Below are 56,064 nucleotides of genomic sequence, written 5' to 3' on the forward strand. Positions count from 1 at the left end.
TGCGGCTCGGCGAAGAACTCGGCGATGCATTTCGCCACGATGGGCCCCACGTCGGGCACCTGCTGCAGGGCATCGACGTCGGCCGCGATCAGCGCGTCGAGCTTGCCGAAGTGGCGTGCGAGGTCGCGCGCGGTGGCCTCGCCGACGTTGCGGATGCCGAGCGCGAAGATGAAGCGCGCCAGCGTGGTGCCACGGCTCTTCTCGATCGCCATCAGCAGATTCTGCGCCGACTTCTCGCCCATGCGCTCGAGGTTGGCGAGCGCGAGCACGCCGAGGCGGTAGAGATCGACCGGCGTCTTCACGATCGCCGCGTCCACAAGCTGATCGACCAGCTTGTCGCCCAATCCTTCGATGTCCATCGCACGCCGGCCGGCGAAGTGAAGCAGCGCCTGCTTGCGCTGGGCCGGGCAGAACAACCCGCCGGTGCAGCGCGCGACCGCTTCGTCTTCGCCGCGCACCACATGCGAACCGCACACCGGACAGGTGGGGAACCGGTCGAGCAGCACGAAGCGCGGCAGTTCGCCGCCGCGGCGCTCCAGGATCGGCGCCACCACCTCGGGGATCACGTCGCCTGCACGACGCACGATCACCCAGTCGCCGATGCGCACGTCCTTGCGGTCGATCTCGTCCTGGTTGTGCAGCGTGGCGTTGGTGACCGTGACGCCGCCGACGAAGACCGGCTCGAGGCGCGCCACCGGGGTCAGCGCGCCGGTGCGGCCGACCTGCACCTCGATGTCGCGCAGCAGCGTCACCGCCTCCTGAGCAGGGTACTTGTGCGCCACCGCCCAGCGCGGCTCGCGGGTGACGAAGCCGAGCTGCTGCTGCAGCGCGAGCGCGTCGACCTTGTAGACGACGCCGTCGATGTCGAAGGGCAGCGTGTCGCGCAGTGCGCCGATGCGTGCGTGGAAGGCCGCCAGCCCCTCTGCGCCGCGCACCTGCGCGCGGTGGCCGCACACCGGCAGGCCGAAGGCGGCGAGCGCGTCCAGCACCTCGGTCTGGGTCGCGGGCAGCGTCCAACCGGCGACCTCGCCCAGCCCGTAGGCGTAGAAGGACAAGGGCCGGCGCGCGGCGATGCCGGGGTCGAGCTGGCGGATGCTGCCGGCGGCGGCGTTGCGCGGATTGACGAAGATCTTCTCGCCGGCCTCCGCCTGGCGCGCGTTGAGGCGCTCGAAGTCATCGCGGCGCAGGTAGATCTCGCCGCGCACCTCCAGCACCGGCGGCGCCTCGCCGAGCAGGCGCAGCGGGATCGCCTTCACCGTGCGCACGTTGCTCGTGACGTCCTCCCCGGTCTCGCCGTCGCCGCGGGTAGCGGCCTGCACGAGCACGCCGTCCTCGTAGCGCAGGCTGATCGCGAGGCCGTCGAACTTGAGCTCGGCGGCGTAGGCCACCGCCGCATCGTCCTCGTCGAGGCCGAGCGCGCGGCGCACGCGCGCATCGAACGCGAATGCCCCGCTCGCCTCGGTGTCGGTCTCGGTGGAGATCGACAGCATGGGCACGCGGTGGCGCACCGTGGCGAACTGCGCGAGCGCCTTGCCGCCCACCCGCTGTGTCGGCGAGTCGGCACTGCGCAGCGCCGGGTACGCCCGCTCGATGGCCTGCAGCTCGCGGAACAGGCGATCGTACTCGGCGTCGGGAATCGTCGGCGCGTCGAGCACGTAATAGGCATGGTCGTGACGCGCGATCTCGGCGCGCAGGGCCGCTGCGCGTGCGGCGGCGTCGGCCGCGGTCTCGCCGCGGCCGTCTTCGGCGAACAGGTCCATCACAAGGAGAACAGGCGCAGGGCGAGCGGGCTGCCGGCGGGGATGTCGTGGTCGGCCATGCGGCTCTGGAACTGGCCGATCTGGTTGCGGATGATCGTCGCCGCCTCGGCGCCGAAGGGCGCACGGTTGTCGTCGACCACGTCGCCACCGAGTTCGCCGGCGAGCGTGGTCGCCATCTTCATCATGCGGTCGAAGGCGGCACCGCCGTTGCTCACTCGCGGCACGTCGATCACCAGCGTCAGCCCGCGCGTCACCAGGCCCTTGAGGCTCTCGGGCGAGAAGCGACCGGACTCGAGGTTGGCCACCGTGAACACGCTGTGCTCGCCATCGACCATGTGGTAAGCGCCGTCGGCCCCGAGGCGCAGGCCGTGCTTCTCGGCCACGGCGTGGATCGCGCGGCCTTCGAACTGGCCTTCGCGGGAGACGACGTTGATGCCGATCTGCACGTCGACATCGGCGCAGAAGCGGTCGAGCTCTGTGGCGTTGCGCAGGGTCTCGCCGCGCGGCGGCAGCGCCGGGGGCAGGCTCATCAGCGCATCGGCCACGCGTTGCACGCCGCCCGAGAAGCGCATGAAGTCGGTCTCGCCGATCGAGCCCTGGCGGTTGACCAGCTGCAGCGCGGCGCAGAACCAGTGGCAGGCGCCGCTGCTGTCGGGACCGAGCGGCTGCCAGACGTTCTCCGCATCGTTGAAGCCGAACCAGTACACCGGCTTGCCCAGCCCGGCGAGTTGCTCGGCCTGGATCGCCCACACACGGCCGACCTCGAGCGCCTCGATGGTCTCGAGGCGGATCACGCAGTCGGCGCGCGCATCGAGCAGGCGTGGCAACTCGGGCGTGCTGCGCTTCATCGGCGCCTCGCTGAAGCGGCGCGGCTCGTCTTCGGCGGCACCGATGCCGGGTTCGCGACGCTCGCCCTCGGCGGGCTCCTCGCGCGGTTCGAGCAGCACGTCACGGTGCTCGGACTTGAAGGCCCGCTCGGCCTCGCGTCGGTGGCGGCGCTCCTGCCATTTGTTGTAGCCCACCACCAGCACCACCGCGGCGATGCCGGCGCCGATCAGCGCGATCTGAAGTTCGCTGTCCATTTGGATCCCAGAATTGCTCCGTGTAGCTTGTCCTGCGTCACGCTGCGGCCGGGTCGGCCAGGCGCAGCGCCTCTTCGATATCGACTTCCACCACCCGCGAGACGCCCTGCTCCTGCATCGTCACCCCCACCAGCTGCTGCGCGAATTCCATCGTGATCTTGCTGTGGCTGATGAAGATGAACTGCGTCTGTGCGGACATGCGCTTGACCATGTTCGCATAGCGCTCGGTGTTCGTGTCGTCCAGCGGCGCATCCACCTCGTCGAGCATGCAGAATGGGGCCGGATTGAGCTGGAACATCGAGAACACCAGCGCGATCGCGGTGAGTGCCTTTTCCCCGCCCGAGAGCAGATGGATCGACGCGTTTTTCTTGCCCGGCGGCTGGGCGACGATCTGGATGCCGGCGTCGAGGATCTCCTCGCCGGTCAGCACCAGTTCCGCCCGTCCGCCGCCGAACAACTGCGGGAACAGGGCGCCGAACTGCCGATTGACCGTATTGTAAGTGTCCTGAAGCTGCTCGCGCGTCTCGCGATCGATGCGCCGGATGGCATCTTCCAGGGTGTCGATGGCCTGCAGCAGGTCCTCGGTCTGCGCGTCGAGGTAGCCCTTGCGCTCGGAGGCGGTCGTGAGCTCGTCGAGCGCGGCCATGTTGACCGCGCCAAGCTCGGCGATTTCGCGCGCCAGGCGGGCGACTTCGCGCTGCAGGGTGGATTCCTTGGGCTCGGCGGCGAGCAGCGGCGCGAGCGCCGCCTCGTCGGCGCGGGCCTCGACGAGGCGCTCCTCGAACTGGGCAACCGCGAGTTCGGCGGCCTGCAGCGCGAGGCGCAGCTCGGCCACGCGGGCGCGGACCGGCGCGGCCTCGTGCTCGGTGCGCAGGCGCAGCTCCTCGACCTGCTTGAGCGCCGCAGCGGCCTCGGCGAGCGCATCGCGGCGGGCGGCGAGCGCGGCCTCGCGGCGCCCCCGCAGCGCGAGCGCCTCTTGCAGTGCTTCGGCGCTGCGGTGGTCGTCGGTGGCGTCGAGCTCGGCGGCACGCGCGGCGAGCTCGGCGACGACGCGTTCGAGCTGCTCGCCGGCGAGCTGCTGGTTGCGTGCGATGTCCTCGAGCTTGCCCGCGCACTCGCGCTCGGAAAACCTCGCTTCCTGCAACTCGCGCGCGGCCGATTGTTCGAGCGCGCGGGCCTCCCGCACGGCGTGTTCGCGCTCGCGCAGCACCTCGGTGGCGGCGTCGAGGCGTTCGCGCTGCAACTCCGCGAGCTCGGCCGCGCGCGCCTGTTCGAGCTCGGCGCGGGTGAGGTGCTCGCGCTCTGCGCTCTCGAGATGGACGATATCTTCGAGGTCGCGGGCGAGCTGCTCGCGACGCTCCTGCGCGCGGGCGCGTGCCTGCGCGAGCTTGAGCACCTCGACCTGCTCGGCATGCACCTGTGCCTGGATGGTCTGCAACTCGCGGCGCAGGCCGTTGATGCGTTCCTGCAGCGCGCTCGCAGCCGACTCGGCAACGACGAGCGCGTCATGCGCGAGGTGGGCCTCGTCCTCGTGCGCCTGCAATTCGGCGGAGAGCCCCTCGATCTCGCGCTGGCGCTCGATCACGCCGTGGGTGCGTGCGTCGGGGGCGTGGTGCACCAGCGCGTCGCGGGTCAGCACCTGGCCGCGCGGGCCGACCAGGCAGGTGCTCGGCCCCAGCTGCGCGCGCAGTGGCAGCCAGTCCTCCAGCCGCTCCACCGCCCACGCCCCGGAAAGAAAGTCGTCCACCAGCGCGCGCAAGGCCGGATCCCGCACCTCCACCAGCCCCGCCAGCGCCGACACCGCAGGAGCGACATCCGTCGCGATTGCCGTCGACGATTCCGTCGCCGTCGTGGCGACGGTCACGCGGCCCTGCGGCGAACGCGGTCCTTGTGCAGAATTCGCGCGCTCGGCGGGTGCGCCGGACCTTGCCGGAAGCGCGATGGCGAGCGATTCGGGGGGCGTCTCGTCGAGCACGGTGCGTGCGGCCGCGAGCGCGAGCGCGGGATCGGGCGAGGTGAGCGCGGCGAGGCGCTCGCGCAGCACGGCCTGCACCGCCTCGTCCCAGCCCGCCGCCACCTGCAGCTGCTTCCACAGCGGCGGCAGCTGGTCGAGGCCGTGGCGCTCGAGCCAGTCGCCGAGCTTGCCCTGCGACTGCACGCGCGCCTGCAGCTGCATCAGGGCGTCGCGACGCGCGCGCAGCTCGGTGAGCCGGCGCTGCACCGCACGCTCGTGCTCCAGCGCCGCCTTCAGCGCGGCCTGCGCGTCGGGCAGGCGCGGCTGCGCCGCGGCGAGTTCCTGCTGGTGCCCCTCCAGCTCGTCCTGCAGCGCTTCGAGCCGCGCCTCGCGCTCGGCGAGCACACGCTCGTCCGGGCCGACGATCCCGCCGCGCTCGCCCTCCAGGCGGCCGCGACGCTGTTGAAGGGCTTCGAGCGCACGCAAGGCACTCGCGCGCTTGGTTTCCTCGACGCGCAATTGCTGCTCGGTCTGGGCGAGCTCGCGGCGCGCCGCCGCCATGGTCGCGTCGGCGCCCTGGCGCGAAGAGTCCAGCTCAGGCAGGCGGTCGGCGATCTCCAGGTGGCGGGCCTCGGCGTGCTCGGCGCGCAGCGCTGCGTTCTCGGCGAGTTCCTGCCAGCGCGCGCGGTCGGCGGCGAGCGTCTCGCGGCGCGAGGACCAGTGCCCGCGGTCGAGTTCGAGCTGCGCCAGGCGCGCCTCCAGCCGCCTGCGCGCCTCGCCGAGATGCTGCAGCTCGGTCTCCAGGCGTGCGACCTCGGCGCTCGCCGCGAACAGGTCGTTCTGCGCCACGTGCACCGCTTCGGAGGCCTCGAAGTGCGCGTCGCGCCGCGACTCCACGCTGGTCTCGAGCTCCTGCAGGCGGGCGCTGTCGGCCTCGATGCGGCTGCTCGCCTCGTTCAGGGAGGCCGCCACGCGCGCCTGCTCGGCGCGCGCCTCGTTGCGCTTGACCAGCCACAAGAGCTGCTGCTTCTCGACGTGCGCCGCGTCGAGCTCGCGGTAGCGCGCCGCCACCGCGGCCTGCGCCTCGAGGTGCACGATGCGCTCGCCGAGCTCCATGCGGATGTCGTCGAGGCGGGCGAGGTTGTCGCGCGCGTCGCGCAGCCGACCCTCGGTCTCCTTGCGCCGCTCGCGGTACTTGGTGACGCCCGCGGCCTCCTCCAGGAAGCCACGGATCTCTTCCGGACGCGCCTCGATGATGCGCGAGATCATGCCCTGCTCGATGATCGCGTAAGCGCGCGGACCCAGACCGGTGCCCAGGAAGAGGTCGATCACGTCCTTGCGGCGGACATGGACGTTGTTGATGTAATAGGTCGACTCGCCCGAGCGGTCGAGCACACGCTTCACCGAGATCTCGGCATAGCGCGACCACTGCCCGGCGGCCCTGCCCTCGGCGTTGTCGAAGACCAGCTCGACACTCGCGCGCGACACCGGCTTGCGCGTGGTCGAGCCGTTGAAGATCACGTCCTGCATCGACTCCCCGCGCAACGCGGACGCGCGCGTCTCGCCCAGCACCCAGCGCACGGCGTCGATGATGTTCGACTTGCCGCAGCCATTGGGCCCGACCACTCCGACGAGGTTGCCGGGGGTGAGCACCGTGGTGGGATCGACGAAGGTCTTGAAACCGGCGAGTTTGAGCTTGGAGAGACGCACAGCGGGCAGTGGGAAGACAGCGGGACGTGCAGGCCGGCGATCCACCCCGCCGCACTCCGCTTTTGCGGCCGGCATCATACCACCCTGCCGAAGTCATCCCGTGCATCAGCCTCGCATCGAAACGTTACGCAGCGGATTCAGGCATCGTCGCCGCGCAGCGCGGTCCTGCGCCCGGATTCGCGCCGTCGCCTTCCGACGGGCGCCGCCGCCATACGCAGGTATACTCGGCGCCCGCGTCCATTGCCGGCCAAGGAGCCCGCGTACCCGTGAATCCTAACCTCGCCCGCCTGCAGAGCTATCCCTTCGAAAAGCTGCGCGCCCTCTTCGCCGGTGTCGAGCCGCCTGCGCACCTCAAGCCGATCCGGCTGTCGATCGGCGAGCCGCAGCACCCCACCCCCGGTTTCATCCGCCAGACCCTGGCCGACAACCTCGGCGGCCTGTCGAGCTATCCCGCCACGCTCGGCAGCGACGCGCTGCGCGGCGCGATCGCGCACTGGCTCGAGCGCCGCTACGGGCTGCCGAAGATCGACCCGGCCAGCCAGGTGATCCCGGTCGCGGGCACGCGCGAGGCGCTCTTCGCCTTCGCGCAGTGCGTGGTCGACGGAACGAAGCCGGGCGCCAAGGTGCTGTGCCCGAACCCCTTCTACCAGATCTACGAGGGCGCGGCCCTGCTCGCCAACGCCGAGCCGATCTTCATCAACAACCTGCCCGAGAGCGACTTCGGCTCGGACTTCGGCAGCATCGACGAGGCCACCTGGCGCGACATCCAACTCGTCTACGTGTGCTCGCCTGGCAATCCCACCGGCCGGCTGTTGACGTTAGACGAGTGGAAGACGCTGTTCGAGCTCTCGGACCGCTACGGCTTCGTCATCGCCGCCGACGAGTGCTATTCGGAGATCTATTTCGACGACGCCGACAAGCCGATCGGGGGCCTGGAGGCGGCCTGGCGCCTCGGGCGCACCGACTTCCGCAACGTGGTGATGTTCTCCAGCCTGTCCAAGCGCTCGAACGTGCCCGGCATGCGCTCGGGCTTCGTCGCGGGCGACGCGAAGATCCTCGGGGATTTCCTGCTCTATCGCACCTACCACGGCTGCGCCCTCAACCCCGCGGTGCAGGCGGCCTCGGTGGTGGCCTGGAACGACGAAGAGCACGTCGAGGAAAACCGCCGCCTCTACCGCGACAAGTTCGCCCGCATCACGCCCATGCTGCAGCCCTGGCTGCCAGTGCGCCTGCCCGATGCCGGCTTCTACTACTGGGTGCGTACGCCGCTGCCCGACACCGAGTTCGCCCGCCGTCTGCAGGCTGAATATAATGTGACGGTCCTGCCGGGCAGCTACCTGGCCCGCGAATCCAATGGCGTCAACCCGGGCGCCGGCTTCGTGCGCATCGCGCTGGTGGCCGACACCCACGAATGTGTCGAGGCCGCCGGGCGCATCATCGATTTCTGCAAAACCCTCTGAGAGAGAACCCCCCAATGCACGCTCTGCAATCGATCATCGACACCGCCTTCGAGAACCGCGCCAGCCTGTCGCCCACTTCCGCCCCGGCAGAGATCCGCAACGCGGTCGAAGAGGTCATCGCCGGCCTGGATGCCGGCACGCTGCGCGTGGCCGAGAAGAAGGACGGTCAGTGGGTGGTCAACCAGTGGATCAAGAAGGCCGTGCTGATCTCCTTCCGCCTGCGCGACAACGAGCTGGTGCAGGCCGGCGGCCTCAACTTCTTCGACAAGGTGGCGACCAAGTTCGGCGACTACACTCCCGAGCAGTTCCGCGAGGGTGGCTTCCGCGTGGTGCCGCCGGCGGTCGCCCGCAAAGGCAGCTTCATCGGCCGGAACGTCGTGCTGATGCCGTCCTACGTGAACATCGGCGCCTTTGTGGACGAAGGCACGATGGTCGACACCTGGGCCACCGTCGGTTCGTGCGCGCAGATCGGCAAGAACGTGCACCTGTCGGGCGGCGTGGGCATCGGCGGCGTGCTCGAGCCGGTGCAGGCCGGACCGGTGATCATCGAGGACAACGTCTTCGTAGGCGCGCGCTCCGAGGTCGTGGAGGGCGTGATCATCGAGGAGAACGCGGTGCTGTCGATGGGCGTGTACATCGGCATGAGCACCAAGATCTACGACCGCGAGACCGGCGAGATCACCTACGGCCGCGTGCCGGCGGGCGCCGTCGTGGTGCCCGGCAGCCTGCCTTCGGCCTGCGGCAAGTACAGCCTGTACTGCGCGGTGATCGTCAAGAAGGTGGACGCGCAGACCCGCGCCAAGACCGGCATCAACGAGCTGCTGCGCGGCGCCTGAGCGGCGCACTCCGGGGACCGGCCTGCGCGCGGTTCCCGGGCAAATCCTTGGGTGACGACAGGAGTCCGAAGGCGTGATCTTCGACAATCTCTTCCAGTTGATGGCCGAAAAAAAAGCTTCGGACATCTTCATCACCGCCGGCACCCCGATCCACATCAAGATCCAGGGCCACACCATGCCGATCAACCAGCAGGTCATGGACCCGCTGATGATCCAGCGCATGCTGCATGAGGCGATCACCCCGGCCCAGCAGGCGGTGCTCGAACGCGAGCGCGAGCTCAACCTGTCCTTCGGTCGGCGCGATCTCGGCAACTTCCGCGTCAACGTGTTCTGGCAGCGCAACTCGATGGCCGTGGTGGTGCGCTACATCCAGAGCGACATTCCGAGCATCGGCGCGCTCGGCCTGCCGCCGGTGCTGGACGACATCGTGCTGGAGAAGCGCGGCCTGGTGCTCGTGGTGGGCGCGACCGGCTCGGGCAAGTCCACCACGCTCGCGGCCATGATCGACCACCGCAACCGCAACCGCAGCGGCCATATCCTCACCATCGAGGATCCGATCGAATACCTCTTCAAGCACCGCAAATCGGTGGTCAACCAGCGCGAGGTGGGCATCGACACCCTGAGCTGGGGTGAGGCGCTGCGCAACGCGATGCGCCAGGCGCCCGACTGCATCCTGATCGGCGAGATCCGCGACCGCGAGACCATGCAAGCCGCCATCTCGTACTCGCAGACCGGCCACCTCTGCCTGGCGACGTTGCATGCCAACAACGCTTATCACGCGCTCAATCGCATCGTCAACTTCTTCCCGCTGGAGAACCGCCAGCTGCTCTACCTCGACCTCGCGGTGGCGCTGCGCTGCGTGATCTCCCAGCGCCTGGTGCGCAAGCCCGACGGCAAGCGCATCCCGGCCGTCGAGATCCTCATGAACACGCGGCACATCGCCGAGCTGGTCGAGCGCGGCGAGCTCAATGCGATCAAGGAGGCCATGGAGCAATCGCTCGCCCAGGGCTCGCAGACCTTCGAGCAGGCGCTCTACCGTCTCCACCACGACAACATCATCACCCTCGAGGAGGCGCTCGCCAATGCCGACTCGCCGAGCAACCTGCACTGGCTGATCAACAACGCGCAGATGCAGAGCGATCCGATGCTGACCGTCAACGGCAACAGTGCCATCTCCGGCTTCGAGGCGACCAACACGGAAGGTGCCTCCTTCCAGGAGTTCACCCTGGACCTCAACAACAACTAGGCGCCCGCGCGGCCGCCCTCCCCCATGCAGACCAGCCCCTCCAGCTCCTCCACCCTCGCGCTCGCCTGCGAGCTCATCGCCCGCCCCTCCGTCACGCCGGAGGACGCCGGCTGCCTCGAACTCGTCGCCTCCCGCCTTGCCCCGCTCGGCTTCCGCCTCGAACGCATCGACAGCGGCGGCGTCTGCAACCTGTGGGCGCGGCGCGGCATTGCGGCGCCCGTGCTGTGCTTCGCCGGCCACACCGACGTCGTGCCGCCCGGGCCGGACAGCGCGTGGTCCTCGCCGCCCTTCGCACCTACGATCCGCGACGGCGTGCTGTACGGTCGCGGTGCGGCCGACATGAAGTCCTCGCTTGCCGCCTTCGTCACCGCCATCGAACGCTTCGTCGCCGCCCATCCCGACCACGCTGGCAGCATCGCGCTGCTGCTGACGTCGGACGAGGAAGGCATCGCCACCCATGGCACGGTCAAGGTGGTCGAGGCCTTGGCCGCGCGCGGCGAGCGCCTCGACTACTGCGTGGTGGGCGAGCCGACCTCGGTGCAGACGCTCGGCGACATGATCAAGAACGGCCGCCGCGGCTCGCTGTCGGGTACGCTGCGGGTCAAGGGCCAGCAGGGCCACGTCGCCTACCCGCAGCTCGCCCGCAACCCGATCCACCTTTTCGCGCCGGCGCTCGCCGAGCTCGCGGCGAGCGACTGGGACCAGGGCAACGAGTTCTTCCCGCCCACGACCTGGCAGGTGTCGAACATCCACGCCGGCACCGGCGCCAACAACGTGATCCCCGGTGTGTGCGAGGTGATGTTCAATTTCCGCTTCGGCTCGGTGTCGAGCGCGGACGAGCTGAAAAGCCGCACTTGCGAGGTGCTCGACCGCCACGGGCTGGACTACGAGATCGACTGGCACCTGTCCGGCAAGCCCTTCATCACCGGGCGCGGCAGGCTGGTCGGCGCGCTGTCGGCCGCGATCCGGGAGACGCTGGGAGTCGAGACAGAACTGTCGACGACCGGCGGCACCTCCGACGGCCGCTTCATCGCCGAGATCTGCGCCGAGGTAGTCGAGTTCGGCCCGGTCAATGCTTCGATCCACAAGATCGACGAGCACATCGCAGCCGATGCGATCGAACCCTTGTCCGTGGTTTATGAGCGCACCTTGACCGCCCTGCTCGTCCCCGGCCGCCTGTAGGAGCGACGCAAGTCGCGATGACGGCCCCCTCCGCCCCCAATCTACCGAACAGACTTGCCATGGCCAACCAACAACACGCCGACGACGACAACCTCGCCCTTGAACAGCACGACGACCACGAGCATGAACACGGCCCGCTCGCCGAGCTCGTGACCGTGCGCGACTGGCTACGCTACGCCGTCACCCGCTTCAATCGCGCCGGCGTCTTCTGCGGCCATGGCGTGCAGGACAGCTTCGACGAGGCGGTGTGGCTGATCCTCGGCAGCCTCGCCCTGCCGCTCGACCGCCTGGAGCCGTTCATGGACGCCTGCATCCCGTCCGAGGAGCGCATCGGCCTGCTCGAAGCCATCGAGCAGCGCGTCGACGAGCGCGTCCCCACCGCCTACATCCTCGGCGAGGCCTGGCTGGGCGACTTCCGCTTCACCGTCGATCCGCGCGTGATCGTGCCGCGCTCCTTCTTCGCCGAGTTGCTCGAGGACGGCTTCGCGCCCTGGGTGGAGGATCCGGAGGCGGTAGGCAGCGTGCTCGACATGTGCACCGGTTCGGGCTGCCTGGCGATCCTGATGGCGCACGCTTTCCCGAACGCGCACGTGAGCGCGGTCGACCTGTCGGAGGACGCGCTCGATGTGGCGCGCATCAACGTTGCCGACTACGGCCTGGAGGATCGCATCGAGCTGGTGCACGGCGATGTCTTCGAGGGGCTGGAAGGCCGCCGCTTCGACCTCATCCTGAGCAACCCGCCCTACGTGACCGCAGAGGCCATGGAAGCCCTGCCGCCGGAGTACCTGCACGAGCCGCAGATGGCGCTCGCCTCGGGTGAGGACGGGCTGGACGTGGTGCGCCGCCTGCTCGCCGAGGCTGCCGAACACCTCAATCCCGAAGGCATCCTGGCGGTCGAGGTCGGGCATAATCGCGCCATCGTCGAAGCCGCCTTCCCCGACCTGCCCTTCGAGTGGCTGCCTACCCGCGGCGGCGACGACATGGTGTTCGTCCTGCGGCGCAAGGACCTGTAATCCCGCCGCCTCGGCGGCCTCGGCCGCCCCTACCCCCCTCACCTCATTCAGGAACATGGCAAGCGAAAGACCGATCCTGCTGGTCGAGGACAATCCGGACGACGAGGCGCTGACGCTCCACGCCCTGTCGCGCAACCGCATCACCAGCCCGGTGGTGGTGGCGCACGACGGCGTGGAGGCGGTGGAGTACCTGTTCTCGACCGGGAGTCGCGCGGGACAGCCGCTGCCGCCGCTGCCGGCGGTCGTGCTGCTCGACCTCAAGCTGCCGCGCATCGACGGCCTGGAGGTCCTGCGCCGCATCCGCGCCGACCAGCGCACGGCGCTGCTGCCGGTGGTGGTGCTGACCACCTCGCGGGAGCCGCTCGATCTCGCCCAGGCCTACCGCCTCGGAGCGAACAGCTACATCCGCAAGCCGGTGGATTTCGACCGCTTCGAGCGCGCGATCGGACTGATCGGGCACTATTGGCTGGAACTCAACGAGTCCACCGAAACGGTCGCGCGCGGGGCGTATTGAGCGACGCGGGAGTCCCCCGTAGGCGCGACGCCAGTCGCGATTCCAGCCGAACCGCGTCGACGACGACGCATGCCGCGTCCGGCGCTCGCGCACCGGACGCGCGCACCTTCAGGCGACCTCGTCGATCCAGGCCTGCTGGATGCCTTCGAGGATGCGTTCGCCGCAGCGCTTGGGATCGTCGTCGAAATCGGGCAGCGCCATCGTCCAGTTCATCAGGTCGACGAAATTCACCCGGGTCGGGTCGACGTCGGGGTGGGCGTCGGCGAGCTGGATGGCGATCTCCTGAACCTCGGTCCACTTCATGTCAGTGCTTTCCTTCGCGAGCCATGTTGATGGTGTAGCGCGGAATCTCGACCACCAGCGGGGTCGCGGCGACCACCGCCTGGCAGGACAGGCGCGACTGCGGTTCCAGGCCCCAGGCCTTGTCGAGCAGGTCTTCCTCCTCGTCCTCGGCGGCGTTCAGCGAGGAGAACCCCTCACGCACGATGACGTGGCAGGTGGTGCAGGCACAGGACTTCTCGCAGGCGTGTTCGATGTCGATGCCGTGTTCGAGCAGCGCGTCGCAGAGGGTGGTGCCGGGGGCGGCCTCGAGGACGCTGCCGTCCGGGCAGAGTTCGACGTGGGGCAGGACGATGATCTGGGTCATGGGCGAAGTATCAGATGGGGAGTTCGTCGACCTTGTGGCCGGCCAGCGCGCTGCGAATGCTGTTGTCCATGCGGCGCGCGGCGAAGGTGTCGGTGGCGCGCGCGAGCGCGTCGATGCCGGCCTTGATGGCACGGTTGTCGGTGCCGGCGCGCAGCTCGCGCAGGCGCGCGATCACGCTGCGGATTTCGGCGGACTCGACGGCGGAGAGCAGGTGGCCGTCGTGGCCGAGCGCCTGCTCGGTGGCTTCGACGACACGGTCGGCCTCGACCTGCTGCTCGCGCAGCGCGCGCGCGGCCATGTCGTCGCCGGCGTGATCCACGCCCGAGCGCAACATCTCGGCGATCTCGTCGTCCGACAAGCCGTACGAGGGCTTGACCAGCACGCTGGCCTCGACGCCCGAGGACATCTCGCGCGCCGACACCGCCAGCAGGCCGTCGGCATCGACCTGGAAGGTCACGCGGATGCGCGCCGCGCCCGCCACCATGGGGGGAATGCCGCGCAGCTCGAAGCGCGCGAGCGAGCGGCAGTCGGAGACGAGCTCGCGCTCGCCCTGCACGACATGGAAGGCCATCGCGGTCTGGCCGTCCTTGAAGGTGGTGAATTCCTGCGCGCGCGCGATCGGCAGCGTGGCGTTGCGCGGCACGACCTTCTCGACCAGGCCGCCCATGGTCTCGAGGCCGAGCGAGAGCGGGATGACGTCGAGCAGCAGCCAGTCGTCCTGGTCGGCGCGGTTGCCTGCGAGCACGTTTGCCTGCATCGCCGCGCCCAGTGCGACGACCTTGTCGGGGTCGAGGTTGGTCAGGGGCTCCTGGCCGAAGTAGTTCGCGACCGCGCGCTGGACGTGGGGCATGCGGGTCGCGCCCCCCACCATCACCACACCCTTGATCTCGTCGGGCGCGAGGCCGGCGTCGCGCAAGGCCTTGCGCACCGGGGCCAGGGTCTTCTGGACCAGATGCGTGGTCATCTCGGCAAACTCCTCGCGGGTCACCACGAGGTCGACCTCTTCGCCCGAGGCCAGGCGCACATGCACCGGGGCCTCGTCACAGCTCGTCAACAGCTCCTTGGCCTCGCGCGCCTTCATCTGCAGGCGGCGCGCGTCTTCCAGCGAGGGCGGCGAGATCTTGGCGCGGTCGAGGATCCAGCAGAACAGGCGATGATCGAAGTCGTCGCCGCCGAGCGCGGCGTCGCCGTTGGTCGACAGCACCTCGAACACGCCGCGCGAGAGCTTGAGGATGGAGAGGTCGAAGGTGCCCCCGCCCAGGTCGTACACCGCGTAGACGCCCTCGGCCGCGTTGTCGAGGCCGTAGGCCACCGCGGCGGCGGTCGGTTCGTTGAGCAGGCGCAGCACGTCGAGCCCGGCCAGGCGCGCCGCGTCCTTGGTGGCCTGGCGCTGGGCGTCGTCGAAGTAGGCCGGCACGGTGATCACCGCGCCGACCAGCGCGCCGCCGAGGCTGGCCTCGGCGCGTTCGCGCAGGCGGCGCAGGATCTCGGCGGAGACCTCCACCGGGCTCTTGACGCCCTGCACCGTGCGCAGCCGCACCATCCCGGGGCTGTCCTCGAAGTCGTAGGGCATCGCCTCGATGTGGGTGACGTCCTTGAGGCCGCGGCCCATGAAGCGCTTGACCGAGACGATGGTGTTGCGCGGATCGACCGCCTGCGCCTTGAGCGCACCCAGACCGACCTCGATGCCGCCATCGGCGTGATAGCGCACGGCCGAGGGCAGCATGGTGCGGCCGGCCTCGTCGGGCAGGCAGATCGCGATGCCGTTGCGCACGGTGGCGACGAGCGAATTGGTGGTCCCGAGGTCGATGCCGACGGCGAGCCGGTGCTGGTGCGGCTCGGTGGACATGCCGGGTTCGGTGATTTGCAACAGAGCCATCGGTGCTGTTCCGTGCCTTTTCGAGTTCTAGTTTTCGAGCGCGAGCAGCGCTTCGTCGATTTCCTGCTGGAGCTTCTCGATGAACATCAGCCGACGCACGGTGTCGGCCGCGGCCTCGTAGTCCTGGTGCTCGTCGAGCTGCGCGGCGAGATGCCCGCGCACCTCGCGCGCATGCCCGAGCAGGCGCCTGTGCAGATCTTCGAGCTCGGAGACCTCGGCCGCCTCGCGCGCCTCCTCCACCGCCTCGCGCCACTCCATCTGCTCCATCAGGAACTCGGGGGACATCGCGGTGTTGGTCTCGAGCGCGGCGTCGACGCCGGCGAGCTCGAGCAGGTACTGGGCGCGCGCGAGCGGCTTGCGCAGCACGCGAAAGCCTTCATTGACCCGCGTCGCCCACTGCATCGAGCGCCGCTTCTCGAAGTCGGACAGGTGCGCGTGGCGGTCGGGATGCACGCGCCCCTGCAGCTCGTGCCAGGCGGCTTCGAGCGCGCCTTCGTCGAGGGCATAGCGGCGCGGGAGGCCGAAGAGGGCGAAGTAGTCCTGCGTCAGGTCGATGCTCATCGGGTCCGGCTCAGACGTTGAAGCTCTCGCCGCACCCGCACTGGTCCTTGACGTTCGGGTTGTTGAACTTGAAGCCCTCGTTGAGGCCCTCCTTGACGAAGTCGAGCTCGGTGCCGTCGAGATAGGCCAGGCTCTTGGGGTCGATGACGACCTTGACGCCGTGGCTCTCGAAGACCTCGTCCTCGTCTTCCGTCTGGTCGACGAACTCGAGCTTGTAGGCCATGCCCGAACAGCCCGAGGTCTTCACGCCCAGACGGATGCCGAAGCCCTTGCCGCGCTTGGCGATGAAGTTCGAGACGTGGCGCGCAGCCGATTCAGATAGCGTGACAGCCATGTTTCCTCCTCTTCGACGAAGGCCGCTCAGGCCTCATGCTTCTTTTTATAGTCCGCCACGGCGGCCTTGATCGCATCTTCGGCGAGGATCGAGCAGTGGATCTTGACCGGCGGCAGCGCAAGCTCTTCGGCGATCTGGGTGTTCTTGATGTCGAGCGCCTGGTCGAGGGTCTTGCCCTTGACCCACTCGGTGACCAGAGAGCTCGAGGCGATCGCCGAGCCGCAGCCGTAGGTCTTGAACTTCGCGTCTTCGATCACGCCGTCCTTGCCGACCTTGATCTGCAGCTTCATGACGTCGCCACAGGCGGGCGCGCCGACCATGCCGGTGGCCACGCCTTCTTCTTCCTTGCCGAAGGAGCCGACGTTGCGGGGGTTTTCGTAGTGGTCGAGGACCTTTTCGCTGTATGCCATGTTTTTTCTCCTGCTGGGGCGGTGAATCGCTTCACCTGCAATTTACATCATCTTCTGCACTAAAGTTCAGTGGGCTGCCCACTGCACCGCGTCGAGGTCGACGCCGTCCTTGTACATCTCCCACAGCGGCGAGAGCTCGCGCAGCTTGCCGATCTTGTCGTGCAGGAGCTTGATCGTGTAGTCGATCTCTTCCTCGGTGGTGAAGCGGCCGATGGTGAAGCGGATCGAGCTGTGCGCGAGCTCGTCGTTGCGGCCGAGCGCGCGCAGCACGTAGGATGGTTCCAGGCTGGCCGAGGTACAGGCCGAGCCGGAGGACACCGCAATGTCCTTGACCGCCATGATCAGCGACTCGCCTTCGACGTAGGCGAAGGAAATGTTGAGGTTGTGCGGCACGCGCTGCGCGAGATCGCCGTTCACGAAGGTGGCCTCGAGGTCGGTGAGGCCGGCGAGCAGGCGGTCGCGCAGCTTGCCGACGCGGGCGTTCTCCTCGGCCATCTCCTCGCGCGCGATGCGGAAGGACTCGCCCATGCCGACGATCTGGTGGGTGGCGAGCGTGCCCGAGCGCAGGCCGCGCTCGTGGCCGCCGCCGTGCATCTGCGCTTCCAGGCGGACGCGCGGCTTGCGGCGCACGTACAGTGCGCCGATGCCCTTCGGGCCGTAGGTCTTGTGCGCACAGAAGCTCATCAGGTCGACCTTGAGCCTGTCGAGGTCGATATCGACCTTGCCGGTGGCCTGCGCCGCATCTACGTGGAACACGATGCCCTTCTCACGGCAGATCTCGCCGATTTCGGCGATCGGCTGCACCACGCCGACTTCGTTGTTCACGAACATCACCGAGACCACGATGGTGTCGGGACGGATCGCCGCCTTCAACACCTCGAGGTCGATCAGCCCGTTCTCCTGCACGTCGAGATAGGTGGCCTCGAAACCCTCGCGCTCGAGCTCGCGCACGGTGTCGAGCACCGCCTTGTGCTCGGTCTTCACGGTGATCAGGTGCTTGCCCTTGCCCTGGTAGAAGTGCGCCGCCCCCTTGATGGCGAGGTTGTTCGATTCGGTCGCGCCCGAGGTCCAGATGATCTCCTTGGCGTCGGCATTGACCAGTGCGGCGACCTGTTCGCGCGCATCCTCGACCGCCTTCTCGGCCTCCCAGCCGTAGGCGTGCGAGCGGCTCGCCGGGTTGCCGAAATGCTCGGTCAGCCAGGGGATCATCTTTGCCGCCACGCGCGGATCGACCGGAGTCGTCGCCGAGTAGTCGAGGTAGATGGGGAACTTCAGCATTGTGTCTCTCCGCACTTTCTTCGTTAGCGAGTTCGGTGAATGGCCAGCGTGGCCGGTTCAGGCCCCGATCGAGGCCAGGTTCTTGAGTTCGTCCGTCACCCGGACGAAGGTTTCGATGAAGCTGCGCACGTCGTCCGCGCGCGTGTCGCGACCGAGGCTCACACGCACCGCGGCGCGCGCCAGCCCGCGCTCCACGCCCATCGCCAGCAGGGTGCGGGACGGTTCGGGGTTCGCGCTCGAGCACGCCGAGCCGCTCGCGCACGCGAAGCCTGCACGGTCGAGGCGGCCGACCAGGGTCTCGCCGTCGATGTCCTCGACCGCGAAGAATACGGTATTCGGCAGGCGCGGGGCAGCCGCCGAGAAGATCCGCGCGCCGCGCCCGGCGAGCGCGGCACAGAGTTCGTCGCGCAGGGCGGCCAGGCGCACGCCCTCGCCTTCGCGCCGCGCGACCGCGCGCTCGCAAGCCACGCCGAAGCCGACGATCGCGGCCACGTTCTCGGTCCCCGAGCGCAACCCGCGCTCCTGGCCGCCGCCGGCGATCAGCGGCGCGAGCTCGACGCGCTTGTCCAGCACCAGCGCACCCGCGCCGAGCGGACCGCCGATCTTGTGCGCGGACAGCGTCATCGCATGCACGCCGAGCGCGCGGAAATCCACCGCCACCTTGCCCAGCGCCTGCACCGCGTCGGTGTGGAACCAGGCGCCGGCGGCGCGCGCCGCGCGCGCCAGTGCGGCGACGTCCTGCAGCACGCCGGTCTCGTTGTTGGCCAGCATCACCGACACCAGGCCCGGGCGGGCTTCCAGCACCGCGCTCCAGTCGGCGGGGTCGATCACGCCCTGCGCATCGACCGCGATCTCGCGCAGCGTCCAGCCCGCGCGCCGCAGCTGGCGGGCCGGCTCGCGCACGCAGGGGTGCTCGATCGCACTCACCGCCACCACGCCCGGCTCGCGGTTGGGCGCGGCGCCCTTGAGGAAGAGATTGTTGGCTTCCGAGCCGCCGCTGGTGAAGATCACCTCGGTCGCGTGCGCGCCGACCGCCGCGGCCACCCGCGCGCGCGCCTCGTCCACCGCGGCACGCGCCTGGCGGCCGTATTCGTGGCGGCTGGAGGCGTTGCCGAAGCGCGCCGGCTCGGCGGCGCCGAGCCAGGGCAGCATGGCCTCGCGCACCGCCGGATCGAGCGGCGTGGTCGCGTTCCAGTCGAGGTAGATGGGAGCGAAGTTCATGCGCGACCTCAGACCGCGGCGATCTCGTGCACCGGCATGCGGCTGCGCCGCCGCACGCTCTTGAGCACCGTCATGTCGGCGTCGGGCCGTACCTGGTGCTTGACCAGCGCCTCCAGGCTCACCGAGTCGAGGTAGGCGTAGATGCGCTGGTTGAGGTTGGACCACAGGTGGTGGGTCATGCACACGTGATCGTCGTGGCAGTTTTCCTTGCCGCCGCACTGGGTGGCGTCCATCGGCTCGTCGACCGCGATGATGATGTCGGCCACGGTGATCTCGTCCATCGCCCGCGCCAGTCGGTAGCCGCCGCCGGGACCGCGCACGCTGTTGACCAGCTTGTGCCTGCGCAGCTTGCCGAAGAGCTGCTCGAGGTAGGACAGCGAGATGCTCTGGCGCTCGGCGATGCCCGCCAGCGTGACGGGCCCGTCCCCCTGGCGGGCAGCCAGGTCGATCATCGCGGTCACCGCAAACCGTCCCTTGGTCGTAAGTCGCATGAGGCTCTCCTCGAAGGCTGTCCGGGCTCGCGCGTGCCGGGGGCCGCCGAATATCCCATCATTTTTGTCGAGTATATGGATCCCGACAAAAACGGTCAACTAATCGGGAGACGAGTCTTGCGCTGCAAGGCGCGAGGGGCGCCGTTGCAGCCGCGGCGCCAGCCGCGAACACGGCGCTCGATCGTCCGGCACCGCAGGCGTGCGAATCAATCCACCATCCGCGACAGCCGGCCCGGGTCGAAATGGTCGCTCGGGGCGACCGTGTCGTCGAGCTTGATCCCCGCGGCCTCGAGACGGGCCAGGATGGCCTGCAGGCGGCGGTCGGTCTCAACGGAATGGTCGAGCAGGCCGTGCAGCGCCTTGGCGACCGGGTCGTCCATGTCGCGGGTCACGCCGTAGGCGCTGAAGCCGAACTGCTCGGCCTTCTGCTCGCGCGCGGCGTCGCGCTCGCTATCCTTGTCCGAGTCGAGAATGCGAGCCGGATTGCCGACGGCGGTCGCGCCGGCGGGCACGGGCTTCACCACCACCGCGTTGGAGCCGACCTTGGCGCCGTCACCTACCGTGAAGCCGCCGAGCACCTTGGCGCCCGCCCCCACCACCACGCCACGCCCCAGGGTGGGATGGCGCTTGGTGCCGCGGTAGAGGGAGGTCCCGCCGAGGGTGACGCCCTGGTAGATCGTGCAGTCGTCGCCGATCTCCGCGGTTTCGCCGATCACGACGCCCATGCCGTGGTCGATGAACACGCGGCGGCCGATCTTCGCTCCCGGGTGGATCTCGATCCCGGTGAGCAGCCGGCCGACGTGACTCGCGAAGCGCCCCGCCCAGAACCAGCCGCGGCGCCAGGCGCCGTGAGCGAGGCGGTGGAACATCAGCGCGTGGATGCCGGGATAACAGGTCAGCACCTCGAGCGTGGAGCGCGCGGCGGGGTCGCGCTCGCGGACGCTGGCCAGATCTTCTCGGAGGCGGCTGAACATGATGGAAGGACTCCCGGATGTGCGGTGGAAAAAACACGGCGGACCGCGTCGAGCGGGCGCCACGCATTCAATTCCCGAGAATTTTAATCGACTATAGCGCCCCGCCGAAAGCCCGCGCTGCGACCGCTCCACCCGCAAGACGCGGCTTGCACGCGTGGCGCGGGCGGGCAATGATCGCGCGGGATCACTCCGGACCTGCGCTCATGCTCCAGCTCTTCCGCCGCCTGCTCGGCATCCCGCCCGCCCGCCCCCTGGTCGACGAGTCGCAGTGGCGGCGGGTCGAAGCGAGGCTGCCCTTCCTCGACCACCTCGTTCCCGACGATCGGTTGCGTCTGCGCGAGATGGCGCTCGCCTTCCTCGGGTGCAAGGAGTTCCATGGTGCGCAGGGGCTGGAACTCGACGACGACATGCTGCTGGCGATCGCGCTGCAGGCCTGCCTGCCGGTACTTCACATCGGCCTGCAGGCTTACGAGGGCTGGGTGGGAGTGATCGTCTATCCGGGCGACTTCCTGATCCCGCGCCGCATCGTCGACGAGGCCGGCGTGCTGCACGAATACGAGGACGAGGTGCTGGGCGAGGCCTGGGCCGGCGGGCCGGTGCTGCTGTCCTGGTTTCCCGGGAACGACGCTCCGGCGGGCGTGAACGTGGTCATTCACGAGTTCGCCCACAAGCTCGACATGGAGAACGGCGACGTGGACGGCCTGCCCCGCCTGCGCCCCGGCATGTCTCGCCGGGACTGGGCCAAGGCCTTCGGCGAGGCCTACGAGGCGTTCTGCGCCGAGGTCGACCGCGGCGTCGACACCACGATCGACCCTTATGGCGCCGAGCACCCGGGCGAGTTCTTCGCGGTGGTCTCCGAGGTGTTCTTCGAGGATCCGCTCGTGCTGCACAGGCGCTTTCCTGCGGTCTACGATCAACTCGTGCACTTCTACGGAATGGACCCCGCCGCCCGCGCGGCGGCCGCTGCCGGAGGCTGACATGAGCGCGCCCAAACGCCTGCTGATCGTCCATCACACCCAGAGCGGCAACACGGGCCGGCTCGCCACCGCGGTGCTCGAGGGGGCGCTACGCGTGAGCGAGACCGAGACGCGGTTGCTGCGCGCCTTCGACGCCGGCACCGCCGACCTGCTCGCGTGCGACGGCCTGCTGCTCGGTACGCCGGAAAACTTCGGCTACATGTCGGGCGCGCTCAAGGACTTCTTCGATCGCACCTACTACCCCTGCGAGGGCAAACTCGTCGGCCTGCCCTATGCGGTCTTCGTCAGCGCCGGCAACGACGGCACCGGCGCAGTGCGCGAGATCGGCCGCATCGCCAACGGCTACGGCTGGAAGACGGTCGCCGAGGCCCTGATCGTGCGGCGCGAGATCACCCCCGCCGACCTGGAGCGCGCGCGCGAGCTCGGCGAGGCGATGGCGGCCGGGTTGGCGATGGGGGTGTTCTGAGCGTGCGAGGGGCGAGGCGTCGGGCGTGCGATGCCGCAGGGACGCGGTCGCGGCGAGCACGTCGGGTAAGTTCACGTTTGCGTCAATCGGGATCGGTTTTCACGAAGCGGTAACGATGGTCGTGGCGGAGTCGGTTCGCGTGACCTAAGCTTCGATCGTGCCCACTGCGCAGGGCACCCGGTCTTTAATCGAACGGAGGATTGCTTATGGCCATCACCTGGATTCTGGTTGCCAACGCCAGCCTGGCGAAGCTGTACGCCAACCTGGGCCCGAACAAGGGGCTCACGCTGGTCAAGGAACTGATCCACCCGGAAAGCAGACAAAAGAATGGCGACTTGGTCTCGGACCGCTCGGGCGCGAATGGCTCGAACGGCACCGGTGGCGGCTCGATGCAGCCGCAGACCCTGCCCAAGCAGCACGAGGCCAAAGTGTTCGCACAGGAGATTGCCCAGACGCTCTACCATGGACGCACCTCGAATGCATTCAAGCGTGCGATCCTGGTCGCTCCACCCGCCTTCATGGGCCTGCTCAACGCGGTCATCGACGGCCCCACCGCGCAGATGGTCACAGACCGCTTCGAAAAGGATTACACCAAGTCGACGCAGGACGAGCTGGGGGAACGCCTCGGCTCGACGATCTTTCTCTGAGGGAGGACGTTCACGAAGGCTCCAGATCCGATCAGCCAATGGCCGAGGGCACCTGCCCGAGCCAAGGAGGATGTGCTTGACCGAACCCCCGAGGATGCAGCTTTCCTGACGGATGCAGTACACACGATGAAGACATCGTCTCCACTACGGAGACCCCGGGCACGCGAGACGTGACCCGATCGAGGACGGGGCGCATTGCGCCCCGTTCGCTTTCGGCTCCGCCCGATCGAATCACCCACGCCGCTTCAACGGCCAGCGCCCGATCGTGCGGTAGTGCGCACCGGCGGCGCTGCGCTCGGAGGCGACCAGGACGAAGCTGCCGACCGTCCATCGCAGAGGTGCGAGCTGCGCCTCGCGGGGCGCAGCGTGGGCGTTGCGCACGAGGGTGACATGCGGGGAGAAGGCACGCGCCTCGAGTGCGCAGCCGTCCGCGCGCAGCCGTCCTTCCAGATCCTGCGCGAGCGCGGCCAGCGCTGGCGGCACCATCGACGGACCGGTCCACAGGATCCGGTTGCGATGCCAGCTGCCGACGCGATCGAGGTCGAGCGCGAAGCCCTCCCCCTGGACGCCCGCGGCCACCGCGCGCAATCGCTCCACCTGCCGCACAGGCGTTTCGCCGAGGAAGGCCAGGGTCAGGTGGATGGTGTCACGACGCATCGCGCGACCGCCGCACTCGGAATGCAGCGCCCGTGCACGCGCATGCAGCCCGGCGCGGGTGGCGGCATCCGGCCACAGCGCGAAGAAGAGCCGCAGATTCGGCGCCCTCCCCGCGTCCGCTGCAGCTTCAGCCATGCTCCGCGCGCGCGATCAGCGCGACCACCTGCGCGGCGATGCCTTCGCCACGTCCGGTGAAGCCGAGCTTCTCGGTGGTCTTGCCCTTGATGTTGATCGCCGTCGCGTCCATCTCCAGGTCGGCGGCCAGGTTGGCCACCATCGCCGGGGCGTGCGGCAGGATGCGCGGCGCCTTGCAGATCAGCGTGGCATCGAGGTTCACGACCTCCCAGCCCGCTGCGCGCACGCGCGCGAAGGCCTCGCGCAGCAGCACGCGGCTGTCTGCGCCGGCGTGGGCCGGGTCGGTATCCGGGAAGAGCCGGCCGATATCGCCCAGGCCGGCGGCGCCGAGCAGCGCGTCCGTCACCGCATGCAACAGCACGTCGGCATCCGAGTGGCCGAGCAGTCCATGCCCGAAGGGAATGTCGACGCCGCCGACGATCAGCGGCCGGCCGGGGACCAGGGCGTGCACGTCGAAGCCCTGGCCGATGCGAAAGGGGATGCTCATGCGTTGTGGCCCTCACGGTTCTCGAGGATCCACTCGGCCAGGTGCAGGTCGAGCGGATAGGTGACCTTCAGGTTGGTGGCGTCGCCCTGCACCAGGCGCGGACGCAGGCCGGCGGCCTCGATCGCGCTCGCCTCGTCGGTGACCTCGCGCGCGCCTTCGAGCGCGCGTCGCAGCATGGCGTAGCGGAACATCTGCGGCGTCTGCGCCTGCCACAGGCTGTCGCGCGGCACGGTCTCGCACACATGGCGGTGCTCGTCGGCACGCTTGAGGGTGTCGGCCACCGGGACTGCCAGCAAGCCGCCGACCTCGTCGTGGGCGAGCTCGCGTACGAGCTTGTCGACATGCCAGGGCGCCAGGCAGGGGCGCGCGGCGTCGTGCACCAGCACCCAGTCCCCAGCCGCCGCCTCGCCGGCGATCGCGCGCAGGCCGCCGAGCACGCTGTCGGCGCGCGTGGCGCCACCGCAGAAGAGCGGGCGCAGCTTGGGGCCGAGCGCGCTCCAGTCGTGCGTTGCCCACTCCGTGTCGTCCACCGAGAGCACGACGAACACCGCGTCGATCGCAGGCGCGGCGCACAGAACCGAAAGCGCATGATGGATCAGGGGGCGACCGAGCAGCGACAGATACTGCTTGGGACGCGCGGCGGCCATGCGCGAGCCGCTGCCTGCGGCGGGCACGATGGCGAAGTGGCGTGGGTGGCTGATCTGCATGGCGCGCATTCTAGCCGCGCCGCCCGCCGCGCGGGCTTGTGCAAGCACGGGTTTCGATGCGGGACGATCCCGGCCGGGCTGCCTATAATGGAATCTGTTCCAACGATGACATCCCCGCAGGATTCCTCCATGGCACTCGCTTCGATCCGCCCGGCAGCCGTGGCCGGGCAGTTTTATCCTCGCGACGAGCGCGTGCTGCGCACCCAGCTCGCCGAGATGCTCTCCACCGCGGTCGCCTTCGAGTCGGCGCCCGCGCCCAAGGCGATCATCGTGCCGCACGCGGGCTACATGTACTCCGGGCCGGTGGCGGCGAGCGCCTATGCGCTGCTCGCACCGCTGCGCGAGCGCATCCGGCGCGTCGTCATGCTCGGCCCCACGCATCGCGTGGCGGTGCGCGGCTTCTCGCTGCCGGCAGCGCAGCGCTTCGCCACCCCGCTCGGCGAGGTCCCGGTCGCACGCGGCGACTGGGAGGCCCTGCAGGCGCGCGACGATGTCCTGGTCGACGATCGCCCGCACGCGCTCGAGCACTGCCTCGAGGTGCAGTTGCCCTTCCTGCAGGTCTGTCTCGAGCGCTTCGAGATCGTCCCGGTGCTGGTCGGCGACGCCTCGCCCGAAGCCACCGCCAGCCTGATCGAGCGCCTGTGGGGCGGCCCCGAGACCCTGATCCTGATCAGCTCGGACCTCTCGCATTACCTGAGCTACCGCGAGGCGCAATGGTCCGACCGCGCAGCGGTGGACCAGGTGCTCGAACTGCGCCCCGGTCTCGACCACGAGCAGGCCTGCGGCGCCACCCCGATCAACGGGCTGCTGCTCGCCGCCCGCAAGCACGACCTGCAGGCCCACCTGCTGGACCTGCGCAACTCCGGCGACACCGCGGGCGACCGCTCGCGCGTCGTCGGCTACACCAGCATCGCCTTTTGTGAAGCGGAACCCCCAAGCCATGCCCGACACTGATTTCGGTACCACCCTGCTCGCGCTCGCGCGCACCGCGATCGCCCACCGCCTCGGCCGCGGCCCCGCCCCGGTCATCCCGGACGATCCCCGCCTGCACGAGAAGGGCGCGACCTTCATCACCCTCGCCAAGGACGGCGAGCTGCGCGGCTGCATCGGCAGTCTGCGGCGCTCGCGCGAGCTCGGCGAGGACGTGATCCACAACGCGCTCGCGGCGGCCTTCGAGGACTCGCGCTTCGAGCCGCTCGCGCCCGAGGAGCTCGGCGCGGTGGCGATCGAGGTCTCCATCCTGTCCGAACCGGAGTTCCTCGACTTCTTCGGCGAGGAAGAGCTGCTCGCCCAGCTGCGCCCCGGCGAGGACGGGCTGATCATCTTCTCCGGCTGCCACAGCGCCACCTTCCTGCCCCAGGTGTGGGAGCAGCTGCCCGAGCCGCGCCAGTTCCTCGCCGCGCTCAAGCACAAGGCCGGTCTGCCCACCAACCGCGAGGTCGTCGAGCTGATGGCCGCGCGCTATCACGTGGAAAAGTTCAAGGAGACCGAACGGGAGCCCTCATGAACACGAAGCCCGCGCCAGCCGCCGAGGTCGGCAGCCGCCATCCCGCGCGCTACTGGCACCGCATCGACGACGGTCGCTACCAGTGCGACCTGTGTCCGCGCCTGTGCAAGCTGCACCCCGGCCAGCGCGGGGCCTGCTTCGTGCGCATGCGCGAGGGCGACGACATGCTGCTCACCACCTATGGACGCAGCTCGGGCTTCTGCATCGACCCGATCGAGAAGAAGCCGCTCGCCCACTTCTACCCGGGCAGCAAGGTGTTCTCCTTCGGCACCGCCGGCTGCAACCTGGCGTGCAAGTTCTGCCAGAACTGGGACATCTCCAAGTCGCGCGACCTCGACACCCTGATGGACGAGGCCTCGCCCGCGGAAATCGCCGAGACCGCGCTGCGCTGGGGCTGCCACAGCGTCGCCTTCACCTACAACGACCCGGTGATCTTCGCCGAGTACGCGATGGACGTGGCCGACGCCTGCCATGCGCGCGGGCTGAAGACCGTGGCGGTGACCGCCGGCTACATCTCCGAGTGCGCGCGGCGCGATTTCTTCTCGCGCATGGATGCGGCCAACGTCGATCTCAAGGGCTTCACCGACGACTTCTACGTCAAGCTGTGCGGCGCCCATCTGCAGCCCGTGCTCGACACCCTGGTATGGCTGCGCCACGAGACCGACGTGTGGGTCGAACTCACCACCCTGCTGATCCCCGGCCACAACGACTCCGACAGCGAGGTCACCGCGCTGGCGAACTGGGTGCGCAAGGAGCTGGGCGCCGAGGTGCCGCTGCACTTCAGCGCCTTCCACCCCGACTTCAAGATGGACGAGCTGCCGCCCACGCCGCCCGCCACGCTCGCGCGCGCGCGCCGCATCGCCCTCGACGCCGGCCTGAAGCACGTCTACACCGGCAACGTGCACGACATCGAAGGCGACACGACCCGTTGCGCGAGCTGCGGCGAGCCCCTGATCGTGCGCGACTGGTACGAGATCCGACGCTACGCCCTCGGCAACGATGGCCACTGTCCGCACTGCGGCAGCGTGCTCGCCGGTCGCTTCGCTGCAGTGGGCGCCGCGGTCGGCGACGCCTTCGGCGCGCGCCGCATCCCGGTCGCCATCCACCGTCACGGCACCTGAGCGCATTCGACCCCCAACGTGAAACTTCGAAACACCCTCATCAGCATCCCCGCACAGGGCGCGTGGCTCGACGGCCTGCTTGCACACGCGCCGGACGTGCGCGGGCTCGCCATCCTCCCGCAGTCGAGCGGACACCCTGCGCTCGACTGCGGGCCCCGGCCGGTCGATGTCGCCCTGCAGTCGCGCGGCTTCGCCACTCTCCGGGTCGACCTGCTGACCCGGCAGGAGGCGCTGCGCGACCCCGATGCGTCGTACAACATCGCCCGCCTGACCGAGCGCATCCTCGCGGCGGTCGAGTGGATCGCCCACCAGCCGCCGCTCGCCGGGCTGCAGCTCGGCCTCGTCACGCAGGACACCGGCTGCGCCGCCGCGATCCGCGCGGCGGTCAAGGCGCCGGAGACCTTCGCGGCGATCGCCTGTGTCGACGGCCGCGCCGACCTCGCGGGTGCCGAGCCCTTGCGCCAGCTGTGCTGCCCGGTGCGCTTCATCGTCAGCCCCGGCGCCCCGGAGAGCGCGATCCTGGAGAAAGCCTTTTCCCTGCTCGGGGGGGCGCGCCACTGGCTCGCCCTGCCCGACGCCGGTGACGCCCGCCAGCAGGAGATCCTGCAGGCGCGGGCGGTGACGAGCTGGCTCGAACAGCACCTCGCCGCGGCCGAGCGCACGCGGGTGGAATAGGATCGGAGCGCGCCCGCTTCATGTCCGCAATGTCGATTTCCTCGCTCGGTGGCGGTGACGCGGCGTGGCGCCAGGCCACGGCGATGAATGCCGCCCGCCCTGCCGGCGCCTCCGGGGGGCCGGCGACGGCGGGGGCCGGCGGCGAGGCGCGAGAAGCAGGAGCGGGGGCGGGGGCGGCCGACACGCTCTCCGAGGCCGAACAGCGCCAGGTCGCCGAGCTCGCGGAACGCGACCGCGAGGTCCGTGCCCACGAGATGGCCCATGTCGCCGCGGGCGCCGGCCTGGTGACCCGGGGCGCCAGCTACACCTATCAGACCGGCCCGGACGGCCAGCGCTACGCGATCGGCGGCGAGGTCGGGATCGATACCTCGCCGGGCCGCAGCCCAGAGGAGTCCCTCTCCAAGGCCGAGCGCATCCGCGCCGCAGCCCTCGCGCCCGCCGAGCCGTCGGGCCAGGACCGCCAGGTCGCCGCGCAGGCTTCCCGAATGGCAAGCGATGCGCGCATGGAGATCGCCCGCCGCGAATTCGAGCAAGGCGGCGCGGGCACCGAGGCGGCGGCCACGCGCGATGGCCCCGGCTATCGCGGCATGCGAGCGGCGCAGGCCTATTCGGCAGCGGTCGCTCCAGGCCAGGGGCCCACCCTTTCAGCCACCGCCTGAGCCTTCCGCTCCACGTTCGAGCGATCACGCCGTGCGCTGGCGGGCCGGGATGAACGATAATTCTCTCTTTGCCGGCCCCGCGTCCCTACCGCCGTGCTGCCCGCCTCCGCCACGGTGACGGAGGGTCGCAGTCCGCAGACGACGCTCGAGAAACCACGATGTCCCTCTCCCTCGACGCCCTCCTCTCCCGGCTCGCCACGGTCAAGCTGCCCAAGCCCGGCGGCCGGCTCGAACTCGAGCCGCTCGCCGGCTCGGCAGACGCCCTCGCCATCGCCCAGCTCGCCAGCCGCGGCCGCATGCTGGTGGTGATCACGGCCAACCCGCTCGACGCCCAGCGCCTGCAGGACGAGATCGCCTGGGTCGCACCCGGCCTGCGCGCGCACCTGCTGCCCGACTGGGAGACCCTGCCCTACGACAGCTTCTCGCCCCACCAGGACCTGATCTCCGAGCGGCTGTCGACGCTCTACGCCATCAGCCGCGGCGAGACCGACATCGTGCTGGTGCCCGCCTCCACCGCGCTGTACCGCATGGCGCCGCCGGGTTTTCTTGCCGCGTACACCTTTTTCCTCAAACAGGGCGAGAAGCTCGACGTCGAGCAGTTCAAGGCGCAGATGGCGCTCGCAGGCTATGCGCACGTCACCCAGGTGGTGAGCCCGGGCGAGTTCTCGGTGCGCGGCGGGCTGGTGGACCTGTTCCCGATGGGTTCGCCGCTGCCCTTCCGTATCGACCTCTTCGACGACGAGGTCGAGAGCATCAAGACCTTCGACCCCGACACCCAGCGCACGGTGTATCCCACCAAGGAGATCCGCCTGCTGCCGGCGCGCGAGTTCCCGCTCGACGACAAGGGGCGCACGCGCTTTCGCAGCCGCTTCCGCGAGACCTTCGAGGGCGACCCGACGCGCGCGTCGATCTACAAGGACGTCTCCAACGGCATCGCCCCCGCCGGCATCGAGTACTACCTGCCGCTGTTCTTCGACGAGACCGCGACGCTGCTGGACTACCTGCCCGCCGAGACGCCGGTGCTGCTGCACCGCGACGTGCCGGCGGCGATCGCCGAGTTCTGGAAGGACACGCGCTCGCGCCACGACCTGTTGAAGGGCGACCGCAGCCGCCCGGTGCTGGCACCCGAGCAGCTCTTCCTGACCGACGAGGCCTTCTTCATCGCGCTGAAGAACCTGCCGCGCCTGGCGATCGGGGCCGAAGTGGGCGCCAAAGCGGGCGCCGAGCCCGCGGCCGCCAGCACCGACGCGCTCGCCCTGCCCCCGCCCGAGGTCGCGGTCGAGCGCAAGGCCACCGACCCGCTGCACAAGCTCAAGGCCTTCCTCGACGGCTTCGACGGTCGCGTGCTGCTGCTGTCGGACTCGCCCGGCCGGCGCGAGACCATGGCCGAGTTCTTCGCCGAGTACGACGTGCGCCCCGAGGCCACGGCCGATTTCGGCGCCTTCCTGGATTCCGACGCCCGCCTCGCGCTCGGCGTCGCCCCGCTCGCGCGCGGCTTCGTTCTACCGGCTGCAAGGCTCGCGGTGCTGACCGAGACCGAGCTCTACGCCGCCACCGCGCGCAGCCGCGTGCGCCGCGACGCGCGCAAGGCCGCCACCATGGAAGGCTGGCTGCGCGACCTTTCCGAGCTCAAGATCGGCGACCCGGTGGTGCACGTCTCGCACGGCATCGGCCGCTACCTCGGTCTCCTCCACATGAACCTCGGCGAGGGCGACACCGAGTTCCTGCATCTGGAGTACAACGGCGGCGACAAGCTCTATGTGCCGGTGTCGCAGCTGCACGTGATCACCCGCTACGCCGGCGCCGACCCCGAGGCGGTCGACCTGCACCGCCTCGGCTCCGGCCAGTGGGAGAAGGCCAAGAAGAAGGCCGCGATGCAGGTGCGCGACACCGCCGCCGAACTGCTCGCGCTCTATGCCCAGCGCGCTGCCCGCCCCGGCCACCGCTTCGACTTCAAGCAGCATGACCTCGAAGCCTTCGCCGAGGCCTTCGGCTTCGAGACCACGCCCGACCAGCAGGCCGCCATCGACGCGGTGGTGGCCGACATGAAATCCGGCCGCCCGATGGACCGCCTGGTGTGCGGCGACGTCGGCTTCGGCAAGACCGAGGTCGCGCTGCGCGCCGCCTTCATCGCGGTGGCCGACGGCAAGCAGGTGGTGGTGCTGTGCCCGACCACCCTGCTCGCCGAGCAGCACTACCAGACCTTCGCCGACCGCTTCGCCGACTGGCCGATCAAGCTCGCCGAGCTGTCGCGCTTCAAGTCGGCCAAGGAGCAGGCCGAGGCCCTGCAGCTCCTCGCGGAGGGCAAGGTCGACATCATCATCGGCACCCACCGTTTGCTGCAGAAGGACGTGATCTTCAAGCGCCTCGGCCTGGTGATCATCGACGAGGAGCACCGCTTCGGCGTGCGCCAGAAGGAGGCCTTGAAGCAATTGCGCTCCGAGGTCGACATCCTGACCCTGACCGCCACGCCGATCCCGCGCACCCTGGGCCTGGCGATGGAGGGCCTGCGCGAGTTCTCGGTGATCGCCACCGCGCCGCAGAAGCGCCTGGCGATCAAGACCTTCGTCCAGCCCTCCAGTCGCGGCCTGATCCGCGAGGCGGTGCTGCGCGAGTTCAAGCGCGGCGGCCAGGTTTACTTCCTGCACAACGAGGTCGACACCATCGACAACATGAAGGACGACCTCGAGGAGCTGCTGCCCGAGGCGCGCATCGTCGTCGGCCACGGCCAGTTGCCCGAGCGCGAGCTCGAGCGCGTGATGCGCGACTTCACCCAGCAGCGCGCCAACCTGCTGCTGTGCACCACCATCATCGAGACCGGCATCAACATCCCCACCGCCAACACCATCATCATCAACCGCGCCGACCGCTTCGGCCTGGCGCAGCTGCACCAGCTGCGCGGCCGCGTCGGGCGCAGCCACCACCAGGCCTACGCCTACCTGCTGACCCAGCCGGGCGCCAAGCCCAGCGCGCAGGCGCAGAAAAGGCTCGAAGCCATTGCGATGATGGAAGACCTCGGCTCCGGCTTCTACCTGGCGATGCACGACCTCGAGATCCGCGGCGCCGGCGAGGTGCTGGGCGAGAACCAGTCGGGCGAGATCCAGCAGGTCGGCTTCAGCCTGTACACCGAGATGCTCAAGCGTGCGGTCAAGGACCTGCAGGCCGGCAAGGAGCCCGACCTGTCGCAGCCGCTGGAGGTCGTCTCCGAGATCAACCTGCACACCCCGGCGCTGCTGCCCACCGACTACTGCCCCGACGTGCAGGAGCGCCTGACGCTGTACAAGCGCCTGGCCAACTGCGAGATGGAAGAAGATTTGCGTGCGCTGCAGGAAGAGCTCATCGACCGCTTCGGCGAGCTCCCGGCGCAGACCGCCGCGCTGATCGAGACCCACCGCCTGCGCATGCTGGTGAAGGACTACGGGGTGCACAAGCTCGATGCGTCCGATGCGCAGATCAGCGTGCAGTTCGCCAAGGACGCGCCGATCGACCCGGTCAAAGTCATCTTCCTGATCCAGAAGGACCGCAGCACCAAGATGGCCGGCCCCGAGAAGCTCGTGCGCCGTGCCAGCCTGCCCAACCTCAAGGAGCGCGTGAAGGCGGTGAAGGACCTGCTCGAGGCGGTGAAGGCCTGATCCGGCGAAGGCGCAAGCGACCCACGACCATGCTCATCAACTGCATCGCCTACCAGCACGGCCGCAAGCTCGCCGACATCCCGGTCGAGGACATCAGCGAGTACATCCAGCAACCCGAGACCTTCGTCTGGGTCGCGCTCAAGGACGCCACCGCCGAGGAACTCGCGGTGATGAAGGAGGAGTTCGGCCTCCACGAGCTCGCCGTCGAGGACGCCAACCACCGCCACCAGCGCCCCAAGGTCGAGGAGTACGACGACGAGCTCTTCGTCGTCATGCACCTGATCGAGGAGCGCGAGGGCAAGCTCGAGGTCGGCGAGGTGCACGTCTTCGTCGGGACCAACTACATCCTGTCGGTGCGCAACAACCACGCCCGCGACTTCCTCGGCGTGCGCGCACGCTGCGAGCGCGAGCCGAAGATGCTCGCCAAGGGCCCGGGCTACGTGCTGTACGCGCTCATGGACGCGGTGGTCGACGGCTACTTCCCGCTCATCGACAAGCTCGAGACCGAGGTCGAGGCGCTCGAGGAGCGCATCTTCACCAAGGGTGCGGGCAACACCAACATGCGCCGCCTCTATCGCCTCAAGCGCAAGGTCACCCTGCTCAAGCACGCCGTGCTGCCGCTGATGGAGGCCGCCGGCAAGCTGCACAGCGGGCGTGTGCCCGAGGTCTGCGCCAAGAGCCGGCACTACTTCCGCGACGTGTATGACCACCTCGCCCGTATCGACGCCTCGCTCGACAGTGTCCGCGAGACCATCGGCACCGCGATCCAGGTGAACATCTCGCTGGTCACCATCGACCAGACCGAGGTCAGCAAGCGCCTCGCGGCCTGGGCCGGCATCTTCGCGGTGGCCACCGCCTTCGCGGGGATCTGGGGCATGAACTTCAACCACATGCCCGAGCTGGAGTGGGAGTACGGCTACTTCGCCGGCCTCGGCATCATCGTCAGCGCCAGCACCTTCCTGTGGTGGCGCTTCCGCAAGGCAAGGTGGCTGTAGCGCGCAGCCGATGCGTAGGAGCGACGCAAGTCGCGATTGCCGCCGCTCCGTCCCGCCGACACCCCTTCCCGCTCCACCGCCCGATCGCGACTCGCGTCGCTCCTACAAATCCCCGGCACGCCGGCCGATCGCGACTCGCGTCGCTCTTCCAAATCACCGCTTGGCGTGCCGTAGGAGCGACGCAAGTCGCGATTGCAGCGCCTCGGTCCCCATCGACGCCCATCGTAGCCCAGCCGCCCGATCGGGACTCGCGTCGCTCCTGCAGGAGGGCCGCGACGCGGTCGGGTGCGGCCGATCTTGTCGGAGCGACGCGAGTCGGGTGCGGCGGGTCTTGTGGGAGCGACGCGAGTCGCGATTCAGACCCTCCGCCCTCGCCCTCGCCCCTGCCCTGCCCCAGACCTTTCCTCCGCGCCGCTACAATCCCCGCATGTCCTTCGACGAGCGAACGCCATGAGCTTCTTCGACGACCTCGCCCGCAGCCTCGAACGCAACCGCATCACCCGCCGCCAGGCGCTGTGGCTGCTCGGCGCGGGCGCGGCGGCCGGCCTGTCGGGCTGCGCCACCTCCCCGGTCACCGGCGAGACCATCCTCGTCGGCATGAGCGAGGCGCAGGAGAAGCAGACCGACGCACAGGTCGCGCCGCACCAGTTCTCGCAGGACCTCGGCGCCATCCAGGACGAGGCGGTCAACCGCTACGTCGCCGGCATCGGCCAGCGCATGGGCACGCTCACCCACCGTCCGCAGATGCCCTACTCCTACCGCGTGCTCAACGCCAACTACGTCAACGCCTACACCTTCCCCGGCGGCGCGATGGGCGTGACGCGCGGCATCCTCGCCGACCTCGACGACGAGGCCCAGCTCGCCGCCCTGCTCGGCCACGAGCTCGGCCACGTCAACGCCCGCCACGCCGCCCAGCGCCAGGGCCAGAACCTGGTCGCGCAGGCGGCGCTCGCCGGGCTCAACGTGGCGGCACAGAGCTCCGACTGGGGCGGGCTGATGAGCATGGGCGGACAGATCGGCGCCAGCGCCCTGCTCGCCGGCTACTCGCGCGAGCACGAGCGCGAGGCCGATGCGCTCGGGCAGGAATATCTCGTCAAGGCCGGCTACCCGGCGACCGGCATGGTGCGCCTGCACCAGTTGCTGGTTGCCGAGGAAAAATCCGCCCCCTCGCTGCTGCAGACGATGTTCTCCACCCACCCGATGAGCAGCGAGCGCATGCAGGCCGCGCAGGCCGCGGCCGACGCGCGCTACCGCATCAGCAACAGCCTGGACGCCCGCCGCGAGCGCTTCATGGACAGCACCGCCAGCCTGCGCCGCATCCGCCCCACCATCGACGCCTGCAAGAACGGCGAAACCGCGATGGCCGCCAGGCAGTACCCCAAGGCGCAGGCCGAATTCCAGACCGCGCTGGCCAGGACCCCGCGCGACTACGCCAGCAACCTGCGCATGGCCCAGTGCCTGCAGGCCCAGGGCCAGACCGCGAAGGCGGTGGACTACGCCGACAACGCGCGCGAGATCTACCCGCAGGAGGCGCAGGCCTACAAGCTCGCCGGCGTGCTCGCCCTGCAGCAGCGCGACGCCGGCCGCGCCTACCAGAACCTCGACCGCTTCGACCGCCTGCTCCCCGGCGACGCCGGCATCACCTTCCTGAAGGGCATCTCGCTCGAAGGCATGGGCAACCGCCAGGCCGCCGCCCAGCACTACGCCGCCTACCTGCGCCAGAGCCAGCAGGGCAACGCCGCGCAGTACTCGTACAACCGGCTCAAGGCCTGGGGGATGGTGAAGTAGCGCAGGAGCAGCCCGCCGCGATCCCGCGCCTACGAGCCACCATTTCAACGGAAGGGCAGGATGAAGGTGCCCTTCTCACGCACCGCAAGGCTTGCGTCGTGCAGCGCCACCGTCTCGAACACGATCGGCTGCACGCCGGACGGCATGCCTTCGAACGGGGATGACAGGGTGAGCGTGACGCTCTGCACCTGGCCCGGCCCGACCGTGAATTCGCCGGCGCCCTCGATCCGCAGCCCGGGCAGGCCGCTCACGCCGATGCGGAACTGGCGGGTCGTCTCTTCCATGTTGATGAGCTTGAGGGTGTAGCTGTTCTCGATCCGGCCCGCGCTCGTCTCCTGCATGAGGGCGCCGCGATCCCGGTGCACTTCCACCCGCAACAGCACGCGCTCGCTCAGTGTCCACACCCCGAGCGCGGCGAACACGAGCAGCAGGCCGACATAGACCAGGGTCCGCGGCCGCGACCAGGCTGGGGCAACCTGTGCCTGGCCGGCAAGCTCGCGCTCGCTCATGAAGCGGATCAAGCCGCGCGGTGCGCCGATCCTGTCCATGACCTCGTCGCAAGCGTCGGCGCACAACCCGCAGTCGATGCACTGGTATTGCAGTCCGTCGCGAATGTCGATGCCCGTCGGACACACCTGCACGCAGATTCCGCAGTCGATGCAGTCGCCCTTGTCGCCCGACTGCCGCAAGGCGCCGCGGGGCTCCCCGCGCTTGACGTCGTAGGCGACGTTCGCCGTATCCGGATCGATCATCACGCCCTGGAAGCGCGAGTACGGACACATGTGCTGGCATACGGCCTCGCGTGCGAGCCCGGCCTGCAGATAGGTGAAGCTCGCGTAGAAAAGCAGCCAGAAGGTTTCCCACGGGCCGGTCTGGAGGCCGACGATTGCCGGCAGCAGTGCGCGGATGGGAGTGAAGTAGCCGACGAAGCTGATCGCGGTCCACGCCGCGACCAGCGCCCAGATGCCGTGCTTGACCGACTTGATGAGCAGCTTGCGCGCCGACATCGGGCTCTGGTCGAGGCGCAGGCGCGCGAGGTGGTCGCCCTCGATCCTGGCCTCGATCCACACGAAGATCGACGTATAGACCGTCTGCGGACAGGCAAAGCCGCAGAACAGGCGCCCGGCGATCGCGGTGGTGAAGAACAGCGCGGTCGCGGCCAGGATCAGGACGACGGCCAGCAGCAGCGCGTCCTGCGGCCACAGGACCAGGTCGAACAGGTAGAACTTCTCGTCGACGATGTCGAACAGGATCGCCTGCCGCGTGCCGGTCTCCGTCGTCCACGGCAACCAGCACGCGCCGTAGAACACGACCTGGGTGAGCCAGACCATGGCCCAGCGCAGGCTGTTGAAGCGGCCCTGCACCGCCTTGGCGTGGATCTTTCCCTTCTTGCGATAGAACTCCAGCTTGGCTTCGCGCACCTTGCTGACGGGTGGGTTCATGCGGGCTGCTCCGGCTCTGACGATGGCCTGGAGTACATCACCCCGGACGGCGCAGCTTCAGTTGCAGATCGTACGATTTGGAACAGGTACAGATCCGCCGCCACAGCTCGTCTGTGCCGGACGACTATCCACTCGACTGTTCCTGTCCGCTCATCTGCAAACGCCCAAAATCGCGCTATCGAATCAGGAGTGGAACACCGTGATCGCCAATACGATGAGTTTGCCCACCACCGCGGGTGACGCGCCCCCCTGCACCGGCAGGGTGCCCGGCAACAAGGGGATCTGGGTCGGGATCTGCTGCGAGTTCGTCGAATTCCTGGTGCTGTTCATCGTGTACTTCGTCGCCCGCGCGCACTTTCCCGACGCCTTTCACTCCGGGGCGGAGCGGCTCTCGCAGACGGCCGGCGTGGTGATCACCTTGTTGATGGTGAGCAGCAGCTTTTTCATCGCCTGCTCGGTCACCCGTCTGCGCACCGGGCGCAGGCGCGAATCGATCGGCTGGCTGATCGCGGGCCTGATCGTGGCGTTGGGCTATCCGGTGGCGAAATACCTCGAGATCCAGTGGAACCTCGCGCACGGTATCGATGGCGAGTCGGGCATCTTCTTCACCGTCTATTACTACCTGACCTTCACCCATATGGTGCACGCCTTCTGGGGCATCCTCGGCATCCTCTGGGTCCTCGCCCGGCATGGATTCGGAATCTATACCGCCGACGAGCACAGCGGTCTGGAAGCGCTCGCCAGCTACTGGCACGCCACCGACATCATCTGGCTGGTCATCTTCCCCTTCTTCTACGTGCTGGCCTGATCATGGACTCCATCGAGCGCAAACCCGCCACTTCACTCCGGCCCCTGGTCCTGACCTGGCTGGCCCTGGTCGGGCTGACCCTCGTCAGCCCGCAACTCGGCAAGGGTGTCTGGGGGCAGGAAGCCGTCCAGTGGATCGTGGCCGCAATCATCTGGATCAAGGGCCACCTGGTCGCGCGCCACTTCATCGAGGCGGAACGGACTCACCCCTTCCTTCGCAACGTGCTGCGCTTCTTCATCGCCTTCACGCCGATCGCGATCGTGCTGACGACCTTCTTCCGCGACGGTTTCGCCCGCCTCGCAAGCCTATAGCTGGCGCTTGATCAGCCGACCGAGCGTCGCCAGCGCATCATCCTGGCGAGTTGTTGCGGGATGGCCGAAGTTGAGCCGCAGGTAATTGGAGAACTCGCGCTTGGCGGAAAAGATCGGCCCCGGTGCGATGCTGACCCCCTGCGCGAGCGCCTCTTCGTGCAGCCGCAGCGTATCGATCCGAGGCGGCAGTTCCAGCCAGAGAAAATAGCCGCCGTCCGGACGAGCCAGGCGGATACCGGGGGGAAAGTGTTCTTCGATGCCGGCCAGGAGTTGTGCTTCCTGGCGCGCAAGTTGCCGGCGCAAGTGGCGCAGGTGATTGTCGAAGCCGCCATGCTTCAGGTAGTCGGCCAGCGCGATCTGCATGGGGACCGCCGTCGCCAGGCTGGTCGAGTATTTCTGCCGCTGCACCTCCTTGGCGTAACGCCCCGCCGCGACCCAACCCAAACGGTATCCCGGCGCGAGGCACTTCGAAAACGAGGACACGTGCAGCACCAGACCCTCCGTGTCCATCGCCTTGCTGCATCGCGGCGCCTCGGGTCCGAAATACAATTCGGCGTAGACATCGTCTTCGATCAGCGGGACCTGATGCTGGTGGAGAAGCTCGACCAGCGCACGCTTGTTGTCGTCCGGGACGCGACTTCCCGTCGGGTTCGCGAAGTTCAACATGAACAGGCAGGCCTTGATCGGATGATGGCGCAGCGCATCGGCCAGCGCATCCAGGCTCACCCCTTCGCGCGGGTGGCTCGGGATCTCGATGACCTCGAGTCCCAGGCGTTCGCTGGCCTGCAGCCCCGCATAGAAGGTGGGCGACTCGACGGCGATCAGGTCGCCGGGTCGGGTCAGGGCCTGCAGGCAGAGGTTGAGCCCTTCCATCGCACCCGACGTGACGACGATCTCCTGCGGCGAAACCGAGGCACCATGGGCCAGGTAACGCAGCGCGAGTTGTCGGCGCAGCTCGTCGTTGCCCGGGGGAAGGTCGGTGACCGTTGCCAGCGGATCCAGGTGACGCGCCGCTGCCGCGAGGAAGCGCCCGAGCTTGTCGAGCGGGTAGAGGCGCGCGTCGGGAAAGCTCGACCCCAACGGCACGATGGCGGGGTCCCGCACGCTGTCGAGGATCTGGAAGATGAAGTCGCTGACCTCGAGCGCCGTGGAGCCGCCCGCTGGATGGGTCATCTCCGGCTCGGGCAGTCTGCTGCCAAGCCGGGCGCGCACGAAGTAGCCCGACTTCGGCCGCGCCTCGATCAGGCCTCGGCTCTCGAGCAGGTGGTAGGCCTGGGTGACCGTGATCGGGCTGATGCCGTGGGTCTTGCAGGCCTGGCGGACGGAGAGCAGTTTGTCGCCCGGGCGCAAGACACCCTCGGCGATCCGCTGTGCGGTCCGGTCGGCAAAATCCTGGTAGAGGCTCATGGGGACGATCCTAGCGATGCGCAGCGAACCCGGCCTTGCCATGGATCACTTCGATCGCTGCCGCTTCGCAAGCAGGCGATGCCGCCTGGCTGCGCCAGAGCCTGCACGGCAACGCCGCGAGGCGTTCCTGCAACCGGCTCAAGGCCTGGGGGGTGGTGACGTCGCGCAGCGCTGCGCCGCGATCTCGCGCTGGCGGAAGCACCCGTCCACATGGTCATTGACCATCCCCACCGCCTGCATGAAGGCGTAGCACACCGTCGGCCCCACGAAGCGGAAGCCCAGGCGCTTCAGCTCACGGCTCATCGCCTGCGACGCCGCCGTCTGCGCCGGAATCTCCGCCAGGCTGCGCGGCGGCGCGGTCGGCACCGAACCCTCGGCGAAGCGCCACAGCAGCGCATCCAGCGACCCGAAGCGCTCCTGCGCCGCCAGCGTCGCGCGCGCGTTCGCCACCGCCGACTCGATCTTCAGCCGGTTGCGCACGATGCCCGCGTCGGCGAGCAGGCGCGCGAGTTCCGCCTCGCCATAGCGCGCGACACGCTCGGCGTCGAAGCCGTCGAAGGCGCGGCGGTAGTGTTCGCGCTTGCGCAGGATGGTGATCCAGCTCAGCCCCGCCTGCGCACCCTCGAGCACGAGCATCTCGAAGAGGTGGCGGTCGTCGTGATTGGGCACGCCCCACTCGGTATCGTGGTAGGCGACGTAGAGCGGATCGGTGCCGCACCAGGCGCAGCGCTCGGACATGGATGGTGCTCCTCCTGAGGGAGTCGTGGATTCTAGTCCCGGGCGCTGCGCTCGAGGTTTAGATGAAGTTCGGCGACTAATGAAGATACCGTCGGAGAGTCCTTTTGAAGCCATGTGCTGTTCGGCCAAAGCCCTGTTCCATGGGATCTTGCCAGCCCTGCTGAACCGGAGCAGGCCGGTACTCCCGAACTAGATATTCAGGGCACAATGCGTTGTATCACCAACGCATGTTGGTCGGACATATCGAGGCTGGATGAAACAAATCCGATGCGCCATAACCTGAGTGAAGCCTTCGCATTTGGCAAGCTGGACCGTTCCGAGGACGCTATCAAATGGCATCCTCTGGTCGATCATTTAGCGGACGTCGCGGCCGTTTTTGAGGCGCTGTGCGCATGCCGAGCCATCCGCCGATCCATCGAGGCAGTTGCTGGGCGTAGCCTCGACCATCGTGACTTCGCGCGGCTTGCTGCCCTCGCCTTTCTTCATGACCTTGGCAAAGCGAACGCGGGGTTCCAGGCAAAGCGCTGGCTAAACGAGGAACGGCCGCGCGGCAGGCTGACCGCCGGGCACAGCGCGGAGGCAATCGCGCTGCTCGAAGCAAGTAATCACAGCGACGAAGCCGAGGCGCTGCTACTGCACCTGCCTATTCTTGAAATCTGCGGCTGGGGGAAGCCTGAGACCCTGGACAACTTGCTACGCGCCAGCATTGCGCACCATGGACGGCCGATCGCCAACGCACCCGACTGGTTCAACGCCAGGATCCATTGGTCCAGGCAAGGTGAGTATGACCCCGCCGAACAACTAAAGAGCATTGGCGCCGCCCTCCAACGCTTCGTTCCAGAGGCATTCGTCGAAGGGGGCCTGCCACTTCCCGATACGCCGCGCTTCGCGCATTACTTCGCCGGCCTCGTCCAATTGGCCGACTGGTTGGGTTCGGACACTCGATTTTTCCCCTTCACGAATGTGGGCGATCGAGATCGCATCGGCAATAGCCGTGAACTGGCATCGACAGCGGTGCGCGAGATCGGCCTCGATCCTGAGCCTTGCCGTAAGCGGTTCGAGCAGGCATCACCAGATTTCGGCGACGTATTCGATACGACCACTCCCTATCCCGCCCAGTCCGCAATGTCCGACCCGGCGCTTGGTCAGGTTGTCGTGCTCGAAGCCGAGACTGGCAGCGGCAAGACCGAAGCCGCGCTGTGGCGCTACCTTCATCTGTTCGCGCGTGGCGCAGTCGACGGGCTTTACTTTGCCCTACCGACCCGCGTGGCCGCATCACAGGCCTACCGGCGCGTGCGCGAGGCGCTTTCGCGCGCTTGGCCCGAGGGCGCTCCGCTCGCGGTTCGGGCATTGGCCGGTTATGCCGCCGCGGATGGGGAAACAGCTCGGGCGCTGCCCGATTTCAAGGTGTTGTGGAGCGACGATCCGTCCGATGCCGAAGCGGGTCGGCGATGGGCGGGCGAGAGTTCGAAGCGCTTCCTCGCCGCACCGGTTGCCGTCGGCACGGTCGACCAGGCACTGCTCGGCACGCTGCAGGTAAAGCATGCTCACTTGCGCCATGCGCTGACGGCGCGTTCGCTGCTTGTCATCGACGAAGTGCACGCATCGGACGCTTACATGGCCGTGTTGATCGAACAGCTCATCAACGCACAAATTGCGCTCGGCGGCCATACGCTACTGTTGTCCGCGACACTCGGCGCAGCGGCCCGGACTCGCTACCTCGCTGCCGGCAACCGCAAGGCGCAGCATCTGCCGTCACTCGCCCAAGCGAGCGGCCTACCCTACCCTGCCATAAGCGATGCTTGGGGCATTCGTTCCACAAGCGGCGCACCGCGAGAGAAGCGGGTCGCCTGGCAGTGTGAGGACGCCATCGATGACCCGCAGCGCGTCGCCGCCCTTGCGCTCGAAGCCGCCGAACAGGGCGCCCGCGTGCTGGTGATCCGAAACACCGTGCCGGCAGCCGTCGCCACCCTTGCAGCGCTCGAAGCGGCCACACCCAACGTAACCTGGCTCTTCAATCGTGACGGCGTCATCACGCTGCATCACAGCCGCTTCTCGCGCGAAGACCGGCTCATGCTCGACGCGACGGTCGAAGCCCAACTCGGCAAAGGACGCTCCAGCGGACCGCTGATCGTGGTCGGCACCCAGACGCTGGAGCAAAGCCTGGATCTCGACGCCGACTTCCTGATCACCGACCTGTGCCCGATGGACGTGCTGTTGCAGCGCATCGGCCGATTACATCGCCATATGCGCCCCGTCGAGGCTCGACCCAACGCGTTCAGGGAGGCGCGTGTGCTTGTGCTGACGCCCGAAGGGGGCGACCTCACACCGTGCCTTACCCGCCCGCGGCACGGACTCGGCCGCTTTCACGACGGCGGCGGCGTGTATGCCGACACCCGCATCCTCGAAGCTACGCGCAAGCTGATTCACTCCGAATCTCAGGTCCGCATCCCGGCCGACAACCGGCGACTGGTCGAGTCCGCCACGCACCCGGAGGCGCTGCACGCCATCGAATCGCTGGACACAGCTTGGGCGACACATGGTCAGCAGATTGACGGCGACACGGGTGCCCGCCGCACCAGCGCCAAGCTGGGACTCCTGCCCCTCGACACCGCATTCGTCGAACTTGGCTTCCCCGACGAAGTAAAGCTCGCAACACGCCTCGGCGCTGCTGACCGTCTGCTCACTTTCGATTCGCCCCTCCAAGGGCCTTTTGGCCGGACGGTGCGGGAGCTTCCAATTAGGCACCACTTGCTGCCGCGCGCCCTCCCACTTGAAGCGTTACCCGACGAGATCGTCGTCGAGCATGGCGGCTTTAGGTTCCGCCTGGCCGACACGCACTATCGCTACAGCCGCATCGGCCTTGAAAAACTTCCGCAAACTGCCGCCTCGGAGTAACGAATGGACCGCACCCGTCTGAACCTACTCGACGAACCGCTGATTCGCGTCCGCGATCTCGGTGGGCAACCGCAACGACTCACATTGCCGCAACTCCTGGTTGCCCTCGGTCGTGATGCGGTGCGCGACTACCCTGCACTGCGCCCCCATCAGCGCCACCCCTGGCACGCGCTGCTGGTGCAACTGGCCGCTCTTGCGCTGCACGCCGCCGACGAGGACTGTCCTTGGGATGAGGCTACCGATTGGCGCGCGGCACTACTCGCTCTGACGCCCAATCATCCGGACGGTTGCGCCTTTTGCCTCGTTGCCCCGCACGACCGTCCAGCTTTCCTTCAACCCCCTGTGCCAAGCGGAAAGTTGGATGGTTGGAAATACATTGCCACCCCTGACGCACTCGACATGCTGGTCACGTCGAAGAACCATGATCTTAAGAGCGAGCGAATGCGGCACGCGGAGGCGGACGACTGGCTGTTTGCCCTGGCAAGCCTGCAAACGCAAGAGGGGTTCCTCGGGAAAGGGAACTACGGCATTTCTCGCATGAACGGAGGTTTTTCGAGCCGTCCCGCCCTCGGCGTCGCACCCGCAGGTGGAGTCGGTGTGCGATGGCGACGCGATATTGGCGCACTTCTCACCGAACGTGACGACATCACCGAGACCATAGGTTTTCAGCGCGACGGCGGCATGGCACTGCTCTGGATACCCCCATGGGACGGCACAAAGAGCCTCGCCTTCACGGCGCTCGACCCGTTCTACATCGAAATCTGTCGGCGGATCCGATTTGTCCTTGACTCGGATGGCCGCCTGAAGGCGCACGGAATTGGAACCTCTGTAGCGCGCGTAGATGCGGCGGCGCGCAAGGGTGTCACTGGCGACGCATGGACGCCGGTCGAAGAAGATAAAGCGCTTACGCTTGGTGCCGAAGGTTTCAACTACGGCCTTGCTGCGGAGTTAGCATGGGGCTCGAAGTACCGTAAGACCCTCGCTCAAGCACTTCGCGCAGAAGATGGCATCGCGGGAATTTCTCTGCTTGCACAAGGGGTGGTACGAGGCCAGGGTAAGACGGAGGGTTACCACGAGCGCCGAATTCCTCTCACGAAAAAGGCCATCGGCTATTTGCGTGGTGGACAGACTGACCTTCCGGCAGCAATCGCCGCTGCCCGAGTGAAAGCTGTGGCGACGATGCGTGGTTCTATCTTGCGCACCGCACTGTTCTACTTGCTCGAAGCCGGTACTGAGAAGATCGATTTCGACCGTCGCACTGCCAAACAGCAGATCGAAGCCTTCATACGAGCCTTTGAACGCACCGAAGATGCGCGCTTTTTCGAGGACCTGAATCGAGAGATTGAAACCGAGGACAGGAACGCCGAGCGGCTCGCGTGGATGCTCGGGCTCGCTGAACGCGCCGAAGTTGTGCTGAAGGGCGCTTTCACGATCGGCCCCCAAAGCGGCGAGCGTCGATATCGTGCGCGGTCGCGGGCGCTATCCTATTTTCATGGCGCGCTACGCAGTGGCAAACACCCTGAACTCGTCGCACTCGCACAGCACCTTCGCTCTCACCAAGCGGCAGAGGAGGCCGCGTTATGAACCAGACCGACACGACACCGCCCGCATCACCGCTAGGTCGGCTTGCGCAAGTCATCACGCGGCGGCAGCACTTCCGCGGGGACGCCAACGCACTCGACACGGGTGAGCAGGCCGCGCTCGCACGTCTCGATCCCGAGGCGCCGCGGCCTCACCAGATCGGTGCGCTAGCCCATGCGCTGGTGCTGGCCGGCATCACACCGGATGACTGGCAGCACACAACCTGGCGACGCTGGGCCTTGTTGGCGCAAGGCATGGCACTGGCAGGTCACGACGGCTCCGCCCGACTCGGGACCCAACTCGCCCACGCCGCAGTGTCCGAAAGCCGTGTCACCCGTCTGCTTACTGCGCGCGGTGACGCCTTTAGCCAGCAGGTGCCGCGTGTGGTGCGGCTGATGGCGAGCCGCAGCACTTCACCCAACTGGCTTGAGTTCGGTGCGCTGATTCTCGCCACCGACCACGACGAAGCCCGTGCCGAGACCCTACGCCTACGTATCGCCGGCAGTTACTACTCGACTACCCATTCCTGAACCGAATCCACACGATCGAACACCGACAGGACATCGCCATGAGTCTCCCGCGCTTCATCCAGATCCACACCCTGCACACCTACCCCGCTGCCCTGCTCAACCGTGACGATGCCGGACTCGCAAAACGCCTCCCCTACGGCGGCGCGATCCGAACGCGCATTTCCTCACAGTGCCTCAAGCGCCACTGGCGCGTCGCCGACGACGCGTTTTCGCTGGCGAAACTGGGCGTGCCGATGGCCACGCGCACACGCTACGTCGCCGAATTGATTCGCCAACGCCTTATCGAGCAAGGCATCGACGAAGCGCGCGCCTACGCTACCGCCGAGGCCCTGCTTGAGGCCCTGTTCGGCGAGAAGGCCGACAAGAAGAAGGAAGGCGTCAAGGCACTTCAAACCGGGCAGGCGGTGCTCTTCGGCAACGAAGAAATCGCTTACCTTGCGCGCCGCTGCCGAGACATCACTGGCGACTTTTCCGATCCAGTCGCGCTGAAGGCAGAGGTGGCGAAGTTCCTCAAAGAGGAAAAGAAGAACATCGAGGCGATGAAGCTCGGCAGCGGCCTCGAATCGGCTCTCTTCGGTCGCATGGTTACCTCTGACCTGCTTGCCAACCGCGACGCATCGGTGTCGGTCGCCCACGCCTTCACGGTGCATGAAGCGCAGGTCGAAAACGACTACTTCACCGTAGTCGATGATTTTGCCCAGGCGGAAGATGGTGCGGGCTCGGCCGGCATCTTCGATACCGAACTCGCCTCGGGGTTGTACTACGGATACGTGGTTATCGACGTGCCGCAACTCGTTGCAAACCTCGAGGGCATCAAAGTCGAGGATGTCTTCATGACTGGGGCCGACAAGCGTGAGTTGGCCGGCAAGGTCGCCCAACATTTGCTGCACCTGATCGCCACTGTGAGCCCTGGCGCCAAGCGCGGGTCCACTGCGCCATACGACTGGGCAAAGTTCGTATTGGTAGAGGCCGGTGACTGGCAACCGCGCAGCCTTGCAGCGGCCTTCCACGATCCAATGCCGCTCAAGGGCGATTCTTCGATCCGCGCCCGCGCCGCCAGCAAACTTGCGAACGAGATCGCCGCCTTCGACGCAGCCTATGGAATGCCTACGGCGCGCCGGTTCCTGTCACTGGACGACTTGACCGTTCCTGCGGCTGAGCGTGCGACGCTTTCACAGCTGGGTGAGTGGATCGCACAAACGGTTCGCGATGGCGCGTGCTGAGATGGCGACACACCTGCTCATCCGCCTCGAGGGTCCGCTCATGGCCTTCGGCGGCGAGACGATCGACAACCTCGGCGTGATCCGCGATTTCCCGGCGCAGTCGATGCTGACCGGTCTGATCGCCAATGCACTCGGTTGGCGGCGCGAGGATGCTGAAGCGCATGACCGACTTCAGTCTCGTGTCGTGTTCGGGGCACGACTCGACCGTGCTGGTTCGCGCTTCACTGATTTCCAAACCGCCAAACTCGGGCATGACGATCGCGGCTGGACGACGACCGGCCAACCGGAGGGGCGCGCGGGTGGAGACGGTACTTACAAGGGCCAGCACCTGCGTTACCGCGACTACCACGCCGACGCTAGTACCCTCATCGCCCTGCGCCTCGAACCCGCCGACGAAACCCCTACGCTGGACGCGGTTGCCCGTGCCCTGCAGCGCCCAGCCCGCCCACTTTTCTTGGGGCGCAAGCCCTGCCTGCCGGCTGCGCCGCTGTTTGCAGGCTGGATCGACGCGCCGGACGTGCTCACTGCGCTACGAGACGCATCCCCACTGGCTGCCAACGCCCGACCTCGCGTGATGTGGCCGGCCGGCGAAGGCGAAATCCCCGGCGCCCGCCAGATCGACCTCTGCGATGAACGCAACTGGACCAGTGGTGTACATGGCGGCTGGCGCCCCGTTTGCGAGGGCAACCTGAAGTTGGAGGAGCGGACGTGAATTTGACGCTTGTGCAATGCCACCCCGACCCGCACCGGCTCGCCGCCTGGGCGACACGCTTCGGACTGACCGTTGGTGGTGACGACCTTGGTTACGCGCTGCACACACTGCTGGCGGCGGCCTTCGGCGACCTTGCGCCCAAGCCCTTCCGGCATTTTGGCGACGTGCGCGGCCTTTTGGCCTACAGTGGGCAAGACGTCGACCGTATCCACACGGCGGCCGAAATGGCCGCGCCCGACGTCCACGCTGTGCTGGGCCTCGAGCGCTTTGCTGCTCGTAGCTTCCCGGCCGATTGGGCGGCGGGCAGGCGGCTAGGTTTCGAGTTGCGGGTGCGGCCGGTGCTGCGGACGAAAGATGGGCGCGAACGTGACGTCTTCCTTTCCAAGATCGAGAAACGCGGCGTAGCGGAGACAGAGCTGTCGCGCGAAGCTGTCTACTTGGAATGGCTGCAGCGCGAGTTGGCACGCGGCGACGCCGCAAACGTCGACCACGCGCAACTGGATGGTTTCCGGCTCACTTCCAGTTTGCGCAAGGGAAGCGCAGTCGTAGGCCGGCGCCCCGCTCAGCGTGTAACGGGCCCCGACGCATTGTTTTCGGGCGAACTCACCGTGCGCGATCCAGCGGGCTTCGCCGCACTGATTGCGCGCGGGGTCGGACGCCATCGCGCCTTCGGATTCGGAATGCTGCTCCTGCGGCCACCCTCTGCATGCTGAAAGGTCGCCTTGGGCTTGAGACCGCACGCATCCCCCACGCCGACCGGCACGGCCTGCTGTGGCTTGAGCGCGGAGAGTTGTGTGTGATCGACGGCTGCCTGCACTTCATGGCGGGAAAGGACAGCCTCACGCCCTACATCGATCAGATCCCGCATCAAGCCGTATCGATGATCCTGCTGGGGCCAGGCAGCAGCGTCACCCACGACGCGCTGCGCCTGCTCGCGCGACATGGGACGCTAATGGCGGCGGTCGGTATGGATGGCGTACGCAGCTACACTGCGCCAGCCCTGCTGCCCGACCGCTCGGACGTCGCACGCCGGCAAGCGGAACTTTGGGGCAATCCACGTCGGCGCATTGCCGTCGCCCGCCGCATGTACGCCCTGCGCCTGGGCGAAATATTGCCTCACCGTGATCTGGACACGCTGCGTGGAATCGAAGGCTCCCGCGTGAAGACGCTTTACCGACTAACTGCCGAGCGCTATCGCATCCCCTGGAACGGTCGCCATTACGACCGCGCTGCGCCCGAAGCCGCCGATACACCGAATCAGGCAATCAATCATGCCGCGACTGCAGTGCAGGCCGCGGCGGCGATCGCGGTACAGTCGCTGGCTGCAATTCCGCAGCTTGGCTTCATTCACGAGGACTCGGGTCAATCCTTCGTCCTCGATATTGCCGATCTGTTTCGGGATTCGATCACGTTGCCGATCGCCTTTGCTGCGGCACGCAAGGCACTCGATGGTGCGCCAGACACCATCGACCGACTGGTACGACGCGAGGCAGCGTTGGTTTTCCGAAAGCAGTCCGTGATTCCATCGATGATCGACAAGATCAAGGTTGTGTTGCGCATGGAGGCAGTAGATGCCGCTGGTGGTGATAGTGACGCGTGATGTCGCCGATCGTTTTCGAGGCTTTCTGACGTCGGTGATGCTTGAGGTCGCCCCGACGGTGTACGTATCGCCACGCATGAGTAAGGGCGTGCGGGATCGGACTTGGAACGTACTCACCGAGTGGCACGACTTCGAGCCGCGCGGCAGCATCGTCATGGTCTGGCGCGACAACAATGAAACTGGCGGCGTCGGCCTCGCTCATCTCGGAGAGCCGCCGCGAGAACTGGTCGAGATGGATGGGATGTGGGTCGCCAGGCTGCGGCGGCAAGCTCAATCTCTTTAACAAATTGGGAACATGGTTTCTTGAGTTTTCCTTTTGGAGTCATGAGCTTGACTTCAAGAGGCTCCCCCGCGTCCGCGGGGATAGGCCCCGGCGTCACGGGCCAATCGACCGAATACAGTCGGCTCCCCCGCGTCCGCGGGGATAGGCCCGGACACTGTGGGCGTACAGCTCACGATTAGTTGGCTCCCCCGCGTCCGCGGGGATAGGCCCGTTACAGCAACGCCCCCAGAAGCAGATACAGAGGCTCCCCCGCGTCCGCGGGGATAGGCCGTACCGCAGGGAGATTGTGGAGGTGCTGGCGCGGGCTCCCCCGCGTCCGCGGGGATAGGCCCCCTCGCGCGCTGAGCCACATCACGTCGGTTCCGGCTCCCCCGCGTCCGCGGGGATAGGCCCCAGCTCGGGGAAGAGCGCACCGCACGCCATGCGGCTCCCCCGCGTCCGCGGGGATAGGCCCTCGGCCTGGGCTTCTTTCGCGCGCGCGTACTGGGCTCCCCCGCGTCCGCGGGGATAGGCCCCCTACAGGGGCGCAAAAGAAAACCCCGCCGAAGGCTCCCCCGCGTCCGCGGGGATAGGCCCCGCTTGGAGAGCAGATGCGGGTCGGCAATGCGGGCTCCCCCGCGTCCGCGGGGATAGGCCCTCCCACAGTCCGGGGTGCATCTTGCGCGCCCCGGCTCCCCCGCGTCCGCGGGGATAGGCCCCCCCATAGCCCGCCACGAGCGGGCTTTTTTACGGCTCCCCCGCGTCCGCGGGGATAGGCCCTCAGGTGCCGGCACCGAGGCGTCCCAGTCGAGGGCTCCCCCGCGTCCGCGGGGATAGGCCCCTCAGTGCCGGGATCAGGAAGGCTGTGAAGGAGGCTCCCCCGCGTCCGCGGGGATAGGCCCGACCGAGTACCGGAACGCCAGCGCGCGACGGGGGCTCCCCCGCGTCCGCGGGGATAGGCCCAAGCTGCAAGCTGTCTTCGTCCTGAATTACCCGGCTCCCCCGCGTCCGCGGGGATAGGCCCCAGCCATCGAGCCCCTCGGGGCGGCCGGAGCCGGCTCCCCCGCGTCCGCGGGGATAGGCCCTCTTTCTCCTTCCAGAAGAAAGGCATGCCGCCGGCTCCCCCGCGTCCGCGGGGATAGGCCCCTTGGCGTTTGCCATTGTGATGCTCCTGATGTGGCTCCCCCGCGTCCGCGGGGATAGGCCCTGGGTCTCGACCAGGTTGTTGCCGCCTTCCACGGCTCCCCCGCGTCCGCGGGGATAGGCCCTTTCTGCGGGCGTTCGTGTGGGACGTGACGATGGCTCCCCCGCGTCCGCGGGGATAGGCCCCCGCTCTGTGGCCGTCGCTGTGGTGGCAGTGAGGCTCCCCCGCGTCCGCGGGGATAGGCCCTTGCCGATGATGCCGACCGTCTGCTCGAGGCTGGCTCCCCCGCGTCCGCGGGGATAGGCCCCTCAGTTGCCAAGCGCCCTTGTCCGCTAATCTGGCTCCCCCGCGTCCGCGGGGATAGGCCTCAGCTACACCCTGTTCAGCCCGCGCGACCCGTGGCTCCCCCGCGTCCGCGGGGATAGGCCCTGGGATTTCGAGACGGGCGCTGGGTTGCGGACGGCTCCCCCGCGTCCGCGGGGATAGGCCCGACGGTGATGGAGCTGCGCGGCCTATTCCGTGGGCTCCCCCGCGTCCGCGGGGATAGGCCCGCCGGCGACTTCCAGTCGGCGGCCCGCGCTTTGGCTCCCCCGCGTCCGCGGGGATAGGCCCGCCTCGGACCAGCGCAGCGCGTCGGATGCGGGGGCTCCCCCGCGTCCGCGGGGATAGGCCCGAAATCTGGTGGGACATGCAGAGCGTCGAGCCGGCTCCCCCGCGTCCGCGGGGATAGGCCCCTGTTCGTGCGGAACCAGAACAACGACAAGACGGCTCCCCCGCGTCCGCGGGGATAGGCCCGGTTATCAATTCCCTGCGGGCTGGGCAATCTCGGCTCCCCCGCGTCCGCGGGGATAGGCCCGGCACCCTGCCCGGCATCGACAAGGGCTGGGCGGCTCCCCCGCGTCCGCGGGGATAGGCCCGCGATCTGATCCATGCTCTGAAAGCTGATGGAGGCTCCCCCGCGTCCGCGGGGATAGGCCCGACGCGGCCGATGCGGATGCGCCTGTGGTGACGGCTCCCCCGCGTCCGCGGGGATAGGCCCTATGGTTACCATAGGCGGCATGAGCAATTCCGGGCTCCCCCGCGTCCGCGGGGATAGGCCCTCTGCCGCTGGGGGCCTTGGGCGAGGTTGGGGGGCTCCCCCGCGTCCGCGGGGATAGGCCCCAAGCTTAGAACCGACGACCCCAGCCCTGCCAGGCTCCCCCGCGTCCGCGGGGATAGGCCCAGATGCGGCACCGGCGCCGAGCTCGGTAAGCTGGCTCCCCCGCGTCCGCGGGGATAGGCCCTTGCCGCCCTGCGCGACGCCGCCGAACAAGCCGGCTCCCCCGCGTCCGCGGGGATAGGCCCAGCTACGGCGGCTCGGTCACCGATGGCATCGCGGCTCCCCCGCGTCCGCGGGGATAGGCCCTAGAGCCCTGCCCGAGCTGTGGGGCGATCTACGGCTCCCCCGCGTCCGCGGGGATAGGCCCAGCCAGCCGGGGAATCGCGGGTGATAGCCCGTGGCTCCCCCGCGTCCGCGGGGATAGGCCCGGCTGGGGCTGCCGCTGCCGCGTGCAGGCGGTGGCTCCCCCGCGTCCGCGGGGATAGGCCCCGTCTGCAATTCCTGCGGGAGCGATTTCACAGGGCTCCCCCGCGTCCGCGGGGATAGGCCCTTCAAGGAGTCGCGCCGGCTTGTCGGTGAGATGGCTCCCCCGCGTCCGCGGGGATAGGCCCCGTCTGCAATTCCTGCGGGAGCGATTTCACAGGGCTCCCCCGCGTCCGCGGGGATAGGCCCTTCAAGGAGTCGCGCCGGCTTGTCGGTGAGATGGCTCCCCCGCGTCCGCGGGGATAGGCCCAAAGGCGCCTCGCGCAAGCGATACAGGGCCACGGCTCCCCCGCGTCCGCGGGGATAGGCCCGAGGCCGAGGCCGTGCTATCGAGCCTGGGCGGGGCTCCCCCGCGTCCGCGGGGATAGGCCCTGGTGATGGACACCGTCGACGGCATCCGTACCGGCTCCCCCGCGTCCGCGGGGATAGGCCCATGTGGATTCCTGTGAAGGGAAAGGGTTGCCGGGCTCCCCCGCGTCCGCGGGGATAGGCCCCAAGCGGATGGTTGTGAAGGTGGAGGGGTTGAGGCTCCCCCGCGTCCGCGGGGATAGGCCCCACACCCGTCTCTGGCATGAGACGCAATGGACGGCTTCCCCGCGTCCGCGGGGATAGGCCCAGCAGGTACAGATACGCGCCGTGCTTCTGGATGGCTCCCCCGCGTCCGCGGGGATAGGCCCTCGCCATCGCCATCGCAAGACGGGCACGCGACGGCTCCCCCGCGTCCGCGGGGATAGGCCCCCGTCCAACCAGCTCGGCTCGACGCCCTACGGGGCTCCCCCGCGTCCGCGGGGATAGGCCCCGCATGGCGATCCCGATCGCTGCGCATCGGCGGGCTCCCCCGCGTCCGCGGGGATAGGCCCGCAGATGTATCCACGACATGGACGATTGGAGAGGCTCCCCCGCGTCCGCGGGGATAGGCCCGAAGCCAGCGAAATGCTCACGCACGCCCACGAGGCTCCCCCGCGTCCGCGGGGATAGGCCCGCCTCGAGCACGAGCGTGGAAGGCCTCGCTGGGGCTCCCCCGCGTCCGCGGGGATAGGCCCTTCCCTTCTAGATTTGATCTTGAGAGGGCGAGCGTATGACCTCACAGGCATGCTGCCTACGATCACGAATATCCGCTCACCGGTTCACCCACCCCCCGCACACCGGAAACACCTGCCCCACGAAGCAGTTCGCCGCCTCGCTGCACAGATAAACCGCAAAGCTGGCGTCCTCGTCCGCCGTGACCAGGCGCCCCAGCGGCACCTGCCACTTCAGGCGGTCCTTGAACGCCGGCGTGGCCTGGACCTCGGGCGGGAAGTAGGTGGGGTTCTCGACGAAATTCTGCGCAATGGCGTTGACCTGGACGCCGTGCGCCGCGGCCTCGACGCCCACCGCCTGGATGTAGGCCAGTTGCGCACCGCGCGCGGCGGCGTAGCTCGAGCGCAGGGCCATCCCGCGCAGGGCGGCGGCGCTGCCCATCAGGAGGATCTTGCCCGCCTTGCGTTCGATCATCTGCGGCAGGACGGCGGCGACCATCTCCCGCATGGGATGGACCAGGGCGGCGAAGGTGGTCTCCCATTCGCCGTCCGACACCTGATGGACGGGCGTGCTCGGCGCGGGAATCGCCAGGTTGAGGACCAGCACGTCGATGCGGCCGGCCGCCTCGATGACCGCGCGCCCAGCCCCCCGCTCCAGCAGCGCGCTTTGGTCGGGGACGACTTCGGCGCCGGCGGCGCGGAAGGCCTCGCACAGTGCCGGGCCCATGAACGCGTCGGCCTGCGTGACCAGCACCCTGCGGCCGCTCAATGAATTCGCATGCATGTCGTTTCTCCTCGGCTGCTGGGCGGGGCAGCCTCCCCACGGGGCGCGGCACGATCATCGGCGAAGCGGCGGCCCGGCAGCCGACTGTTTTCTCCTGCGCGAGCGCGATTCCGGCCCCTACGTTCCATCCTAGATGAAGACGTCTAAACTGCATCGAGAGGGATCGATGTGACACAGGCGCACGCCGCCGCCACGATTTCAACACACCGGCACCGTTTCGATCTCGCGCTCGTCGTCACCACCTTGTGCGAAGTGGAGCGCCTGCTGCTGGATGCGGGCTTTTCCCTGCGGTCGTGGGCGCAGACGCTGGCCCGGCCGCTCGCGGAGAACGGGCACATCGAGCCGGCGCGCCCCGGTCGGGGCGAAGGCGCCTTCGTGGTCGTCGATGCGGTGCGGCCCTCGTGATCTGTCGCCGGCCACCGATGGGGACGGCAGCGCGCGGGAGCGCGACATCGGAATCTTCACGGCGGAAAGGCATCCACAACATGCGCCACACCCACTTCCAAGGGATCGTCCCCGCGCGGAGGAGATCGACATGAAGCAAGTGCAAGCGATACGACCGGACCGTGAAGTCCTGACGCGTCAGCGGCTGCCGTATTTCATCGGGATCTCGGGGCAGACGGTCGGGGCAAGCGGGCTGAGCATGCATCTGGTGACGATCCCGCCCGGGGCCCGGTCGGAGCCGCATGTCCACGTCGGCTACGAAACCGGAATCTATGTGCTCGAAGGCAGGGTCCTGACGCGCTGGGGCGCGAAGCTGGAAAACGAGGTGATCAGCGCGGCGGGGGAGTTCCTGTTCGTTCCGGCGGGGGTTCCCCACGAGGCGATCAATCTCAGCGCCACTGAAGCGGCGCGCGCGGTGGTGGCCCGCAACCATCCGGCAGAGCAGGACCAGGTTCAGCCCTACGTTGCCGGGTAGGGGCTCGGCGCGGCGGATCCATCAAGCGGCGCGGCTCCGATGCGTGCCGGCCGATCCCTTGCGCCGCGCAAATCTCCGCGGACATGCCCCGGCACGGGCGTTACAATTGCAGGCTTTCCAGGCAGCAATCGGAGTGCCCGCAATGCCCACCCAGACCGAAAACCTCAACGTCCTCGCCTTCGACCACATGCCCTCGCCGGACGAGGTGAAGGCGCGCGTGCCGCTGACCGAGCGCGCCGCGGCTGCGGTGGTGGCCGGGCGCAAGGCGGTGATGGACATCCTCGATCGCAAGGATCCGCGCGTGTTCGTGGTGGTCGGGCCGTGCTCGATCCATGACCCGGTGGCCGGGCTGGATTATGCGCGACGGCTGAAGGCGCTCGCCGACGAGGTCTCCGACGTGCTGCTGCTGGTGATGCGGGTGTATTTCGAGAAGCCGCGCACCTCGACCGGGTGGAAGGGCTACATCAACGATCCGTTCATGGACGACTCCTTCCGCATCGACGTGGGCATGGAGCGTGCGCGCAAATTCCTCCTCGACGTGTGCGAGCTCGGCCTGCCCACGGCCACCGAGGCGCTCGACCCGATCGCACCGCAGTATTACGGCGACCTCATCGCCTGGACCGCGATCGGCGCGCGCACCTCCGAGTCGCAGACCCATCGCGAGATGGCCTCGGGCCTGTCGACGCCGGTCGGCTTCAAGAACGCCACCGATGGCGACCTCGAGGTGGCGATCAACGCGATCATTTCGGCCGGCAGTCCGCACAGCTTCCTCGGCATCAACAGCCAGGGCCAGTCGGCGGTTACCCGCACGCGCGGCAACCGTTACGGCCACGTGGTGCTGCGCGGCGGCGGCGGCCGGCCCAACTACGACACGGTGTCGGTGTCGCTGGCCGAGCAGGCGCTCGCGAAGGCCAAGCTGGCGAAGAACATCGTGGTCGACTGCTCGCACGCCAACTCGTGGAAGAAGCCCGAATACCAGCCCTTGGTGATGAAGGACGTGATGCATCAGATCCGCGAGGGCAACCAGTCGATCGTCGGCCTGATGATCGAGAGCAATATCGAAGCCGGCAACCAGCCGATTCCGGCCGACCTGTCGCAGCTCAAGTACGGCTGTTCGGTCACCGATGCCTGTGTCGATTGGGCGACGACCGAGGACATGATCCGCAAGTCCGCCGCCGTGCTGCGCGACGTGCTGCCGAAGCGGGAGCGGCGCGCATGAACCTGGTCGTGCTGGCCGAGGACGTCGACAGCGTCGCGCTCAAGAACGTCGCCAAGGTGTCGGAGGCGAGCGCGATCGAGCAGATCACGACGCGCTCCTTCCGCCTCGTCGGCGCGAAGCCGGTCGAAGGTCTGGTGGCCGCGTGCGCGGCCGGGGGGCTCGACCACGTGTGGCTGCCCGAGGGCCGCCAGCTGCGCGATTTCGGCCTCTTCGTGACCGACATGGACTCGACCCTGATCAACATCGAGTGCATCGACGAGATCGCCGACATGCAGGGCTTCAAACGCGAGGTGGCGGCGATCACGGAGGCCGCGATGCAGGGCGAGATCGACTTCCGCGAGTCCCTGACGCGGCGCGTGGCCCTGCTCGCCGGCCTGCCCGAGAGCGCGCTCGCCGAGGTCTTCGATCACCGCCTGCAGCTCAACCCCGGGGCGGAGCGCCTGCTGCAGGGGTTGCAGCGCGCGGGTATCCGCACGATGCTGGTGTCGGGCGGCTTCACGTATTTCACCGAGCGGCTGAAGTCGCGGCTGGGCTTCGACTATGCGTGGGCGAACCAGCTCGAGGTGTATGACGGAAAGCTGACCGGAAAGGTGCTCGGGGACATCGTGGACGGCGAGGCCAAGGCCGCGCACCTGGAGCAGGCGCGCGACGAGTTGGGCCTCAGGCCCGAGCAGGTGATCGCCGCCGGCGACGGCGCCAACGACATCCCCATGCTGCGCGCGGCCGGCTTCGGTGTCGCCTTCCACGCCAAGCCGGTGCTGCGCGACGTCGCCCACTGCTGCCTCGACCACACCGGCCTGGACGGCATCCTCGACCTGTTCGGCCCTGGCGGCGAAAGCTGAAGCCGCACGCGGCCCCCGTTTTCGTAGGAGCGACGCAAG

At 68.3% G+C, this 56,064-nt stretch carries 51 protein-coding genes and 1 CRISPR repeat array (1 of these 52 only partly in view); of the genes, 31 read left to right on the top strand and 20 right to left on the bottom strand.

Annotated features, from left to right (window positions below; all coding sequences use genetic code 11):
• The 3 genes in view from ligA to ACZ5PP_RS03195 are tightly spaced (at most 37 nt apart) and all read right to left on the bottom strand, a layout consistent with a single transcriptional unit that may run on beyond the window.
• Positions 1 to 1,760 carry the 5' portion of an NAD-dependent DNA ligase LigA gene (gene ligA, locus ACZ5PP_RS03185; RefSeq protein WP_012585415.1) on the bottom strand. It extends 322 nt beyond the left edge of the window, so only the first 1,760 of its 2,082 coding nucleotides appear in the window; the start codon lies at positions 1,758 to 1,760; its stop codon lies beyond the left edge, outside the window.
• Complete coding sequence (locus ACZ5PP_RS03190; RefSeq protein ID WP_004301383.1) at positions 1,760 to 2,842, bottom strand: cell division protein ZipA; 1,083 nt, start codon at positions 2,840 to 2,842, stop codon at positions 1,760 to 1,762. Before ACZ5PP_RS03190 ends, ligA begins: the two co-directional genes overlap by 1 nt.
• 37 nt (positions 2,843 to 2,879) lie before the next feature.
• Positions 2,880 to 6,506, bottom strand: coding sequence for a chromosome segregation protein SMC (locus tag ACZ5PP_RS03195; RefSeq protein ID WP_464826746.1), 3,627 nt, complete (start codon positions 6,504 to 6,506; stop codon positions 2,880 to 2,882).
• A gap of 266 nt (positions 6,507 to 6,772) precedes the next feature.
• Here ACZ5PP_RS03195 and dapC point away from each other — a divergent pair, with 266 nt between their 5' ends.
• The 6 genes from dapC (at position 6,773) to ACZ5PP_RS03225 (ending at position 12,757) form a co-directional block, all read left to right on the top strand.
• Positions 6,773 to 7,966 (top strand): succinyldiaminopimelate transaminase, encoded by a 1,194-nt coding sequence (dapC, locus tag ACZ5PP_RS03200; protein ID WP_004315097.1) that lies wholly within the window; start codon positions 6,773 to 6,775, stop codon positions 7,964 to 7,966.
• A gap of 14 nt (positions 7,967 to 7,980) precedes the next feature.
• Positions 7,981 to 8,802: a 2,3,4,5-tetrahydropyridine-2,6-dicarboxylate N-succinyltransferase gene (gene dapD, locus ACZ5PP_RS03205; protein ID WP_004315099.1), complete on the top strand. Its 822-nt coding sequence runs from the start codon at positions 7,981 to 7,983 to the stop codon at positions 8,800 to 8,802.
• 73 nt (positions 8,803 to 8,875) lie between these two features.
• Positions 8,876 to 10,048, top strand: coding sequence for a PilT/PilU family type 4a pilus ATPase (locus ACZ5PP_RS03210; protein ID WP_004315100.1), 1,173 nt, complete (start codon positions 8,876 to 8,878; stop codon positions 10,046 to 10,048).
• Between the two features lie 24 nt (positions 10,049 to 10,072).
• Positions 10,073 to 11,230 (top strand): succinyl-diaminopimelate desuccinylase, encoded by a 1,158-nt coding sequence (gene dapE / locus ACZ5PP_RS03215; protein ID WP_012585418.1) that lies wholly within the window; start codon positions 10,073 to 10,075, stop codon positions 11,228 to 11,230.
• Between the two features lie 59 nt (positions 11,231 to 11,289).
• Positions 11,290 to 12,243, top strand: coding sequence for a 50S ribosomal protein L3 N(5)-glutamine methyltransferase (gene prmB / locus ACZ5PP_RS03220; protein WP_004315104.1), 954 nt, complete (start codon positions 11,290 to 11,292; stop codon positions 12,241 to 12,243).
• Between the two features lie 55 nt (positions 12,244 to 12,298).
• Positions 12,299 to 12,757 (top strand): response regulator, encoded by a 459-nt coding sequence (locus tag ACZ5PP_RS03225; protein ID WP_004315106.1) that lies wholly within the window; start codon positions 12,299 to 12,301, stop codon positions 12,755 to 12,757.
• Between the two features lie 108 nt (positions 12,758 to 12,865).
• Here the strand turns inward: ACZ5PP_RS03225 and iscX are convergent, their stop codons facing one another.
• The 10 genes from iscX to cysE all read right to left on the bottom strand — a co-directional run bounded on the left by iscX (position 12,866) and on the right by cysE (position 20,551).
• A complete protein-coding gene (iscX, locus tag ACZ5PP_RS03230; protein ID WP_004315108.1) occupies positions 12,866 to 13,060 on the bottom strand; it encodes a Fe-S cluster assembly protein IscX in 195 nt (64 codons plus the stop codon).
• 1 nt (position 13,061) lies between these two features.
• A complete protein-coding gene (gene fdx, locus ACZ5PP_RS03235; protein WP_004315110.1) occupies positions 13,062 to 13,403 on the bottom strand; it encodes an ISC system 2Fe-2S type ferredoxin in 342 nt (113 codons plus the stop codon).
• Positions 13,404 to 13,413: 10 nt separating this feature from the next.
• Positions 13,414 to 15,282, bottom strand: coding sequence for a Fe-S protein assembly chaperone HscA (gene hscA, locus ACZ5PP_RS03240; protein WP_004315111.1), 1,869 nt, complete (start codon positions 15,280 to 15,282; stop codon positions 13,414 to 13,416).
• A gap of 27 nt (positions 15,283 to 15,309) precedes the next feature.
• A complete protein-coding gene (gene hscB, locus ACZ5PP_RS03245) occupies positions 15,310 to 15,843 on the bottom strand; it encodes a Fe-S protein assembly co-chaperone HscB (RefSeq protein WP_004315113.1) in 534 nt (177 codons plus the stop codon).
• 10 nt (positions 15,844 to 15,853) lie between these two features.
• Positions 15,854 to 16,177, bottom strand: coding sequence for an iron-sulfur cluster assembly protein IscA (gene iscA / locus ACZ5PP_RS03250; RefSeq protein WP_004315114.1), 324 nt, complete (start codon positions 16,175 to 16,177; stop codon positions 15,854 to 15,856).
• A gap of 26 nt (positions 16,178 to 16,203) precedes the next feature.
• Complete coding sequence (iscU, locus tag ACZ5PP_RS03255) at positions 16,204 to 16,587, bottom strand: Fe-S cluster assembly scaffold IscU (RefSeq protein ID WP_004315115.1); 384 nt, start codon at positions 16,585 to 16,587, stop codon at positions 16,204 to 16,206.
• A 66-nt stretch (positions 16,588 to 16,653) separates the two neighbouring features.
• Positions 16,654 to 17,865 carry an IscS subfamily cysteine desulfurase gene (locus tag ACZ5PP_RS03260; protein ID WP_004315116.1) on the bottom strand — a complete coding sequence of 404 codons (1,212 nt, stop codon included), beginning with the start codon at positions 17,863 to 17,865 and terminating at the stop codon, positions 16,654 to 16,656.
• Between the two features lie 57 nt (positions 17,866 to 17,922).
• Positions 17,923 to 19,086, bottom strand: a complete 1,164-nt coding sequence (locus ACZ5PP_RS03265; protein WP_012585421.1) for a cysteine desulfurase family protein — start codon at positions 19,084 to 19,086, stop codon at positions 17,923 to 17,925.
• Positions 19,087 to 19,094: 8 nt separating this feature from the next.
• Positions 19,095 to 19,577: a Fe-S cluster assembly transcriptional regulator IscR gene (gene iscR / locus ACZ5PP_RS03270; protein ID WP_004302094.1), complete on the bottom strand. Its 483-nt coding sequence runs from the start codon at positions 19,575 to 19,577 to the stop codon at positions 19,095 to 19,097.
• A gap of 206 nt (positions 19,578 to 19,783) precedes the next feature.
• Positions 19,784 to 20,551: a serine O-acetyltransferase gene (gene cysE / locus ACZ5PP_RS03275; RefSeq protein ID WP_004302095.1), complete on the bottom strand. Its 768-nt coding sequence runs from the start codon at positions 20,549 to 20,551 to the stop codon at positions 19,784 to 19,786.
• 203 nt (positions 20,552 to 20,754) lie between these two features.
• Between cysE and ACZ5PP_RS03280 the strand changes: the two genes are divergently transcribed.
• From ACZ5PP_RS03280 to ACZ5PP_RS03290, 3 genes are all read left to right on the top strand, one after another.
• On the top strand, positions 20,755 to 21,528 hold the full coding sequence (locus ACZ5PP_RS03280) for a M90 family metallopeptidase (protein WP_276658485.1): 774 nt from the start codon (positions 20,755 to 20,757) through the stop codon (positions 21,526 to 21,528).
• Position 21,529: 1 nt separating this feature from the next.
• Positions 21,530 to 21,994, top strand: a complete 465-nt coding sequence (locus ACZ5PP_RS03285) for a flavodoxin family protein (protein WP_004302098.1) — start codon at positions 21,530 to 21,532, stop codon at positions 21,992 to 21,994.
• A 206-nt stretch (positions 21,995 to 22,200) separates the two neighbouring features.
• Positions 22,201 to 22,641: a host attachment protein gene (locus ACZ5PP_RS03290; protein ID WP_004302099.1), complete on the top strand. Its 441-nt coding sequence runs from the start codon at positions 22,201 to 22,203 to the stop codon at positions 22,639 to 22,641.
• A gap of 231 nt (positions 22,642 to 22,872) precedes the next feature.
• Here ACZ5PP_RS03290 and thpR read toward each other — a convergent pair whose 3' ends face one another.
• Genes thpR through ispD form a run of 3 tightly spaced genes read right to left on the bottom strand, consistent with a single transcriptional unit; the run spans position 22,873 to position 24,627 of the window.
• Positions 22,873 to 23,433, bottom strand: a complete 561-nt coding sequence (gene thpR / locus ACZ5PP_RS03295) for an RNA 2',3'-cyclic phosphodiesterase (RefSeq protein WP_004302100.1) — start codon at positions 23,431 to 23,433, stop codon at positions 22,873 to 22,875.
• Entirely contained in the window at positions 23,426 to 23,920 is a 495-nt protein-coding gene (ispF, locus tag ACZ5PP_RS03300) for a 2-C-methyl-D-erythritol 2,4-cyclodiphosphate synthase (RefSeq protein WP_004302101.1), read from the bottom strand. Before ispF ends, thpR begins: the two co-directional genes overlap by 8 nt.
• Positions 23,917 to 24,627, bottom strand: coding sequence for a 2-C-methyl-D-erythritol 4-phosphate cytidylyltransferase (gene ispD / locus ACZ5PP_RS03305; RefSeq protein WP_187283002.1), 711 nt, complete (start codon positions 24,625 to 24,627; stop codon positions 23,917 to 23,919). The genes ispF and ispD overlap by 4 nt, the downstream gene beginning before the upstream one ends.
• A 129-nt stretch (positions 24,628 to 24,756) precedes the next feature.
• Here ispD and amrB point away from each other — a divergent pair, with 129 nt between their 5' ends.
• From amrB to ACZ5PP_RS03345, 8 genes are all read left to right on the top strand, one after another.
• Positions 24,757 to 25,581, top strand: a complete 825-nt coding sequence (amrB, locus tag ACZ5PP_RS03310) for an AmmeMemoRadiSam system protein B (protein WP_004302104.1) — start codon at positions 24,757 to 24,759, stop codon at positions 25,579 to 25,581.
• Positions 25,568 to 26,134 (top strand): AmmeMemoRadiSam system protein A, encoded by a 567-nt coding sequence (amrA, locus tag ACZ5PP_RS03315; protein ID WP_276658473.1) that lies wholly within the window; start codon positions 25,568 to 25,570, stop codon positions 26,132 to 26,134. The genes amrB and amrA overlap by 14 nt, the downstream gene beginning before the upstream one ends.
• Positions 26,131 to 27,255 carry an AmmeMemoRadiSam system radical SAM enzyme gene (amrS, locus tag ACZ5PP_RS03320; RefSeq protein ID WP_004302110.1) on the top strand — a complete coding sequence of 375 codons (1,125 nt, stop codon included), beginning with the start codon at positions 26,131 to 26,133 and terminating at the stop codon, positions 27,253 to 27,255. Before amrA ends, amrS begins: the two co-directional genes overlap by 4 nt.
• Positions 27,256 to 27,273: 18 nt before the next feature.
• The gene (locus ACZ5PP_RS03325) at positions 27,274 to 27,930 is read left to right on the top strand and encodes a dienelactone hydrolase family protein (RefSeq protein WP_464826747.1); all 657 of its coding nucleotides are present in this window, start codon (positions 27,274 to 27,276) and stop codon (positions 27,928 to 27,930) included.
• Positions 27,931 to 27,950: 20 nt separating this feature from the next.
• Positions 27,951 to 28,589 (top strand): putative metalloprotease CJM1_0395 family protein, encoded by a 639-nt coding sequence (locus ACZ5PP_RS03330; RefSeq protein WP_464826748.1) that lies wholly within the window; start codon positions 27,951 to 27,953, stop codon positions 28,587 to 28,589.
• 158 nt (positions 28,590 to 28,747) lie between these two features.
• Positions 28,748 to 32,221 (top strand): transcription-repair coupling factor, encoded by a 3,474-nt coding sequence (gene mfd, locus ACZ5PP_RS03335; RefSeq protein WP_464826749.1) that lies wholly within the window; start codon positions 28,748 to 28,750, stop codon positions 32,219 to 32,221.
• 29 nt (positions 32,222 to 32,250) lie between these two features.
• Complete coding sequence (gene corA, locus ACZ5PP_RS03340) at positions 32,251 to 33,216, top strand: magnesium/cobalt transporter CorA (RefSeq protein WP_004302118.1); 966 nt, start codon at positions 32,251 to 32,253, stop codon at positions 33,214 to 33,216.
• A 450-nt stretch (positions 33,217 to 33,666) separates the two neighbouring features.
• A complete protein-coding gene (locus ACZ5PP_RS03345) occupies positions 33,667 to 35,004 on the top strand; it encodes a M48 family metalloprotease (protein ID WP_012585426.1) in 1,338 nt (445 codons plus the stop codon).
• A gap of 44 nt (positions 35,005 to 35,048) precedes the next feature.
• On the opposite strand, the gene ccoG is transcribed toward ACZ5PP_RS03345, so the two are convergent.
• The gene (gene ccoG, locus ACZ5PP_RS03350) at positions 35,049 to 36,446 is read right to left on the bottom strand and encodes a cytochrome c oxidase accessory protein CcoG (protein WP_464826750.1); all 1,398 of its coding nucleotides are present in this window, start codon (positions 36,444 to 36,446) and stop codon (positions 35,049 to 35,051) included.
• Positions 36,447 to 36,660: 214 nt separating this feature from the next.
• Between ccoG and ACZ5PP_RS03355 the strand changes: the two genes are divergently transcribed.
• Both ACZ5PP_RS03355 and ACZ5PP_RS03360 read left to right on the top strand, forming a co-directional pair.
• Positions 36,661 to 37,254: a cytochrome c oxidase subunit 3 family protein gene (locus ACZ5PP_RS03355; protein WP_041589849.1), complete on the top strand. Its 594-nt coding sequence runs from the start codon at positions 36,661 to 36,663 to the stop codon at positions 37,252 to 37,254.
• 2 nt (positions 37,255 to 37,256) lie between these two features.
• Positions 37,257 to 37,565, top strand: coding sequence for a hypothetical protein (locus ACZ5PP_RS03360; RefSeq protein WP_012585429.1), 309 nt, complete (start codon positions 37,257 to 37,259; stop codon positions 37,563 to 37,565).
• On the opposite strand, the gene ACZ5PP_RS03365 is transcribed toward ACZ5PP_RS03360, so the two are convergent.
• Both ACZ5PP_RS03365 and ACZ5PP_RS03370 read right to left on the bottom strand, forming a co-directional pair.
• Entirely contained in the window at positions 37,560 to 38,972 is a 1,413-nt protein-coding gene (locus ACZ5PP_RS03365) for an aminotransferase-like domain-containing protein (RefSeq protein WP_012585430.1), read from the bottom strand. The two genes, ACZ5PP_RS03360 and ACZ5PP_RS03365, sit on opposite strands and share 6 nt — an antisense overlap.
• 138 nt (positions 38,973 to 39,110) lie before the next feature.
• Entirely contained in the window at positions 39,111 to 39,710 is a 600-nt protein-coding gene (locus ACZ5PP_RS03370) for a DNA-3-methyladenine glycosylase I (RefSeq protein ID WP_464826751.1), read from the bottom strand.
• Between the two features lie 267 nt (positions 39,711 to 39,977).
• Between ACZ5PP_RS03370 and ACZ5PP_RS03375 the strand changes: the two genes are divergently transcribed.
• Genes ACZ5PP_RS03375 through cas2e form a run of 8 tightly spaced genes read left to right on the top strand, consistent with a single transcriptional unit; the run spans position 39,978 to position 48,537 of the window.
• The gene (locus ACZ5PP_RS03375; protein ID WP_012585432.1) at positions 39,978 to 42,608 is read left to right on the top strand and encodes a CRISPR-associated helicase/endonuclease Cas3; all 2,631 of its coding nucleotides are present in this window, start codon (positions 39,978 to 39,980) and stop codon (positions 42,606 to 42,608) included.
• A gap of 3 nt (positions 42,609 to 42,611) precedes the next feature.
• Positions 42,612 to 44,192 carry a type I-E CRISPR-associated protein Cse1/CasA gene (locus tag ACZ5PP_RS03380; protein WP_464826752.1) on the top strand — a complete coding sequence of 527 codons (1,581 nt, stop codon included), beginning with the start codon at positions 42,612 to 42,614 and terminating at the stop codon, positions 44,190 to 44,192.
• Positions 44,189 to 44,719, top strand: a complete 531-nt coding sequence (locus ACZ5PP_RS03385) for a type I-E CRISPR-associated protein Cse2/CasB (protein ID WP_012585434.1) — start codon at positions 44,189 to 44,191, stop codon at positions 44,717 to 44,719. Before ACZ5PP_RS03380 ends, ACZ5PP_RS03385 begins: the two co-directional genes overlap by 4 nt.
• 38 nt (positions 44,720 to 44,757) lie before the next feature.
• Positions 44,758 to 45,942 (top strand): type I-E CRISPR-associated protein Cas7/Cse4/CasC, encoded by a 1,185-nt coding sequence (cas7e, locus tag ACZ5PP_RS03390; protein WP_464826753.1) that lies wholly within the window; start codon positions 44,758 to 44,760, stop codon positions 45,940 to 45,942.
• 1 nt (position 45,943) lies between these two features.
• Positions 45,944 to 46,654 (top strand): type I-E CRISPR-associated protein Cas5/CasD, encoded by a 711-nt coding sequence (gene cas5e, locus ACZ5PP_RS03395; protein ID WP_464826754.1) that lies wholly within the window; start codon positions 45,944 to 45,946, stop codon positions 46,652 to 46,654.
• Entirely contained in the window at positions 46,651 to 47,367 is a 717-nt protein-coding gene (cas6e, locus tag ACZ5PP_RS03400; RefSeq protein ID WP_464826755.1) for a type I-E CRISPR-associated protein Cas6/Cse3/CasE, read from the top strand. The genes cas5e and cas6e overlap by 4 nt, the downstream gene beginning before the upstream one ends.
• Positions 47,361 to 48,254, top strand: a complete 894-nt coding sequence (cas1e, locus tag ACZ5PP_RS03405; protein ID WP_464826756.1) for a type I-E CRISPR-associated endonuclease Cas1e — start codon at positions 47,361 to 47,363, stop codon at positions 48,252 to 48,254. The genes cas6e and cas1e overlap by 7 nt, the downstream gene beginning before the upstream one ends.
• Positions 48,226 to 48,537 carry a type I-E CRISPR-associated endoribonuclease Cas2e gene (cas2e, locus tag ACZ5PP_RS03410; RefSeq protein ID WP_464826757.1) on the top strand — a complete coding sequence of 104 codons (312 nt, stop codon included), beginning with the start codon at positions 48,226 to 48,228 and terminating at the stop codon, positions 48,535 to 48,537. The genes cas1e and cas2e overlap by 29 nt, the downstream gene beginning before the upstream one ends.
• A 59-nt stretch (positions 48,538 to 48,596) precedes the next feature.
• Positions 48,597 to 52,285: direct repeats of the CRISPR family, unit length 29 nt; unit sequence GGCTCCCCCGCGTCCGCGGGGATAGGCCC.
• 76 nt (positions 52,286 to 52,361) lie between these two features.
• On the opposite strand, the gene ACZ5PP_RS03415 is transcribed toward cas2e, so the two are convergent.
• A complete protein-coding gene (locus tag ACZ5PP_RS03415; RefSeq protein ID WP_012585440.1) occupies positions 52,362 to 53,045 on the bottom strand; it encodes an SDR family oxidoreductase in 684 nt (227 codons plus the stop codon).
• 168 nt (positions 53,046 to 53,213) lie between these two features.
• On the opposite strand from ACZ5PP_RS03415, the gene ACZ5PP_RS03420 reads away from it, so the two are divergent.
• The 4 genes from ACZ5PP_RS03420 to serB all read left to right on the top strand — a co-directional run bounded on the left by ACZ5PP_RS03420 (position 53,214) and on the right by serB (position 56,025).
• A complete protein-coding gene (locus ACZ5PP_RS03420; protein ID WP_041589656.1) occupies positions 53,214 to 53,450 on the top strand; it encodes a hypothetical protein in 237 nt (78 codons plus the stop codon).
• Positions 53,451 to 53,580: 130 nt separating this feature from the next.
• The gene (locus tag ACZ5PP_RS03425) at positions 53,581 to 53,964 is read left to right on the top strand and encodes a cupin domain-containing protein (RefSeq protein WP_004302141.1); all 384 of its coding nucleotides are present in this window, start codon (positions 53,581 to 53,583) and stop codon (positions 53,962 to 53,964) included.
• A 142-nt stretch (positions 53,965 to 54,106) separates the two neighbouring features.
• The gene (locus ACZ5PP_RS03430; RefSeq protein ID WP_004302143.1) at positions 54,107 to 55,183 is read left to right on the top strand and encodes a 3-deoxy-7-phosphoheptulonate synthase; all 1,077 of its coding nucleotides are present in this window, start codon (positions 54,107 to 54,109) and stop codon (positions 55,181 to 55,183) included.
• Positions 55,180 to 56,025, top strand: coding sequence for a phosphoserine phosphatase SerB (gene serB / locus ACZ5PP_RS03435; RefSeq protein ID WP_004302146.1), 846 nt, complete (start codon positions 55,180 to 55,182; stop codon positions 56,023 to 56,025). Before ACZ5PP_RS03430 ends, serB begins: the two co-directional genes overlap by 4 nt.
• Positions 56,026 to 56,064 lie beyond the last annotated feature (39 nt).

This window comes from Thauera sp. DNT-1, assembly GCF_055393985.1.

Bases quoted from the DNA above. Each gene is read 5' to 3' on its own strand.
- ACZ5PP_RS03430 (WP_004302143.1), top strand. From the start codon at position 54,107: ATGCCCACCCAGACCGAAAACCTCAACGTCCTCGCCTTCGACCACATG.
- hscA (WP_004315111.1), bottom strand. From the start codon at position 15,282: ATGGCTCTGTTGCAAATCACCGAACCCGGCATGTCCACCGAGCCGCAC.
- amrA (WP_276658473.1), top strand. From the start codon at position 25,568: ATGCCCGACACTGATTTCGGTACCACCCTGCTCGCGCTCGCGCGCACC.
- iscU (WP_004315115.1), bottom strand. From the start codon at position 16,587: ATGGCATACAGCGAAAAGGTCCTCGACCACTACGAAAACCCCCGCAAC.
- ispF (WP_004302101.1), bottom strand. From the start codon at position 23,920: ATGAGCATCCCCTTTCGCATCGGCCAGGGCTTCGACGTGCACGCCCTG.
- cysE (WP_004302095.1), bottom strand. From the start codon at position 20,551: ATGTTCAGCCGCCTCCGAGAAGATCTGGCCAGCGTCCGCGAGCGCGAC.
- ACZ5PP_RS03360 (WP_012585429.1), top strand. From the start codon at position 37,257: ATGGACTCCATCGAGCGCAAACCCGCCACTTCACTCCGGCCCCTGGTC.
- ACZ5PP_RS03290 (WP_004302099.1), top strand. From the start codon at position 22,201: ATGGCCATCACCTGGATTCTGGTTGCCAACGCCAGCCTGGCGAAGCTG.
- ACZ5PP_RS03225 (WP_004315106.1), top strand. From the start codon at position 12,299: ATGGCAAGCGAAAGACCGATCCTGCTGGTCGAGGACAATCCGGACGAC.
- amrS (WP_004302110.1), top strand. From the start codon at position 26,131: ATGAACACGAAGCCCGCGCCAGCCGCCGAGGTCGGCAGCCGCCATCCC.
- ACZ5PP_RS03355 (WP_041589849.1), top strand. From the start codon at position 36,661: ATGAGTTTGCCCACCACCGCGGGTGACGCGCCCCCCTGCACCGGCAGG.
- ACZ5PP_RS03380 (WP_464826752.1), top strand. From the start codon at position 42,612: ATGGACCGCACCCGTCTGAACCTACTCGACGAACCGCTGATTCGCGTC.
- ACZ5PP_RS03260 (WP_004315116.1), bottom strand. From the start codon at position 17,865: ATGCTGAAGTTCCCCATCTACCTCGACTACTCGGCGACGACTCCGGTC.
- ACZ5PP_RS03370 (WP_464826751.1), bottom strand. From the start codon at position 39,710: ATGTCCGAGCGCTGCGCCTGGTGCGGCACCGATCCGCTCTACGTCGCC.
- mfd (WP_464826749.1), top strand. From the start codon at position 28,748: ATGTCCCTCTCCCTCGACGCCCTCCTCTCCCGGCTCGCCACGGTCAAG.
- cas1e (WP_464826756.1), top strand. From the start codon at position 47,361: ATGCTGAAAGGTCGCCTTGGGCTTGAGACCGCACGCATCCCCCACGCC.
- ACZ5PP_RS03285 (WP_004302098.1), top strand. From the start codon at position 21,530: ATGAGCGCGCCCAAACGCCTGCTGATCGTCCATCACACCCAGAGCGGC.
- iscX (WP_004315108.1), bottom strand. From the start codon at position 13,060: ATGAAGTGGACCGAGGTTCAGGAGATCGCCATCCAGCTCGCCGACGCC.
- ACZ5PP_RS03190 (WP_004301383.1), bottom strand. From the start codon at position 2,842: ATGGACAGCGAACTTCAGATCGCGCTGATCGGCGCCGGCATCGCCGCG.
- ACZ5PP_RS03425 (WP_004302141.1), top strand. From the start codon at position 53,581: ATGAAGCAAGTGCAAGCGATACGACCGGACCGTGAAGTCCTGACGCGT.
- ACZ5PP_RS03330 (WP_464826748.1), top strand. From the start codon at position 27,951: ATGTCCGCAATGTCGATTTCCTCGCTCGGTGGCGGTGACGCGGCGTGG.
- prmB (WP_004315104.1), top strand. From the start codon at position 11,290: ATGGCCAACCAACAACACGCCGACGACGACAACCTCGCCCTTGAACAG.
- cas5e (WP_464826754.1), top strand. From the start codon at position 45,944: ATGGCGACACACCTGCTCATCCGCCTCGAGGGTCCGCTCATGGCCTTC.
- ispD (WP_187283002.1), bottom strand. From the start codon at position 24,627: ATGCAGATCAGCCACCCACGCCACTTCGCCATCGTGCCCGCCGCAGGC.
- iscA (WP_004315114.1), bottom strand. From the start codon at position 16,177: ATGGCTGTCACGCTATCTGAATCGGCTGCGCGCCACGTCTCGAACTTC.
- ACZ5PP_RS03345 (WP_012585426.1), top strand. From the start codon at position 33,667: ATGAGCTTCTTCGACGACCTCGCCCGCAGCCTCGAACGCAACCGCATC.
- cas7e (WP_464826753.1), top strand. From the start codon at position 44,758: ATGAGTCTCCCGCGCTTCATCCAGATCCACACCCTGCACACCTACCCC.
- ACZ5PP_RS03365 (WP_012585430.1), bottom strand. From the start codon at position 38,972: ATGAGCCTCTACCAGGATTTTGCCGACCGGACCGCACAGCGGATCGCC.
- ACZ5PP_RS03415 (WP_012585440.1), bottom strand. From the start codon at position 53,045: ATGCATGCGAATTCATTGAGCGGCCGCAGGGTGCTGGTCACGCAGGCC.
- thpR (WP_004302100.1), bottom strand. From the start codon at position 23,433: ATGGCTGAAGCTGCAGCGGACGCGGGGAGGGCGCCGAATCTGCGGCTC.
- corA (WP_004302118.1), top strand. From the start codon at position 32,251: ATGCTCATCAACTGCATCGCCTACCAGCACGGCCGCAAGCTCGCCGAC.
- iscR (WP_004302094.1), bottom strand. From the start codon at position 19,577: ATGCGACTTACGACCAAGGGACGGTTTGCGGTGACCGCGATGATCGAC.
- ACZ5PP_RS03385 (WP_012585434.1), top strand. From the start codon at position 44,189: ATGAACCAGACCGACACGACACCGCCCGCATCACCGCTAGGTCGGCTT.
- fdx (WP_004315110.1), bottom strand. From the start codon at position 13,403: ATGACCCAGATCATCGTCCTGCCCCACGTCGAACTCTGCCCGGACGGC.
- dapD (WP_004315099.1), top strand. From the start codon at position 7,981: ATGCACGCTCTGCAATCGATCATCGACACCGCCTTCGAGAACCGCGCC.
- ACZ5PP_RS03265 (WP_012585421.1), bottom strand. From the start codon at position 19,086: ATGAACTTCGCTCCCATCTACCTCGACTGGAACGCGACCACGCCGCTC.
- ACZ5PP_RS03280 (WP_276658485.1), top strand. From the start codon at position 20,755: ATGCTCCAGCTCTTCCGCCGCCTGCTCGGCATCCCGCCCGCCCGCCCC.
- cas2e (WP_464826757.1), top strand. From the start codon at position 48,226: ATGCCGCTGGTGGTGATAGTGACGCGTGATGTCGCCGATCGTTTTCGA.
- amrB (WP_004302104.1), top strand. From the start codon at position 24,757: ATGGCACTCGCTTCGATCCGCCCGGCAGCCGTGGCCGGGCAGTTTTAT.
- hscB (WP_004315113.1), bottom strand. From the start codon at position 15,843: ATGAGCATCGACCTGACGCAGGACTACTTCGCCCTCTTCGGCCTCCCG.
- dapE (WP_012585418.1), top strand. From the start codon at position 10,073: ATGCAGACCAGCCCCTCCAGCTCCTCCACCCTCGCGCTCGCCTGCGAG.
- ccoG (WP_464826750.1), bottom strand. From the start codon at position 36,446: ATGAACCCACCCGTCAGCAAGGTGCGCGAAGCCAAGCTGGAGTTCTAT.
- serB (WP_004302146.1), top strand. From the start codon at position 55,180: ATGAACCTGGTCGTGCTGGCCGAGGACGTCGACAGCGTCGCGCTCAAG.
- ACZ5PP_RS03375 (WP_012585432.1), top strand. From the start codon at position 39,978: ATGCGCCATAACCTGAGTGAAGCCTTCGCATTTGGCAAGCTGGACCGT.